Below are 57640 nucleotides of genomic sequence, written 5' to 3'. Positions count from 1 at the left end.
TGCCTCACTTAAAGCAATTTTTGCTCCAAATGAGGCATTTTTTATATTCTTTTGCTAATAAAATACAAGCCTACACTGCATTACATATTTTCAGGAAGACCCTCGAAAACATAAGATTCAGTATGTTAGTCCTTTAAATAGCTATTAAGTCACTTGATAGTTATTATTTAAAAGCTTAATATTGAATACAATTTAATTTATAAATTATTTTTAATATCATCTAATGTTTTTCTATTTATTCTACGGCGATCTGAGTCAAAGAACCAGCCCCATTTATTAAAATATTTTATTGCAGATTTGATATGATATAAAAGTAATTTTCTATTCGCATAAGACTCTTTCCTAAATCCGTGAACTACTGATATGCTCGGATTACAAACAGTCCTCGCAATTTTATGAATCCTTCGATTTAAATCTATATCTTCTAAATACATAAAAAATCTCTCGTCAAATCCACCCACTTTCTTAACTATTTCGGTTCTCATAAACATAAAACAACCTGACAGATTTGGAATATCCACTATTTTATTATACTTATATTGTTTAAGTTCATAAACAGAATTGCGTTTTCTAATAAAAGATAATCTATTTAAAAACCTTCTACCGGATAAGTCCAACGGTGTTGGAAGAAGTTTGCAAAGACTCTGCAATGTACCATCAGCATAATAAACTTTGGGCATTACATTCCCCACATCAGGATTAATAACCATGAAATCGATCAGCGATTGGAGAACTTTAGAATCGAATGAGATATCAGGATTTAAAACTAAATGAAATGTAGAATTATAAAGAATTCCTTTTTTTATGCCTATATTGTGGGCTCGTCCAAAACCGATATTTTCTTCATTATGAAAATATTGAATTCTAATATCATCTCGAACGACATGCTTTCTGAGGTTATCTGTTTTCGAATTATCTATTAAAAACAAGATAAAATTCACATCTGATTGTAAAATGTTTTTTATTAGAGTATTTATCTCAGCTAGAGTATTCTCATAAAGCACTATACTAATGCTTAAATCTGGTTTAATAATATCCATCGAAACTATTTTGTATAACTAAAGAAATTCTCATTGACCCCTAGTTTTATCAAATTAAATTTTTCTTGCTTATCTCTAGAGTTCGTGTAATAAAACTGTATGTTTTGTCTGTCATATCAGTCCACGAATAGGTTATTGCTGTATGATAAGCAGCGTATGCGATTCTTGACCTGGTTTCTTGATCACTGACAAAATGTTGCAGTTTTATTTCTATGTCATCGACATTTTCCGGATCAAAATACATACCTCCGTTTTCTCCTAAAATTTCCGGCATTGGGCCATAAGAAGATGAAAGAATAGGCAACCCTGCAGACATTGCTTCGATAAGAATAACCGGTAAGTTTTCGCATGTAGAACCGAAAATAAATGAGTCTGCTTGTTTATATAAGTCAAATAATGCTGCATGTTGTATTTCACCATAATATTTGATACAGTCCTTGCTATTACTGTAATCTTCTAAAACTAGTTTTAATAGGTCTTCCCCTCCGGCTTCAGAAGGTCCTACCAAAATCAAATGAATCGGCATACCTTTTTTATGAAGACGACAAACAGCTTCAGCAATAGTCCACTGATGCTTATAAGGAGCTAATTTCGAAACATATAAAAGCCGAAAAGGATTATTATTAGAGTATCTGTCGATTGATTTTTGGGCTTTGGGAAATGAAATATATTGAGGATTAGATCCATGAGGAATGATAATATTATTTTCTGGAATTCTGCATGTGTTTAATATGACTTTTCTTGCATATTTCGTCAAGAATATTAAGCCATTTGCCTGTTTAAAGGTATGAGATTGTACTATTTTTAAAAATCGGAATTTAACTCTGAAACTACGTTCCTTATATCTTTCTAGTTCTTTTTTCTCAAAGGGAAGCATATTCTGGGAAATAGTTACAAAAGGCCTAAAGGATGATAAAAAAGCACCCCCCGGTACAAACAATATATCACATCCTAAATCTTTTGCCTGCCTCGCCAAAATAAATTTTTGGAAAAAAAAGGCATAAAAAAAAGATTTATTAAGTGTATTATGACTTCTTTTTTTTAGCCATGGTTGATTTGGAAGCTTTTTCAATGTATTCTCATTCGACCAGATTATAATCTCCTCAAACAAATGTTTTTGGGGATCAGAAGCACTTAAGAATTCGATCAAATGTATTAAGGCACCCCCATCCCTTATATTGCATGCATCTATCCCAATTATCATTTAAATATCTTATGGTTAATATTATTTTGTAACTTTAAAAACTATAAATATAGCTATTAAATATCCAATCGTAAAAGCAAATGAGCTTAAAAGGTCACCGCGAAGAATAAAAAATATCATGCCCAGCAATACATAATAGAATATTTTAAAGAAATTATGATTTATATTAACCGCATACCGCCAGTACATATTGTCTAGCTTCGCGTTAAATGCAGATAGAATAATAACGAACAATAAAATCCCTACATAACCGAAGTTAATATATCCCTCAGCAAAATAATTTGCAGAAATATTTGTCCAACTAAAATTAAGCTGTTCTCCTAATAATGCCCCACTTCCGATAGGTTTATTTAACCAAATGGAACGAGGTACCCAAAATAAAAATACACCCAACAGTTGTCGTCCCCATGTAATCATATCTTCAGAAACAATTAACGCGAAGTTTTGATAGCTGTCAAAATTCGCGGTGCTAAACATTGTATTATCGATTATCATCGTGCCGAGATTTAAATCGGAGAAATGCCTGAAGTTATTGAGAAAAGGAAAAACAATCAATAAGCCAAAAATCAAAGCGAAGGAAAACTTATTCTTGCGCCTCAAAAATGGGAATAACAATAATAATAAAGGTATATACATCGCTGCTGCTGCAAAACGAGGTATACCAAACGGAGAACAGGTTACCACCGCTAATATGAAAAGTATCAGAAGAACAAACATATTCTTTCTACCCGCCGATAGGAAATATAACAGTGCCATAAAAGATATAGGTCTGACAGTTTGATTTATAATTAAAAGTGAGGTAGAAGATTGTACATCCTCTGACTGTTCTTTTAATTCTCCCCCTCTTACCATCATACTTATAATATTAAAATTATTTAGATAAAATATGATAATAAAGGAGAATAGAGCTAATAAGATGAGAATCATATTTTGCCTGATATTTAAACCATCTGTAATATTCATTGAATTTACAAAACGTATATTTCCTACCGACAGTTTTAATTTCGAAAACTGATAATAAAAAAACTGGTAGGACAGTAATATTAGTATAATTAATATATTCATAAAGATCACTTCATTCTCGTCTAGGCTTCTAGCTCCAAAAAAAGAACTTTGTGAATTGAACTGCAGTACAGGAGCCAAGCCGAAAAAGAATAAGCAAAACAAATAAAACATTTTGTTAAGAGAGAAAGGACGCTGATCGTCTGTAAAAATTTTGATCAAAGAGAATACTTGGATAAAAATGCTTGTAAAATATATAGGATATGAAAACAATAGGCTTTCATTGTCATAAGATAAAATCAAACATATAATGGAAAAAATGACAATTAATAATGTATTCATAAAAGAGAATATCAGTGTTTTGATAAATAACAAATGACAAAATCCCTTGCCGGAACGTTAACCCGAAGACGATGTTCGTCTATCAAAACGATATTTCCTCTTGATGTCAATTGATTAACTTTATATGTCCCTAGCTTAACTTTTGAAAGTTCAACAGTGCTTGTGACTTCTTTATCAGACAGATTAGAAATTACACAAAGATATTCATAAACATTATTTCTATAACCACTTATTAAAAAATCTCTGTTTTGTAATGCTATAGCATTTTTTGAATAGTAGGGTAAAAACTCGGCATTTATATATCCAGGAAAACGTGTTAAGGTATTATATACCTCTTCCCAAACTACCCTTGCACTATATATAGGCCATGCTGTTATATCATGTTGCAAAAGTATAGCTGCCAAGTATCGTGTTGGTTCTGCAATTTTATAATACGCCTCATTAAACGAAGGAAGAAAAATACCTACCAGGCCAAATGGCTTTCCCGAAAACTCAGATTGAAAGGCTAAAAGATTAGTCGCCTTTAAATAATCGCTTTGCAATTGAATTGCATTGTGACGAAATTGCTCTCCGTCAATATATGCATCCCCAAATCCCAAAATAGGAGGAACTATCCGGCTGGACGAATGAATAAACACCAGTTTATCTTTTCCAGCTGACTTAACCATCTTATAAAATCGCTCCTGCAGTTTTCTTTCAGCCATAAATGGATAAAAGGGAGAATTGTCTGTTTTTCCTGAGAATGTCTTGACGGTTTTAGCAGCATTAATATTTTCAATCATTGCGTTATCTAAATAAAATCCATCTAGCTTACTCTTTTTTAATAGTTCGTTACTTTTCCAGACTATGAAATCTTGAAATAATTCATTAGTGAAATCAATTCTCTTAAATTCGCCTGTATAAGCTTTTACATCACTTCCCATGTCGGGGCGAGCAGAAATGTCCCAGTAAGTCTTAAATTGCGATGCCTCGTAGGATGCATCTGATAAATAAGTAAGACAATTATAAACAATAGCTTTTCGAGACCTGTTTTTTATGCTATCGATATGTTTATTAAATAATATCCAATTGTTAGGCTCGGGATAACCATAATGTTTAAGCTGATAAGGCTTTCCTGCGTCGGGCCAGATAGTATTTATTGTTGCAAAGGATGCTTCACTTAAGATCCAAGATCTTTTTTGCTGCGGAATTGGTTTGACAGGAGTTGCCTGTAATCCAAATTCGAAGGTCCAGGATGTAGCAGCTATTTGTCCCTCGTTCGCAAGCTTTAAAACAACTGACGACACATCAGCAGCTTCTGCACCGTTAAATTCTATCGCATTTTTATTGTTCCAATTAGGCCAGTTATTAGGAGATTCTGCAAACCAGAACAAACCTTTTTCACTATTTCCAATCCAAAAATAAGGTATATAAGAAATTTGTTCTTTTTGTGGGAACTTTCCACTGACCCACCATTGCTTGTTGTTTACTGATGCATAATTCCACCTGTGAATAAGCGTGGCTAAATTTTTCTTTAGAGGTATACGTAATACAATCGCTTCCTTGTTAAGTTCAGGTCCTGAAAGATCCACTTTATAAAATAATAATCCGTCATATGAAATTGCTACATTGATTTTACTTCTAATTACGTTACCGTTTTTAGTTTTTAAACTAGAGATAATTTCTAACTGCACCTCATTTTGAGCACGCTTAACAATCTTTTTAGAGATGGGCTGCCAATTACTTAAATTATTGCAAACTAGAGAAACAGGTTGCTGAAGAATTGCATCATTTAATACTGATACATTATTAAGCATTGATATATTATCGAATATATATAGTCGTCCCCAGCAATTAACCTGGAATCCGCCAGTGGTTTCAATTAGCGATAAAGGTACCCAAGGGTATGGTACTTTATTATCTACGCCTAATTTATTGCCTTTCCATGGTTGCGCAAACACAACAGGCATTAATATTAAACAAATCAGCACTAAAAAGATAGTAGTTAAGTATTTCATTTTAGATAATTTGCTGCCGAAGTTTTGGATTATTTTTAAAATATGCCAAGGCACTGGTATTCTCATGCACTACCAGCAATTCTTCACACCGTAATAAAATATCGTTCAACAAAAATTCTACAAGGTCTCTTCCTTCTGATATATAATTAAACCCTAATTCCTCTAACTTTTTTCGCTTCTCTCCTTTAATATGGGGGTGCGGCTTGGCAATCGATATATAGCCTAAATGTTTATCTAGTACTTTGCTAATGGCAGGATTTATGGTCCAGGAAGTCAAATATAAAAGTACTTTTCTGCCCCTCACTTTATCAAGTAAATTTATATTCATTGTATAAAGTATGTCCCTATCAACACAAGTGCTTAAATGTTCTACAAACGGCACTTTAAATGTTTTTCGTTTTTTTCTGAACTCAGGAACGCAAATTTTATGCCTTTCTACATTATAAACTATTATACCTTTTGTAAATTTATTACCACCTTGAAAATTCTTAAGCCCAATAAGTTTATACAGAAAAATAAAAGCGTAAACCTTAAGCCTTGTAAAGAGTGTAAAATTTTTAACCAAATTTCTGGTTGTAGTCATTTTTAAGTTATTTTCGTAAGTGCCTACCCCTTCTTCATACACATATATATCAACATTTTTTAATTTTCTTAAAACTTTAAGAACAGAGAGGCTATAATCACCATCTAAGTAAAGTGTTTGAATAATGTTTCTATTTTGAAATAACCAATCAAAAGCTTTTGAACTATTCGCAAAAAATAGAACTTCATCCCAATAATTAGATTTTTTCTGCACCTGTATAAAAAAAGTAGAAGCCTCTTTGAAGCCATCTATAATCAGTAATATCTTGCTATTTGAATCGTCGATATTGGTTGTATTAAAATATTGAAGAGGCTTGGACACAACAAAAACACTATTCATTATTATGAGTTTTTTTTGATTTAATAGCAAACCAAGGCATCGCATAGACCTTATTACTGTAATACCATACCGCCAGAAAGTTAAAAAAACTAACTATTACAGCAGAATAGGCAGCCCCAATAGCCCCAATATTATTAATAAGAAAATATGACAGTCCAAGCTGAAATATTCCACATAAAAAAGTAATTACTGGTAAAAATTTTGTTCTCCTCGCGAAAAAAATGTAATTACATACTAATAAATACATGCCTTGAAATACTTGCACTAACATTGCCCAAAATATAAATTCAGACGCCCCCTGATATTCGTTTGAAAAAAAAATGTTCAATAATACAATAGCGCCTAGTGCCAGGATAATTCCGCAAACAGTATAAACAATCATGATTCCATAACTCAACCGCACTATTTGTTTTTTGATCGACTTAAGCTTATCTTGATCTTCAGTACTCAGTTTTTTAAACAAAAATGGAATAAAAGCATTGTTAAAAGCAATTGTCACAAATCCAAGCAAAGTACCAAATTGGAAACCTGTAGAGTATAATCCATTTGAGGCTTCTCCTACATATTTTGTAATTAGAAATTTGTCTAAACCCGATCGCATCCATATACTTAATGTATGAGGTATCAAAGGAAGACCAAAATTTAAAGCGTCTTTTATATAAAATGAATTGTAGCTAAATTTGATATAGCCTCTTTTACTTAGCAAAAATATACTTACTATACCAAAAAAAACAAAAGCTATCACGTTTCCTAAAGCCCTCCCCTGCCAGCCCATCGATAACTCTATTATAAAATAGAGGGAAAGACCCAAATTTAAAACTGTCTGCAATATTTGATAAATACCAAATCTTAAGGCTTTTTCTTCTAACCGCCAAAGCGCCAGATTTATTAATGTAATAATCTGGAAAAAAGATAGGATGACCGTTAAAAGTTGAAAATCCAGGGGAATTTTTGTGTATTCAAAAATGAATTTATGAAACCAGAAGACTGTAAAAGAACATATAAAAAATGATGTTATAATTATTATTATTACTGATCCGGTATATTCAGAAATTTTTTCTGAGGGTAGTCTAAAATAATTGGCAGATATGGCTCCATCCAAATTAACTCCAATAAATATCAAAAATACTGAAGATAATATGAGGAAATTACTGACTATCCCAAACTCTGCAGGCGCTAAATATTTAGTTAAGACAGGCAATAATAAAAAAGGTACAGCTTTATTAATACCGTCTGTAACAATGTAAATTACGCTTGACTTAAATAAGCTATTTTTAAAATTTTTCTTAAATATCAACGATAAAATTACTGCTTTTGTGAAATATCTGCTAATTTTTCAATATCGTCAATTTTACCTGACGAAAAAAGATAGTCCATAAATTCAAAATCGAGTGGTGTATCAATATCAAAACAAATATGAGGCATTTTATATATTAATGATCTTGAAGTAGTTGCTTTTTTTAGGTTGTCGTTAAAAAAGGTCGCCCGGTAAATATAGAAAGAACCGTTAATTTCATAAACCGGTGGTGCTGCTTGTCGGGAAAAAAAATTACCCCTTTTACTAAGTTCTGCAAAGCAATTTTCGCCTGTCTCAACCAAATTAAAGTAAGGATTTTTATGCGCTTCACTCACTGAAAAAATATTATAAGCTGACGGGTTATTATTAAGTATTTTAAAAGCAGTTTCTAAATCACTCAATGTTCTCAATGGTGAAGTAACATCTAAATCAATAATATAATCATAATTTTTGCCTTGTACTTTTTCAAAATGCCTTAAAACATGGGTTATAGCGTCCGTTTTTCCCGCCGAATCCGTAGCCAGATACTCTGGCCGGACATAAGTTGTATCGATCAAGGAAAATTCACCTTGAACAACTGACTTAATATTTAAACTATCAGTAGATAATACAATATCAACAGTATATTTTTCGTTTAGGTGAATAGCCAATTTTAAAGCAAAGTCACAGGTATAAAAAATCAGTGGTCTACCATTTAGTTTTTTAATATTTTTATTTAGAACCCCTTTTGATCCTTCTCGAGCACAAATAGTTATTAAAAAGTTCATATAAAAATAATTTAACATTACTATAAGTTTGATTTATTTATTCTAACCAACTTTATAGCATAACCGGTTTTTCCAGAATAAAGTTCATAATAAGTAATATAAACATTTTGAGAATCTTGGGTCATTGACGGGTAACTATAATCGAAGCCTTCGGTTTCCTCCAAATTACCTAATACCTTCCAAGTTCGTCCCTTATCACGACTTAAAGCTATAGTAAAAGGATTACGATTTCCAACATGATTTCCAAAATTTTTATTTGTGTTATTCCAGACCATCAAAAGGGAGTTAGATCCTTCAATATTTAAAATTTTTTGTGGTGAGGATGGGGACTTTATATTCGAATATTCGTATTTCCAACTTTGCCCTCCGTTTTTAGTTCTTGCAAATAACACACGGCCTAAATTAAGCCTAAAATTCATTAACATTTCATTATTGCTAATCTTTACTATATCCGGTTCGAGAAGGGCTGTATCTTTTAAAGAAAACATAACAGATTTCTTCCAAGTCACTCCCAAGTCATCAGAGTAATAGTAAAAGCTAGACATATTATTTCCTATACTACTGTATAAATCTTTTGCATTATTGGGAATAGCTATTGGAACAAAAATTCTGCCATTATTATATAAAACTCGGTTATTATTTAATGTTTGATATCCTTGATTTATCCCATATACAATCTTTTCTTTTTGCCAGGTATTTCCGAAATCAAAGCTTTCTTTCATATAAATATCAATTCGCTCCATACTATATTTAACACCAAAAAAAAGTATTATATGTCCTTTGCCAATATTTATAAATGAGGGCCCTAATACATTAATATAATTACCATTAATGCTCAATGGTATAATTTGAGGAACAGACCAACTTTTGCCAGAATCAGAACTAGATGAAAGGACTATTGAAAAAGGAGTAAAATCAGTTATCTGCTTTTCTCTGTTACATGCAAATAGAAAAGTTCCATTTTCAAGAATTAAAAGATCACCATATGCATACTGATATCCCTGGAACCCAAATTTAAAAATGTAGGACTTTTCGTACGTTAAACTTTTTGTTGTAAGTATACTATCTATTTTAATATTTTGGGACTCTTCTTTAAGTTCAACAGAATCCGATGTCTTTTCTTGCGGATTGCTTATAACTTGATCTTTCTTTTTGCATCCACTGATTAAACATATCATGAAAAAAAAAGCAGGTATAAAGAGCCTACTTTGCGTTAGTTTTGACAAGTTCATAAATTCATTAATTATTTTATTTCTAACGAAATTAATGCATTTTAATGTGTTTTATATCTTCCTGGGCTTTTTTAAAATCATCGGGTTTTCCAATATCTAACCAATACCCGTTTATAGGATACGTTATCAGCTTCATATTCATGGTTAACGCCTTCTCCATTAAATCAGTGATATCAAAAGGAACTGCGTGAGGAATCATTTTTAAAAGTCTTTTCTTTAAAATATAAATCCCGGCATTTGAAAAATAAGTATATTTAGGCTTTTCACTTAACGACCTTACTCTCTGCACTTCATCTGTTTCCAATACTGCGTACGGAACATTTACAGAATAGGTAGTTGCAGCAACCGCCATATCTGCATCTTCATTTTTGAATGTTTTATAGAAATCTGCAAAATCAATATTAGTAAGCAGGTCGCTGTTCATCACAAGAATTTCATCATGCTGAAAACTATCCACTAATAAAACAGAACCAATGGTACCCAGCGGTTTATCTTCCTTTATATACTGAATATTGAGATTCTTGTTTTTTCCATCCTTGAAATAGTTTTCAATCTGCTCTCCCAAATAGTTGATACTCATATAAATATTCTTAACACCGACCTGACCCAACCTATCTACGTTGTATTCGATGATCGGCTTATCACCAACTTTCAATAAAGGTTTTGGAGTGTTTTCCGTAAGAGGACGCAGCCTCTTACCTTCTCCACCAGCCATTAATACTGCGTCAATCGGAAGTAAAGTGCTCCTGATTTTAAAATTAAGAATATCCACTACTTCCATATTCCGATTTACAATCGGAATAATTTTAAAATTGTTCTTTCTGTATTCTTCCAGTAAATCCTGATCAAATTCGTTGTTTAAGATGTATTTCGGATCAGGCTGGATAAACCGGCTCAAAGGATCCTCAAAACCTAACCCCCTGATAAACCCTCTTCTTAAATCTCCATCCGTAAGCGATCCTTTCAATACATTGTTATCATCTACTATAATCAGAATCGCATCAGAGGCCAAGGCATCCAATTGTTTCAATGCCTCTCTTACACTGGAGCTCTGATTGAATAGATGTTTGCTTTCTAGCTTCATTTTATATCATAAAATTTTTTAGTAATAAGCTCTTGGGGGTTTATCCCTCTTAAAATGTTCATGATTTTTTTTGTAGTATTTCCTGTTCCGTAAGGGTTTTCAATTTCAGCAAGTCTGTTTTTAAAGTCTACGTTTTGTGTCATTAAAATTGCACCAGCAATTTCATCTTCATTAACTTTGGTATTAAGCACGCTTTCTGCCTGGATTCTTCCTTTTTGCCTTTCTCCGATGTTAATAGTAGCCGTATGTAAAGACGGGGCTTCCAAAATACCGCTGGAGCTGTTCCCTATAATTGCGTCACAAACTTTTAGCACAGATAAAAATCTCAATGTTCCCAGCGATGTAAAAGCAACTGCATTTTCCGGATGTTCGGCTACAAAATCATCTATCATTTGATTAATGATTCTTCCTTTTGTATCCGCATTGGATTTTGTAAAAATAAAGAGGCTGTCTTTTTGCCTTTTAATTGCATTCAGTAAAATTCCAAACTGCGTATCCGAGGATTCGCTATCCAAAGTTGCAGGGTGAAAAGTTACCTGGTAATTATACCTTTTAAATGAAAAATCCAGTTCTTTTTCCAGTTCTTCTTTTGAGAGCAATTGAAGTTTTTTAATATTGTCAATGCCAATTGCACCCACATTGAACACATATTCCGGACGCTCTCCTAACTGTATAATCCTCCCCCTGTATTCTTCGGTAGAAGCAAAATGCAAATGACTCATCTTGGTGATCGAATGGCGTATCGCATCATCATAAGCACCTTCCGTAACTTCTCCACCATGTAGGTGAATAATCGGAATTTTTAGAATTAAAGCAGCCGTAGCAACAGACAACATCTCGTAACGGTCTCCTAGAATAATCAAAAAATCCGGGTTCAATTCCTCCAAAGCATCCGCATAACCGATCATTCCCAAGCCCATTGATTTAATAACGGAAGTAGGAGTATCTGCTGATAAAAGCATTTCAACTTTTTTATCGATACAAAATCCGTCTTTTTCAATCTGTGTATAGGTTAGACCAAACTCAGGAGAAAAATGAGCTCCTGTGCCAAGAATCTGCAAATTCCAGCCTGGTTCATCCTTTATAGATTCCATTAAAGGTTTCAGCAAGCCGTATTCCGCTCTTGTACCTGTGGCTGCACAAATTTTCATTTGAGTTGTATTAATTCATCTTCCTGATAGTCTCTATTAGCGGTTTGTCCAATTACATCGTCCCATTGCATAGGAGAAATGCCGGTTCCAGGTCTTTTGACAGTAATATTCTTTTCAGAAAACACCTCGCCCTTTCTGATACTTCTGCTAGCAACAATGCTTTTTCTTGCAATAGTGATATTCTTAATTTCTGAAGGAGAAGGCTCTTTAATTCCGGTTCCGGAAATTGCCTTTTCAATATTTTTGATAGATTGAACCATCGCTTTCAATTCCAAAGGTTCAAGAGAGGCCTTATGATCGGGCCCCTCCATATTTTTATCAAGCGTAAAGTGCTTTTCTATCACCACAGCACCTAATGCCACTGCGGCAACAGGGACTTCAATTCCCAAGGTATGATCAGAGTAGCCAACAGCAGTACCTATTTCCTCCTTAATGGTCAGCATTGCTTTTAGATTTACATCTTCAAACGGAGTAGGATATTCCGTATTACAGTGTAAAATAGTGATATTTTCCCTTTTTACTCCTTCCTCGTACAGAACGTTTACTGCTTCTTTAATTTCACTCATGGTGCACATTCCCGTGGAAATAATCACCTTCGGGAACAACTTGGCAGCCAGCCTTAAATAAGGCAAATTAGTAACCTCACCAGATGGAATTTTCACGAGATCCAATCCTGTTTCTTTAAGGTAGTGCAAAGATTCCAAGTCGAAAGCAGTAGAAAAAAACTTAATTCTTTTCTGCTTACAATAATCTATCAATTGCTCATGCTCTTCATGCGATAATTCCAGTTTTTTAAGCATCTGCAATTGTGTCTCATTTGAATTTTTAGTATTTTCAATTTGATAATCAGCTTTTTCTGCAGATTTAGCAACAAGATTTTCAGATATAAAAGTCTGAAATTTTACATAATCTACTCCAGCTTCTACCGCAGCATCAATGAGCCGGAAGGCATTTTCTATGTTTCCGTTATGATTGACCCCAGCTTCTGCTATAATTAAAACCCGATTCATCATTTAATTTTTTTCGCAGGATTTCCTACATAAACTCCTTCCTCTTTAATATTTCGAATAATAACAGTTCCTGCTCCAATAACCAAATTATTAGTGATATAAACACCATTGGCTATACAAGTATTACTGCCTATAAAATTATTACTCCCGATCACACAGTCTCCATTGATAAGAACACCGGTTGAAATATGATTATGATCCCCTATATGAACATCGTGCTCTAAAATCGCCCCTGTATTTATGATGTTATTAGCTCCAATCTTTACTCCTGTATTTACAAAAGTTCTGTGCATTATAATGCTTCCTTCCTCTACAACCGCAGTTGATGAAACATAGGCTGTAGAAGCAATCAGGGTTTCAATATTAGCATTAATTGATTTTAATCTGTCAAAAATTTTTCTGCGTATAGCAGAAGTTTTAATCTGTCCTACTGTAATAAAAAACGAGCAACCCTGATCATGAAATTTCAAATAATCATTATCATTTCCAACTACTTTCACTCCCGAAACACTCTTCCCTAATTCAGAAGGCTTATCCAGAATCCCAACAATATTGTAAGCACTATTGCTATTAATCACCTCAATACAGGATCTGCAATGTCCGCCACCGCCAACTAAAATAATATTTCTTTTATTGCAGGTCATCTTTTAGATTTATCAAGGCCTATAGCTACTCGGAATATTCACTACCCTTTTTTGAAGCCATTGGCTGTTTTTCAATCCATCATTCTGACAATGTTCGAACATAGGTAAACCTGACATTAAATCCCATATGGGCCGGGTCATCACTTTACGTTCATTAGTGGCCTGCAAAAAAGCATCGCGTTCTTTTTTGTCTTTTAAAATTAAAGCATTTAACCAATAATTAGCTTTAGCGCTTTCCGGCTCTACAGCAAAATAGAAAGGAGTTTCGGAAAAAAATACCTGATATAAATTTGCCAATTCTCTTTTGTTCTTCAAAATTTTGTCTAACTGTTCTAACTGTGCACAAGCTAAAGCAGCATTCAGATTTGGCATTCTGTAATTATAACCAATAGAATCATGTTTAAATTCCCAAGGATGAGGAACTTTAGCCTGAGTAGTCAAATGTTTAGCCCTTTTTGCTAATGCTTCATCATTCGTAATTAAAGCCCCACCTCCGCCACAGGTAATAGTTTTATTACCGTTGAAACTGAAAACTCCTACAAACCCGAATGTTCCGGTATGCTGTCCCCTGTAAAAGCTGCCTAAAGATTCTGCAGCATCTTCTATCAATATAATATTCCATTCTTTACAAATTTCCGCTATTTGGTCAACTTTACAAGGAAAACCAAAAGTATGCATTGGAACACAAGCGCTTATCCGTTTTCCGGTAATTTTATTATAAGCAAAACCGTCAGCTTTCTTTTCAACATTGTGCTGCAAAAAAAATTGTAAAGCATCTGGTGACATACCCATTGTATCTTTATCAACATCAATAAAAACGGGCTTTGCTCCAATGTATGAAATCGCATTCGCGGTAGCGATAAAAGTAAGAGCTTGAGTAAGAACCTCATCTTTTCTTTCAACGCCATTAATTAACATTGCTATATGTAAAGCATTAGTTCCATTTACACAGGCAATTGCATATTTCGCCCCAGTATATTCTGTCAATTTTTGTTCAAATAAATCTACAAAAGCCCCTACAGATGATACATAAGTTGAATCTATTGTCTCTTCCAGGTATTTTTTTTCGTTCCCCCCGAAATGGGGAGCGTGTAGCGGAATAAACTCGTCAGACTTAAAAGTTTTTTTTATAAATTGGATGGTAGCATTAAAAGCGCTCATTACTACATTTTTGCGTCTAAATATTTTCCTGTTTCTTTATGATCGAAGTTGGGAATCATTTGATTGAATAAATCCACTATTTCAGATTTTTCCCATGTTCCTCTTTCCCGCATTGCATTGATTGACATTTCAAATAACTGCAATTTATCTTCTTCGAAATCAAGTCCATTTTTGATAACTCCCATATTCTGGAACCTGTTCATATCCAACGTTTCATTTTCTGTGAAAAACTCTTCAAAATCTTTTTCTCCGGTTGTATCACTTACAGTAAACAGACATGGCCATTTTTTTTGATCAATCAACCTGTCAGCCTCAGATCTGACTTCATCTTCTGAAAAACATATATAAGGTTCGTAACCTAACGCTTTCAAATATCTTTCTGCAATTTCCGCAAAGGTTATCAAATGCAACTGCTCACTTAACTTGGGAAAGAAAATATCCCTGTTTTCACCAAAAATGCAAGACATCAGACATAATTCGCCGGATTCCTTAGGAGTTACAAAATATCTTTTGATATCATTAGGAGCAACTATTGGCTGACGCTTTTCTAATCGTTTATTAAAGCCATGCAACAAAGAACCATCTGAAAAAGCCACATTGGCGAACCTAGCTGTAGAAATATTTATTTGCTGGCTTTTTTTCATCAAAAACATTTCCATGATCCTTTTAGAAGCGCCCATCATGTTAACAGGGTTAGCTGCTTTGTCTGTAGAAACACAGAAATATTTTTTTACACCTTTAACAACAGATTGTTGTAATGTTTTATCAGTATTCAATATATTCACATTAATCATCCGCATTAATGTATAGGAGTCTTTCTCACTCCTTACGTGCTTCAATGCTGAAAGATTTAAAACATAATCATATTTTCCATCGGCTTTGATAAAGGCATCATACTCCAGCGAACCAATGTCTAAAGCAAATGTTCTGAAATCTCCATCAATATAACCATAAGAACTTCGCAAATCCCTTACCAATTCTACCAGATTATTCTCACTGATGTCTACAACATGTAATTTTTTAGGATTTCGCTTAAAAATCTCTTTTGTTGTTGCTTGTCCTATAGAGCCGGCTCCTCCGACTACTAAAAAAGAAGAACTTGAAATAATTTGCTTTAATTGAGTTTCGCACTCACTTATGTCATTACAAAATAATGGCTGTTTTCGTCCTATCAGCTTAAGTATATTCATTTAATCAAAAAAATTTAAAGGCAACATTTTTTTAATTTCTAGCGCAAATTTTAAGCGAGTTCTTCATTAAAGAATTAAACTATTAAATGAAAATCTTATTCTTTACTTAACGCTAAACGTACTTTTCGACTAATACTCAAAAATAATATAATTAATAAACTGCCGATAGCACCGCCAACAATTAACCCGAAAAGCTTTCCAACACGTTGTTTATCTAAGGGCAATACTGGCGCATCCACGATTTGTATTAAAGGTGTTTCTTTTAAAAGAGAAATTTTGCTTAACTCTAAATTCTGTACCAATGTAGAAAGTATTTCCTGATTCACCTCGGCCTTTGCTGTAGCTGATTGAATCGGGGCTAATCTCTGTGTCATCCGGGTGGGATTTTGATTGGGCGTGGCATCAGCAATAGATGAAGCAGTATAAATTGCGCCAGTCATAATTCTGTTTACAGAATCTACTTTCTGCTGTAAAATGGAAACATTTTCCTGGGATTTTTTTGTCTTGGTTGTAAGATAAAATTTATTTACATTTTGAACGAGGCTCTCGTTAAAAAACTTAGCAAAAAGCTCATCCGGAGAATCTACGGTTACAGTTATTATATTTAATTTTTTATCGCGTTTCTCTACGCGAAGATAGTTCTTGTTGATATCTTTTACAATCCGGGTCATAATACTATCATGCAATAACTGTAGTTCGCTATCGGGATAAATATTTTCTGCACGAAACCTTATCTTTTTTCGAAAAAACTTTCTTTCCCATCTTTCTCTTAACTTATTAAAGTCGATATAACGGTCTACTAATAATTGTTGTTCCCCGTTAAAATTATAAGGAGCTAAAAGCGCATTACTTATCATGGTTCGGGAGCGATAAAGTTCCAAAATGTTCTCTCCCTGAAAAAGACCATCACCTGTGTTTCCCAAATCAATTCCAAAGGTAGCAGCAACGTTTGCGTAAGCAGCTAAAGAATTACGATTATTTGTTTCTAATACAAAACTCGTTTTAGCTTTATAAGTGGGTTTCTTACTATATGCATAAACAAAGCCCAATGCTGCACCTAAAATACCAAAAACAGAAATCAAATAAATTTTCGATAGCAAATATCGCATCCAGTCCCGCGTTTCAAGTATCAGCTCTTCAAACGATGATCCCTCAAATGAAGTTTCCATTTGAAAATTTTTATTATGGTAGTCTTTTTCCTGCATGTTATTGTCCATTACCACTATTATTTAATATGGCAAATATGATGGCCGCAATTGATGCGGCGGCCGTGCCAATACCGAACCAGCCCTGAGCCGACATTCCTTCTTTCTTTACCTTTTGAGGAACAGATATTTCCGATCCCGGTGTAACAGCAGGATAATTATTAAAAAACAAAACCTTTGTAGTTCCCATTACCGAACCATTGGCATTGCTGATAAAGGAACCCCGTTTATAAGCACTTCTTGTAAACCCGCCAGCGCTGTTGATATAATATTTAAAGGGTTTGCCGGGCTTATACACCACAGAAATGGGGCGCAGCACTTCTCCGGTTACTTTTACGGTTTGCAGCAGAGTAGGGACCCGGATAATATCCCCTACCTCAACAATAAGGTCGTAGCGCGACTGCGGAGCTTCCATAATTTTATCGAGCTCTATACCAACAAGGTCGGAAGCAACGTTAGAGAGGTAAAGATTTGCCTTTGTAGTCGAATCGTCTGCTCCCGTTTGTTTGAGGCGCTCCAGGTTCAGGATCCTGATCCTTTCTTCCTCCGCATCATTTGTTATAGAAGCAGGGCGCTTTAAAGAAGCTCCTTTCGCATACGCAAAAGCAGTCAATCCTCCTGCCCTTTTAATAATATCGGAAATACGTTCATTTTTTGACTGTATGGTATAAATGCCTGGGCGCAATACCTCCCCTAAAACCTGCACCTGCTGCTGCCCGGTATAGCCTTCGATGGGCCTTATTGATACAATATCAAAAGGCTTTAAATTAAACCCGATATCACTTACACGAAGACTGTCATCTACATTTACGTTAAAGACTTCAGCCACTGCTGCGTTCTTTTGAGTAAGATCGGTTCCTTTTATCCGGCGCGACACTTCTATGTTCATAGGGCTTCCACCCGGTTTAAAACCACCTGCCATTTGTATTACATCAGCCACGGTCATATTATCCATATAACCGAAAGTTCCGGGTGTTCTTACTTCACCGTTTATAGTTACTGTTTGTTCATCTCTCAGATCAAAAATGGACGTAACCTGCACCATATCATCTTTTTGCAGAGCGATATCAGAAGCACCCCCTTTTAATACCTGCGCCACATCAAAAGGAATAATGGAGCTGGTATTATCCGGGTTTAAACGGACAATATACCCTCTGTTCATGAATACATCGGGGCTTAGCCCATCCGCCTGTTGTATAAGTTGTGTAAGCTTAAGTCCGGGCGTATACTCAAATGTGCCGGGGCGAGTAACCGCACCATTTATTTGTACTTTGTTCTCAAACCGTTCAAATATCGGGTCTACAAAAACCTTATCCCCATTTTTGGGCATATAGTCCGGGAACTCTACCAGGGGCTTCACGATAATCTTTTGTGCATTGGCTGTATTCTGGACAATCTTCACTCTTGCTTTATATGCCATATCTGAGAAGCCGCCTGCATAACGTAACACATCCACAAGCGACTCGCCAGACCGGATTTCATAAATCGCAGATCTTTTTACCTCACCTAAAACATCCACCCTGATCTGATAAACCGGGATATGAATCACATCCTGATCTTCAAGCCTCACATTACCGGTTTGGATACCGTTGATTAAAAAATCATACAGATCAACCGTTGCAATTACATTATTTCCACGAATCACCTGTATATTCCTGAAAGAACCATTTTGATTAGGCCCTCCTGATGCATACAACGCATTAAATACGCTGGCTACAGAAGGAAGTGTATAAGTTCCAGGCTTCGTTACCTCTCCGTTTATAACCACTTTAATACTCCTTATATTCCCTACATTTAAAGCGATCTGGCTGCGGCCGCTTCTCAGAGCCGGATAAGTGGCCGACATGGTGGACTGCAATTTACGCTTGGCTTGCTCAATGGTTAGCCCTCCAACTGCAACACGCCCAACATATTCAAGACTGATAAAACCTTCGGGAGATACAGGCAACTTATAATGGGCTTCATTATCACCGGTAAGATCCAGCAACAGCACATCATCCGGGCCAATCGTATAGTTGGCCGGAGTTGCCATTCGCAAATTGGGCTCGAAAGATTCAAAGCCGGTGCTGAATAACTGAGATCCGAATATCCTGGATGGAGGAGGAGCGGTGGTCTGTGCTGTTTTACCTTTTTCAGCATCTTCTTCCTCCTGCCGCTCGCCTTCTTCATTTTCTGCACCAGTGTCCTTTTGCGCTTTCAGTTTGGCCGCCCTGTCTTTAAATTTCTGAATTTCCATAGCGTCCATGCCCCTTGCCTTTGCGGCAGCTTCCAGTTGGCTTTCGGTCATTCCGGATTCGCCCATGCGCTGCATCATTTGCCTCACCTGGGCATCAGACATATTATCTACCTTTATGTTGCTTACATCACTTGTAACTGGGGATTGGGTGCCTTCTTTTTGTTTGGGTGCTGTAGGCGGTTCATTCTGAGCATTCACTCCTCCTACAAATATTAATAAACAGTAAATCACCCCAACTGCAAATTTCGAGATATTCTTCAAATTCATATTTATCATAAGATTAAGGACGGCTTGTGATACACAAATAGTGTGCAAATTTAGGGAGTAAGCCGGTTAATCTGCATTTTTTTGTTGAAGAAGTTGATTGGATGACACCGGTTACTGGTTGTACTAAAATGTTAACACATCCGGAGGGTCAGACGCTGGAGCATAAAGGCAAAGATGCACACGGGTTTATAATCAGTTCCAGATCATTGACTTCCAGACTTTAAACCAGCAACTTCTAATTAAAGGTAAAATAGTAATTAAATCAGCAACAAACACTAAATTTAACGAATAGCCTGAAACCAGAAACTATAAATACCCCAACTCCGAGTACTCCAGCTTTCTAACTAATTAACCACAGCAACATTTTTGCTTTCCGAGATCATATCGTCCATTACCAGCTCTGCCTGGCGGAGGTAAATGTCTTCACTAAGCCCCTTGATCCAAAGCTTTAACCGCTCCTGCTTGTTTTTATCATCGCTGAACTTATCGAGCTCCATGGGTAATAATGATACATTGAGATTGCTTTTCAGCTTTTGTGCCGCAATGATCTGATCCGCTTTTACTTTGATGCTTTTTTTCTCGGCTTTATACTGGTCAATATTGAGCGGGTAACTTCTTTCGTTTTCATTAGCCAGCCAGGTACTGTTTCTTTTTATGATCTGGAAAGAACTGTCTCTTAAAAGGCGCTCTTCGCTTAGTTTTTTTAATGTATTAATGTCGTAAGCCGAATTCCAGGGCGTATAGTTGGATTTGGAAATCTCATCGTATTGCAGGGCATATTCATTATCTTTCTCCCTGAGCTTTAGGGGTTCCATCTGGCTGGGCAGTACAATATCAGATTCTACTCCTTTCAATTGCGTAGAACCGCCGCTAACACGGTAAAATTTTCTTAGTGTCAACTTTACTGCACCCAGATCGCCATCTCCATCTCTTTTAAAGCCGGAATGATCCAAACCTATATTTTGCTGTACAGTACCTTTTCCGTAAGTGGAAGTGCTGCCGATTACAATGCCTCTTTTATAATCCTGAATAGCAGCAGCAAAAATTTCTGACGCCGAAGCACTGAACTCATCTACCATCACCGCCAGCGGCCCGGTATATAAAACCGACGGATCTTCATCTTTTAACACCTGGGGCCCCGAAACCCGGTCCTTTACCTGTACTACAGGCCCGTCTTTAATAAACAACCCTACCATTTGCACAACATCATATAAAGAACCTCCGCCATTGCGTCGCAAATCCATGATAATACCATCTACATGCTCATCTTTGAGCTTCTGTACTTCCCTGGCGACATCTGTAAAACTTCTCCTGCCACTGGGATCCTGGAAAGGCGTATAAAACTCAGGCAGGTAAATAATACCTATCTTGGTATTTTTAATGCTATCCCTGATGATGGCGCTCCGGGCATAAGTATCAATATCGTTTTCAATTTTCTCTCTTACCAGCGACACTTCTTTTACATTACCGTCAGGCTTCTTAATGGTAAGCCTGACAATAGTACCCTGCTTTCCCCTGATCAGCTTTACGGCATCCTGAACATCATACCCCAGCATATCTACAGGCTGCCCGTCCTTTCCCTGGGCCACCCTGGTAATAATATCACCGGGCGCAAGAACTCCCGATTTGGCAGCAGGGCTTCCTACATTGATGCTGATAATTTTAATCAAACCTTCTGTGTACTGGAGGCCGGCCCCTATGCCAAAAAAGCTGCCGCTGAGCTCTTCATCAAAATAACTTTTATCTGCAGGCGGAAAAAACTCCGTATGCGGGTCCATAGCCGTAGTGATATTGTCTACAAAAAGATTGAATTTATCTTCTTCCGTAAACTTCACTTTATACCGGTCGAACATACGCGTTATCATCGTATCTACCTTTTCCCTGGCCTCTTTTTCCAGCTGAGTATCTGTTTTTACCGATTTTATGGAGCCCTTAGCTTCCTGGAAATCTACGTATCGCTCTAAAGCATAATATTTGAGCATTTTTCTCCACCTGTCCATGCGCTCTTCCTGTGTAACCGGGTAGGCTATTTTTTTACCATTAAGTTCCGCAGATTCATTTATAGTGAAATTGAAGGGCTGTGCCAGCAATTGCTTTTTCCATTCGGCAGACTCTGCAATTCTTTTATCAAATACTTTTGAAATACCAATGAAACTTTCAACAGTGGCTCCCTGTAGTTCATCATCGATACGTTTGGCGTATAATGCAGCAAGGGAATCTACATCTCTTTTTAAAAAGATATTCTTTTTAGGATCAAGATCTTCAAGATATTTATTAAAAACTTTTTCCGAGAATTCATCATTGATCGTTTTAGGATCATAATGCGCCTGTGAAAGCAGTTTGGACACCATTTGCATAATCAGTTCATATTTTCCTACAGCTGCATTATTAGGAATGATTTTGTTTTTGAAAGCAAAGAACGATCCGGCCACAATAACCAACAATAACAAAAACGGCAATCTCTTCATATTAAATATGTATTTTATAATTTTATGCACCCCTCAAAAATAACGCTTATCTGCTGCTTATAGTTGCATTTAAGCAAACATTTTGAAATGTTTTTGATAAAAATTTGAAAAAACTGCAATATATATTACAACTTTCTTCAATTAGTATGAATTTGTTCTGCAAAAATGAAAAGAGAACGATCCTTCCATCGGATAAGAATTTTGCATCATCCCAAATCAAAGTCATCTAAAATGCAGACATCAAAGTTTTTCTGTAAAAATTCTTATTTTCTGTTTTTTTTATGTACATTTGCAGCCCTTAAAATGGTGGTTGTAGCTCAGTTGGTTAGAGCATCAGATTGTGGTTCTGAGGGTCGCCGGTTCGAGCCCGGTTAGCCACCCAAACCCTGAATAAATGTTCAGGGTTTTTTTATAATACTCTCTATGAACTCCTGGTTATTTTTAATCCCGCTTATCTCTGCCTGTATAGGATGGCTGCTCCATATTTTTTCAGGTAACTATTTTTTGTATAGCTACCTGCCTGCGAAAAAAGATAAGATTGCAACAGCATTGGGCGCACAAATACAATCTATTCTCCCCTTTGCTTCAATAGAAGAAAAAATAAGCAGCCCGGCCCTAATAGAAAAAGCTATGCCCATGATAGAAGCTCATATTGATGAGTTCCTGTCTGTAAAGCTGCCTCAGGAAATACCTATGCTGGCTATGTTTGTAGGCAATAAAACAACCGATAAAATAAAAGAGGTGTTTATCACTCAGCTTAAAGCACTCTTTCCCAGGGTTATGGACAATATGATAGCCGACTTTAAAGGATCTTTTCATATTGATACCATCATAAGAAACGAGCTGAATAAAACAGACCTGACCAACCTGCTGAAAAAAGAGCTGTCAGGAACAATCCTGAAATTTGGGTACATGGGTATTTTAACCGGTTTTATAATTGGTTGGATCAACCTGCTTTTATTCTATTTGCTTTCTTAAATCGGCAGGCTAAAAGGTTAAGATACAGGAACCCCGGAAATTAATGGTCTATTTCCAATATCCTTTATCTATGAACTGTTCCTCTGTTATTTTATAACTGATGTACAAGTTATGGCGGTTTTTCGCGTCAAACCCTAAATTTTTTAAAATGCGATATATTTTTACAGGACTGGTTTTGTTGCTTTCGAATATAATAATGGCCCAAAGAACAAATAATGGGCAGATGCCCACTGGTGCAATTTATGGTAAAGTGATAGACTCGGTTGCGGGTAAACCTATTGATGCTGCCACTATACGCCTGTTTCAGACAAAAATGGATTCGGCTACCCAAAAACCAAAAAAAGTAGTCGTAAGCGGTGCGCTTGCATCAGCTAACGGGAACTTCAGGATTGAGGGTATACCGGCTATGGGGCAGTATCAGCTAGAGATCTCGGGCCTTGGGCATAAAAGCTATTCCAGGCCTTTTTCGTTTATTGACAGGAAGGCTTTGGCTAATGGTGCGAAAGATATGAGTGCCCTGCTGGGCGCTTTAGATAAGGATCTGGGTAATATACGGTTAGCACCCGATGTTGAAGTACTGTCTAACGTTACCGTTACGGCATCTAAACCGGCAATGCAGCTGGGAATCGACAGGAAAATTTATAATGTTGAAAATAACCTTACTTCCGCCGGTGGAACGGCTACTGATGTTTTGAAGAATGTTCCTTCTGTGAATGTGGATATTGACGGCAATATAAGCGTACGAAACGCCAGCCCGCAAATTTTCGTAGATGGCAGACCTACCACTCTTACATTGGACCAGATACCGGCAGACCAGATCGCCAGCGTGGAAGTAATTACCAATCCTTCAGCAAAATATGATGCCTCCGGGGGTACAGCCGGCATCTTAAATATCGTATTAAAAAAAACAAGAACAGTAGGATATAATGGTTCTTTACGGGCGGGAATAGATGAGCGCGGACGGTATAACCTTGGAGGCAATATTAATATTCGCCAGGGTAAGTTCAACGTGTTTGCCAACCTGGGCTTTAACCAGCGCAAAACCATATCAGATGGCACCACCGAACGTTCTACCTTTTTAAAAGACACTACTATAAACCTCCGCCAGACAGACCGGGCGGTTGGCGACGGACGTTTCCTGTTCAGCAGGGCGGGGTTTGACTATTTCCTGGATAACAGGAATACCCTTACCCTTTCAGGTATGATGGTTGACGGAAAATTTGAGAACCTTACCAACAGTACTATTAAAATTGATACTGTTGCAGGCACCAGTGATATGCAATCTAGGATTTTGCGTACAGCAAACTCAAATTTTCAATTTAATATGAAAGGGGCTGCACTCGGGTTTGTTCATAATTTCCCTAAAACCAATCACCAGCTTACTATAGACGGACAATACAATAAAAGCAGGAATGAAAATGTGAACCTTATTACCAATAATAATTACCTGGTAAGCAGTGGCCCGCTGACCAGCACCAGCAAACAGCAGCAAAATGGAAATGGGAACAATGAAAGGATCAATGCACAGATGGATTATACGAACCCCCTTTCAGAGAAATCGAAGCTGGAAGCTGGCGTACGCTTTAATCAAACAAAAACATCAAGCGAAAATATTTATAACCTCGTAAGCCAGGGTAATGTGTTAATACCCCAGCCGCTGTTATCTTCTAAATTTAATTACGAAGACCAGATCTATGCAGGCTATGCTACTTTTTCCAGCAAGATCGGGCAAAAATTTGGCTACCAGTTAGGCTTACGTCTGGAAAGCTCAGACTATAAAGGCACCGTATATAATACCGTAAGAAGCGGCAGCGGAACTAAAGACACCATTTCAAACTTTAGCATCTCCTACCCTGTTAGCCTGTTCCCCAGCATATTTTTGTCGCAGGACCTGGGTGATGATCAGCAGTTGCAACTGAATTACAGCCGCCGCATCAACAGGCCCGGATTTTTCCAGCTATTTCCTTTTGTAGACTATTCAGATTCACTGAACCTGAGCAGGGGTAATCCTAACCTGAAGCCCGAATTCACCAATTCTCTTGAATTATCCTATTCAAAGAATTTTGACAGGGTCAATAATCTTATTTTGTCGGTTTATTATAAAAATACGACCGGTTTAATCACCAGGTATCAATCGCAGGAAACCAACCCGCTTACTAACCAGTTGGTGATTGTAAATACCTATATCAATGCTAACTCCAGCTACGTGGGAGGTTTTGAAGCAGTAGCTAAAAATGCACCGGCCAAATGGTGGGATATAACCAGCAACCTGAATATATATACTTCAAAGATCAGTATTGATGACCCTTCCATTACAACGGCCGGGCAAATGTATAGCTGGTTTGCGAAGATCAACAACACGTTTAAACTACCCAAAAACTTTACTTTACAACTGTCCGGAGATTATAATTCCAAAACAGTATTAGCTCCCGGAGGTTCAGGCGCCAGCAGCGGAGGCGGAGGTGGCCGCGGTGGTTTTGGCGGTAATGTAAGTGGAAATGCACAGGGCTACAGCATGCCTACTTACGGGATTGATGTAGCTTTAAAATATGAATTCCTGAAAAATAAAGCCGCTTCCATTACTTTAAGCGGCAGTGATATTCTCAAAACCCGTGTTAATGATGTGTACACATCCGCAGGGTTCTTTAACCAGCATCAATACCGCGTGCGTGACCAGCAGTTTTTCAGCATTAATTTTTCTTACAGGTTCGGAAAATTCGATGCGTCATTACTCAAGCGTAAAAACTTAAAGGCTGAGCAGGAAAGTATGCAGGGTGGTATGCAGGGTATGCCACAATAGATGAAATCGCGAAAAGTCCGGAGGTTGGAAAGTCTGAAAACAGAGATCAGATTCAACCAGCCTCCGGCCTTATGCTTTAAGCTCCTGCACAGAAGCATTAAAATTCAACATGCTATATTTAATATTTTATACGCCGAACAATTATGCGTGCCTGATGTTTTAATGAAGATAACCGGCAACGCTACCGGCGTACTGTTGCTGAATTTTTAGATTGTACATAAAACTTTTCGCATTGTTGTTGGTGAAAGTATCAACAATGGCTATGCTGCCACTGTTCCGTTTTTTGACCGACAGCAACACCTGGAAAATTTTATGTGCCCTTTCAATTGAAGTGGTAATACTATTTTGAGCCGTTATTTGCATATTGTATGTTTGAACGCACCATGTCCTGCTGACTGTGGCGATGCTATTGACATGATGAACCGCATCAAGGCGTTTCATAAAAAGGGGATCAAAATACATTTGCACTATTTCAGGCTTGGTGAAAAATGTCACTCACCGGAGTTAAACAAATACTGCGAAACGGTACAATCCTATGAAAGAAAAGACGCCATGGACTGCCTGTCGCTGAGTGCTCCTTATTTTGTTAACTGCCGGTGCAACGATACCCTTGTTGAAAATATCAACAAAGATCATCACCCTGTGTTACTGGAAGGGCTGCACACTACCGGCATTATTAACCATATTAACCAGAAAGACCGCAAAATATGTGTGCGCATGCACAACGACGCCTCTGTTCATTATCGGGAAATGGCCCGCTGCACGTTTAATCCTGCAAAGAAGACCTTTTACCTTGCAGAAAGCCTGTTGACTAAAAAATACACTTCTACATTACCCGATGATTGCCTGTATGCCTGTGTATCTGACGATGACAGGGACAGCTTTGCAAACCTCGGTCTCAGTAATGTACAAACCATTCCTATCTTCCCTACCTGGCAAACGGTAGATTGTGCGGCAGGTATGGGCAGCCTCTGTCTCTTTCATGGTAACCTGGCCAACCCGGATACCGAAAAAGCAGCTTTATGGCTTCTGAGCAATGTATTTAACATGGTCAGAATCCCATTTGTCATTGCAGGAAAAAATCCACCCAAAAGCATACAAAAAGCAGCAGGCTTATGCCAGAATACCTGCCTGGTAAGCAATCCCTGCGAACGGGAAATGGAAGATCTTGTACAAAAAGCACACATTAATATTCTGCCCGGTTTTAATAAAAATATTACCGGTGTGCGAATTAAATTACTGCATGCTTTATATAAAGGAAGGCATTGTGTAACCACACCGGTCATGGTAGAAGGAACAGGTTTAAAAGACGCGTGCCATATTGGTACTACGGCCAATGCGATCGCCTCTATTATTTCCCAGCTTTATTATTTACATTTTGAGGAAGAAGAAGTAAATCTCCGGAAAAGATTATTGGGAGACACTTATAATAACGACAAAAATATCCTGCAGTTTATAGATTATCTATGGTAGCATGGTCGATCACCCTGCCATCTTCAGTTTTAATAAGTCTTGCAGGATACTTTTTAACTACCGCATAATCATGGGTAGCCATAACAATAGCGGCATTGCTTTTTTTAGCGATGGATAAAAGAAGGTTCATGATCTCATCTGTTGTAACCGGATCAAGGTTTCCCGTTGGCTCATCAGCCAGAATAAGCTTAGGACTGTTTAGCAAAGCACGGGCAATATCTACACGCTGCTGCTCTCCCCCGCTCATTTCAAAAGGCATTTTCAGTGCTTTATGCTTCAGGCCTACCTGTTCCAATACTTCACTGACTTTATAGTCCATCTCTTTCTTATCTTTCCAGCCGGTAGCTTTTAAAACGAATTTCAGGTTATCGGCCACGTTCCTGTCTGTCAGCAATCTGAAGTCCTGGAATACCACACCCAGCTTACGACGCAGAAAAGGCACATCCCGCCAGTGCATATTTTTCAGCTGGTGGCCGGCAACCACAGCGTCGCCTTCTGATAAAAGCAAATCGCCATATAAAGTTTTCAGCAGGCTCGACTTTCCTGTTCCTGTTCTTCCTACCAGGTACACAAATTCTCCCTCTCTCACAGTAAGGTTTACTTCTTTCAACACTAAATTATCGCCCTGGTAAATATTCGCGTTACTGATTTCTATAATCGGCTGCTGCATGATCTTTATAATTGTAAGGGTTGCAAAATAAGGCAAATAATTTAGATCTATAAGGTTTTTGAAACCTACAGACTTATTAAACTAAAAAAATAGTTTGTAAACTAAAAAATTAGTTTTAAATTGCCTTCTGTAAAAATAGAGAATGAAACAATTAACAAAAGCCGAAGAACAGATCATGCACATTTTATGGGACAACGGCCCACAGTTTTTAAGAGAGGTACTCGATGCCATGCCAGAACCAAAGCCCCACCAGAACACAGTAGCTACCATTTTAAAGATACTGGTGGAGAAAGAATTTGTTACCGTAAATGTATTCGGGCGGCAACATCAGTACGCTGCGGCTGTAAGTAAGGAAGCTTATTCCGGTAAAACCATAAAGCAGATGGTAAAGGGATACTTTGAAGGTTCATTCACCAATATCATATCGTTTATGGTAAAGGAAAATAATTTAAGCGTGGAGGAGCTGGAAGGTTTGTTACAACAAATCAAAAAACAACAAAAAAAATAAACCTATGCTTACTTATTTATTGCAAATGATCGCTTGCTCCGGTATTCTGTACGGTTATTACCATTTCTTCTTAAGAAATGAGCGATTCCACCAGTATAACCGCTTTTACCTGCTGTTTTCCATTGCCGTAAGCCTGGTTCTGCCAGTAATAAAAATACCCGTGCTGTTACAAACAGAAGAGCGCGCCACCCCTGTGTATCTTTTTGTAAGCACAGGAGAAAATATAGTGATTACTGCCAGGGCAGGATGGAATCCCTCTTTCCTACTATATATACTCTATAGTTTGATAGTGCTGTTTTTGCTAATTAGGCTTGCTCTAAGCATAAAAAGAATCATCCGTATCAAAAAAAATTCTGTAACGGAATCCATAGAAGACATCCAGTTCATCAGTACCACTCATGCAGACGCACCATTCTCATTTTTCAAATGGTTGTTCTGGAATACCCGTACAGTTTTGCAATCCACCGAAGGCGAGCAGATTTTCAAACATGAAATGTACCACATCCGCAGCAAACACAGCCGGGATCTCATTTTTACAGAAATAGTGCTTTGCGTTTGCTGGTTCAACCCGTTCTTTTATTTATACCGCAAAGAGCTTAAAACCATACAGGAATTTTTAGCAGATAACCATGCCACCAAAGGGCAGGATATATACGCATATGCAGAAATTTTATTGCTGCAGGCATTGAGAGGCCGTCAGCTTCAGTTAGTCAACCCGTTTTTTCAGAACCAGTTAAAAAGAAGAATTGCCATGTTATTATCATCTAAAAAGCCACAGTACCAATGGCTGAGAAAATTGTTGGTGTTACCCATAGCAGCGATCGTTATTGCGCTATTTGGATTTAACTATAAAAAAGAAATTAAGGAAGTGGTAGCTGTGCTTCCTGAAATAGCGAACAAGAAAATCAGCCTGGGAGGAGAAGACGGTCCCGTTTTTAAAAATGACATAATTTCTCTTGCAGATATTTCAGAAAAAAAAGACACCACACCTAAAAAGATCAATGCCGCCGGAAAAGAAATATCGGCCGAATATGTAACAGCTACAGGGAGATACAGAAAATTGAATCCTATTACAGTCACTGGTTATTCAGAAAAAGAAGCGCCTAAACGCCTACTCAAAGAAGGTGAAACTAAAATTGATGTGGATGCAGCTTTCCCCGGCAATTGGAGTAACTTTATAGAGCGGAATATAGACGGGCAAATACCTACTGAAAAAGGTGCACCTGCCGGTAACTATGAAGTATTGGTGCGGTTCACTATTAATGAAGATGGAAAAATTTCGGACATCCAGCCATTGACCAATGAAGGTTACGGAATGGAAGAAGAAGTAATAAGAGTAATACAGAAATCGCCTGATTGGCGCCCGGCTTTAAATAATAAAGAAGGCGGAGAAGCCAAAGCTGTAAAATCGTATCGTATACAGCCCATCAATTTCCAGGTAGTAAGAGCAAATAAAAACAAGGCTGTATCCGCCGCGGCAGAACGTGTTTTGCAGGACGAAGAAATTTTTACCAGGGTTGAAATAGCTCCTTCATATCCCGGTAACTGGCGCAGTTTTCTTGAAAGAAACCTGAACGGACAAGTTGCTGTTGATAACGGCGCCCCTCCGGGAAACTATACTACTATTGTACAATTTATTGTAGATAGGGCAGGAAACATATCTGACGTAAAGGCTGTTACAAACCACGGCTACGGAATGGAGGAAGAAGCGATAAGGTTTATTAAAAAATCTAATAAATGGAAGCCTGCCATTCAAAACGGAAGGGAGGTAAAAGCTTACCATAAGCAGCCGATTACTTTTCAAATAACAGAGGTAATAAAAAAATAACTAATAATATTATGCGATATTACGTTCTGCTACTTTCAGTGTTTGCCTTTGTACGGTTTACCTGAAAATGGGAAACGCGCGCCAGCATTAAGTTTCAAGAGGTTTTGATGGTCGTAAAATGAGCCTTTTCCCGTAAAAACGGCTATTTTGAGGCAACATTGATTTTCAACTAATTGATGGTTAGACCTTAAAAAACAACGAAAAGTGTTTTTTAAGTGGCTGGAGAATTAAAAATTCCCAATATCGGTTCGATGTGTTTTGAAATATGCAATTCTCAACGCCCTCGAATTTTCAGGAAGACCCTTTGTAGTTACCGCACAAGCTCAGAGCTATCCGTCGCTTAATATTGGGGATAAAGCGCCGCCATTAAAAGTGAAGAGCTGATTAAAAGGGACTTCTATAAATAATTTTCAAAAAGACACTGTGTATGTGATTGAGTTCTGGGCTAAATATAAAAAAATGTAACCCTGATCCATACACTTCATCACGATCATCCCGACAAAGGAATGGTTTGAAGTGAACTCCAAACCGCCTGAGGAAGAAAAGGGCTGGCATCGCCGCCGTTCTTAATAATATCGCGAACAATTGTAGAAGCTACCGAAGTGTATTTGGGTTCCCCGGTTAAAAATATGGTTTCGATATTTTTATCGAGCGCCCGGTTAGCATCTGCAATCGTTTTTTCATACTCAAAATCACTTACATAACGAATACCTCTCAAAATAAACTGCGCACCGATCTTCTGACAGAAATTCACGGTAAGCCCTTCATAAACAGCGCCTTCCACCTGCGACGAGTGTCCGTAAATATCCTTGATCCACTGCAGCCTTTGCGAAGTAGAAAACATAGGTTTTTTAGATGTGTTAAAGCCTATACCAACCACAATTTTATCAAATAGCGGAATAGCACGGTTTATGATATCTTCGTGCCCCAATGTTATAGGGTCAAAAGTTCCGGGAAAAAGACAAATTTTGTCGGGCATGTAGTATTTACGTTGATGGTTAATTGTTCTTGGTTCACAGCGAACACTTATTTTAGAAGTCTCTAAATCTATGAACCATGAACTATACGCTATGAACTGTTTTTATTCGACAGCAAATATAGCACTGCCATCCTTATGGCCACACCATTTTCGACCTGTTGTAAAATAATAGACTGGCCGCTATCTGCTACATCGCTATCGAGCTCTACTCCACGGTTGATGGGGCCCGGGTGCATAATTACCACATCTTTTTTCAGGCTTTCCAACAGCTTGCGGCTGATGCCATAGCTCAGGTTATACTCCCGCAGCGAAGAAAATAATACCTGGTTCTGCCTTTCCAGCTGAATCCGCAGCACATTGGCCACATCACACCAGTTTAAGGTTTCTTCAAGGTTGTAGCTCACATTTACGCCAAAAGCTTCCCTGGCATATTTGGGAATCAAAGTAGGGGGCCCGCAGAGTGTTACTTCTGCTCCCATTTTTTTAAGCAGGTACATATTGCTCATGGCCACCCGGCTATGGGTAATATCTCCGATAATGGCCACTTTGGCTCCTTCCAGTTTTCCCGCTTTTTCACGGATAGAGAAAGCGTCCAGCAATCCCTGTGTGGGATGTTCGTTGATGCCATCTCCCGCATTTACAATAGCTGCAGGTATATGCTGCGCCAGGAAATGCGGAGCTCCGCTGGCACTATGCCGCATCACTACCATATCCACTTTCATAGAAAGAATATTATTTACGGTATCCAATAAGGTCTCACCCTTGGAAACAGAAGATCCCGATGCTGTAAAATTGATCGTGTCTGCCGATAACCGCTTTTCAGCGAGCTCAAAGGATATGCGCGTACGGGTTGAGTTTTCGTAAAACAGGTTTACAATAGTCACATCACGTAAAGAAGGTACTTTCTTAACAGGACGCTGCAATACTTCTTTAAATTGGGTGGCTGTATCTAAAAAAAGGGCAATATCCTCTCTAGTGAGGTCTTTTATACCGAGCAAATGTTGCGTGGAAAGCTTCATTAAAAATCAAAGATAATGTAAGCAATTTAATTGTGCAATTAAATCGTTTTATATTGTGTAGGCTCTACCTTTATAGCACTAAATGATAAGGGATGGACTTTTTACAAATACTGGGTATAACAAGCGAAAACAGCGGTACGGGCACGGGGAGCAACTGGCTACAAGGCAGTGATCAAAAGATAGCTTCTTTCTCCCCCGTAAACGGACATCTGATCGCTTCAGTACAGATCACCAATCAATATGATTATGAAGCAGTAATACAAAAAGCACAGGAGGCTTTTTTACAATGGCGGCTCTGGCCGGCTCCCAAACGCGGGGAAGTGGTACGGCAGATAGGCGAAGCATTGAGAATGCATAAAGAAGCTTTAGGCAAACTGGTTTCTTACGAAATGGGCAAAAGCCTGCAGGAAGGGTTAGGTGAAGTGCAGGAAATGATAGATATCTGCGACTTTTCGGTTGGGCTGAGCAGGCAATTACATGGCTTTACCATGCACAGTGAGCGGCCGGGACACAGAATGTATGAGCAATATCATCCGCTGGGTGTGGTGGGCATTATATCAGCGTTTAATTTCCCGGTTGCAGTATGGAGCTGGAACGCTATGCTGGCCTGGATTTGCGGCGATGTCTGCATATGGAAGCCATCCGAAAAAACCCCTTTATGCGCGGTTGCCTGTCAGAAAATTGTTGCAGCAGTATTTGCAGCCAACCAGGTTCCGGAAGGAGTAAGTTGCCTGATAGCTGGTGGCGCCGATGCCGGTGAATGGATCGCAAAAGATGAAAGGATCGCATTGGTATCAGCTACCGGCTCTACCAGAATGGGAAAGGCTGTAGCCGCTCATGTAGCTCAAAGGCTGGGCCGTTTTCTGCTTGAGCTGGGCGGCAATAACGCCATTATTATTTCTAAAGATGCCGACCTGAATATTGCTGTTCCCGGCGCTGTTTTTGGAGCAGTTGGTACGGCCGGTCAAAGATGCACCACTACGAGAAGGCTCATTATTCATGAAAACATCTATGATAGTTTTAAGCAAAAACTGGTAAATGCCTACAGCCAGCTAAAAATCGGCGACCCGTTAAACTCCGAAACCCATGTGGGGCCTTTGATTGATCAGGACGCAGTACAGCTTTACCTGGACGCCATCGGATTATGCAAGAATCAGGGTGGCCATTTTATTGTTGAAGGTGGGGTGCTGACCGGCGAAACCTATAAAAGCGGCTGCTATGTAAAACCCTGCATTGCCGAAACAGCGCACCACTCCCCTGTTGTGCATACAGAAACCTTTGCTCCTATCCTTTATATCATGAAATACACAACGCTTGAAGAGGCCATAGCTATCCAGAACGAAGTACCACAAGGCTTGTCATCATCCATTATGACCAACAACCTCCGCGAAGCAGAGCAGTTTCTTTCACATGCCGGTAGCGATTGTGGAATTGCCAACGTAAATATAGGCACCAGCGGCGCTGAAATCGGGGGTGCCTTTGGCGGAGAAAAGGAAACCGGCGGCGGCCGCGAAAGCGGCAGCGATGCCTGGAAAAATTATATGCGCAGGCAAACCAATACCATCAATTATAGCCATGAGCTTCCCTTAGCACAGGGCATTCAATTTAATATCGGGTGATCCATTGATAGACATAAGCTGATAGACTTTAGACGTCAGATGGCAATACGTAATATTCAATACTTCAATAATCAATATGCAGGGATGGCTGCAGCAAGAAGCCGAAATTTTTAGCTTTCGGCAAATGAAAAATGAGCATTGTTCTAAGTTGACAGTGGGCAGATGACGGTTGACAGGCACAAAGTGTGATGGTTGAATTATACCTGCTCACCACTCACTATGAACTATTGACTACAATCAACCGCTGAACTGTTTTTTGAACCGCCTGTCATTTTATGATATTCTTTAAGTTGTTAGCTCTATTTTTGTAGTTTGTTTTATTTTTAAAATTATTGTTTTGCATGAATAAACTACTCAGTATATTAGGTTTTGTTTTCGCAATCAGCGGATTTTCTACTGTTGCGTCAGCACAGGATGAAGTACCCCAGGGATGGCATTTAAAAGATCATCAAAAAGACAGGCTGTATGGTATCAGCCTGGACCAGGCTTACGAGTTCCTGAAATCAAAAGGGCTGAAAAGCACCCCTGTGATCGTAGGGATTGTAGATTCGGGTATCGATACCACGCACGAAGATCTCAGGCCTGTGTTATGGACCAACGAAAAAGAAATTCCTGGTAACGGTATAGATGATGATAAAAACGGGTATATCGATGACATTCATGGATGGAATTTTTTGGGTAGTAAAGATGGGAAAGAAAATGTAACCAAAGATTCTTTCGAGGGCGCAAGAGTTTACTGGAAATTCAGGAGCCGGTTTGAGGGGAAAAGCGAAAGCCAGATACCAGCCAATGAAAAAGAGGATTACAAAATGTGGTTAAGATCCAAACAGGAAATTGATAAAAACAACTCCAACCCCGATGAAACTGTATTTTTAAAATTAATGTCAGATGTTATCAGGGAAGGTGATTCTGTGATCAGGAAAGATCTAAATAAAGAAGTATACAGTTGTAAGGATCTGGCCGCCTACACGCCTCTTGCCGCGTCTGCCAATAAGGTAAAGCAGATACTTATAGGTACTTGTAAAGGGAACGGCAATGACGATATCACAAGCAAAATGCTGATAGAAGATATTCAAAAAGACCTGGATAAAGCTACTATGGCCGAGCAGGCTCCCAAAAATTATCGCAACGATATAGTAAAAGACCGCTACAATGATATCAGCGACAAATATTACGGCAACGGCAATGTACAGGTAGATAACGAATCTGCGCTGCATGGTACACACGTAGCAGGCATTATTGGGGCTGCACGTAATAATGGTCTGGGCATGGATGGGGTTGCAGACAATGTAAAGCTGATGAGCATCAGGGCTGTTCCTGATGGAGATGAACATGATAAAGATATCGCATTGGGTATTCGTTATGCTGTAGATAACGGCGCCCGCGTAATTAACATGAGCTTTGGAAAAGGCTTTTCTCCCGAAAAAAAATGGGTAGATGAAGCGGTAAAATATGCCGAAAGCAAAAATGTGCTGCTGGTGCATGCAGCAGGAAATGATGCGGCGAATATTGATACCGTGCAAAATTTTCCTTCGGCCCTGTTTTTAGATGGCAAAAGGCCCGTCAGCTGGATCACTGTGGGCGCAAGCGGCGACGATAAAATTGGTGGTACTACAGCAAGCTTTTCCAATTATGGTAAAAAAGAGGTAGATGTTTTTGCGCCAGGCGTAAGAATATACGCTACAGTTCCCGGCGGTAATACCTATGCCAACCTGCAGGGAACCAGTATGGCAGCACCCGTAGTGTCCGGTATTGCAGCCCTGATCATGAGCTATTATCCTAACCTGAGCGCAATTCAGGTAAAAAAAATAATTGAAAAAACTGTAAGCAAGCCTACTGTTAAAGTGGCTAATCCCGGTGGCGGGCCGGATGTTTTATTATCAGACATTTCGGTTCACGGTGGTATCGTAAATGCTTACGAAGCTGTAAAACTGGCCGATGCAGAAAGTAAAGCCACTCCTGTTAAGTCATTGGGCAGGAAGCGATAAATATATTTGCTGAGCATCATTTTAAAAGCTACCTTAATGGTGGCTTTTTTATATATTGGTCATACCAGTCAAAAAAACATTTCTTTACTTCGTGAACCTGATCTGTATTTGAAAGGTGAATTCAAAAATATCCTGTTATTCGGAGCCGGAAAATCTGCTACTGTTCTTATTAAATATCTGCTGGCCCGGTCTGCACTGTACAAATGGGCGTTGACAGTAGTAGACGCTGATCTTCAGCTGGTCTTATCTAAAATCAGCTTTCACCCTAATGCCATTGCCCTGTCCTTCGATATTAACAATAATGAAGAAAGAGTAAAGACCATAAGCAGCGCTGATATAGTTATTTCAATGCTCCCCCCGGCATTACATTATATTGTAGCAACAGATTGCATTACTTTCAGGAAAAATCTGCTTACGGCGTCGTACCTTGATAACAGGATGAGAGCGCTTGAAAGCGACATCAAACGTCATCAGCTTCTTTTTCTATGCGAGATGGGTCTAGATCCGGGTATTGATCACATGAGCGCCATGCAACTGATCAATAATATAAAAGATCAGGGAGGTAATATCAAAAGCTTCAGATCGCATTGCGGCGGATTGGTAGCACCTGAAAGTGATAATAATCCCTGGCACTATAAAATAACCTGGAATCCTGCCAATATTGTAAACGCCGGGAAGACCGGCGCCGTATATAAAGAAAACGGGAATATTATAAATATTCAGCATACAGATGTTTTCAATAAGTATAGGCAAATTTTTATTCCTGGTACAGGCAGGTATGCATGTTATGCTAATCGTGATTCGTTATCATATATATCTTTATACGGGCTTGAAAGCACCTCAACATTTATACGTACCACATTAAGACATCCTCATTTCTGTACCGGCTGGAAGTATATTATTAAAGCCGGCCTGACGAATGAAGAGACAGCAACGCCCGTCAGGAATTATACAGGACAAACTATTGCAGGGTGGTTCTTAAGTTGCCTGCAAATAAATACCGCGTCCAAAAACTTTACCGATTTTCTTACAAAACACGTTGCCGCAGAAGAAAGAAAGCTGGTGCAGGAGCTTTTCAGTTACCTGGGCTTATTGAGCCATGCTATGATCCCTGAGACTTTACCAGCTCATACATCTGTTCTTCAGTACCTTTTAGAAACCCGGTTAAAGCTTGGCAGGCAGGATAAAGATATGATCGTCATGCTGCACGAAATAGATTACGAAATCGCCGGAAAATCCTATGCAACCAAAAGCAGTATGATAACAAAGGGTGAAGATCAGTTTGTAACCGCAATGGCCAAAACGGTCGGACTTCCTTTAGCTATAGCTGCAGAGCTGGTATTAAAAAAAAACATCCGGCTGAGAGGGCTTCATATACCTGTTGTAAAAGACCTGTACGAGCCTGTTCTGGAAAAATTAAAAGAAAATAAAATATACTTTCATGAAATATAAAATCCTATATTTATAATTACATTATTTTATAACTACATTTAAAAAATTAAACGAAAGCCTTCAAATTATTATAGTGAAATACACTATAAGTGTTATTTCGCTTTGCATATTTTGCAGGAAATGCCAAATTGAGAAAGATTATATGCAGCACATTATTTATCTCGTTCCCGCTATGGCCATTATTGGCCTGTTGTATACGTATTTTAAATTTAAATGGGTAGTAAGGCAGGACAGCGGAACTCCCAGGATGAAAGAGATCAGCCATTACATTCGCGTTGGAGCCATGGCCTTTTTAAAAGCTGAGTGGAAGATTCTGGCTTATTTTGTAGTGGTCGTTGGCATTTTACTGGCCATATTAGCCCAAACAAATCCGCATTCCCACTGGTTGATATCGGTAGCCTTTATTATTGGCGCCGTGTTAAGCGGCCTTGCCGGCTATGTAGGTATGCGTTCTGCTACTTTAGCTAATGTGCGCACGGCCCATGCAGCAAGGAGCAGCCTTAATAAAGCGCTGCATGTATCTTTTGGTGGCGGCGCGGTAATGGGCGTTGGCGTAGCAGGCTTGGCTGTACTAGGTTTGGGCAGCTTATACATTGTATTAAAATATTATTTTGCCCCGGAAGCAGCTATGAACTCTAAAGAAATGCTTCAAACTATTGAAGTACTGACGGGATTTTCTTTAGGAGCCGAATCCATTGCCCTATTTGCCCGTGTAGGTGGAGGCATTTATACAAAAGCCGCTGATGTAGGTGCTGACCTTGTAGGCAAAGTAGAAGCCGGCATTCCCGAAGATGATCCCCGTAACCCGGCTACCATTGCTGATAATGTAGGTGATAATGTAGGCGACGTTGCCGGTATGGGCGCCGATCTATTCGGATCTTATGTAGCCACAGTATTGGCCACTATTGTACTGGGACAGCAAATTAAAATAACAGGTTCGGATACCCTGGGAGGCTTTTCCCCCATTATCCTTCCTATGCTGATTGCAGGAGTAGGCATCCTTTTTTCTATTATAGGTACTCTTTTTGTAAAAGTAAGTGATAAGGCCGGCATCAGTACACACACAGTGCAAAAGGCATTAAATATGGGTAACTGGGGATCTATGATCCTTACTGCCATTGCTTCTGCAGGGCTTGTATTGTGGCTGTTACCGGAAAATATGGAACTGCGCGGATTTGCATTTACCAAATATGGCGTTTTGGGCGCTATAGGTGTTGGCCTGCTGGTAGGTGCGCTGATCGGGATTGTAACAGAATACTATACGGCAATGGGCAGGCGCCCCGTTAATATAATCATTAAAAAATCATCCACAGGGCATGCCACTAATATAATTGGTGGAATTGCAATGGGCATGGAGTCTACTTTTTTACCTATCAATATTTTAGCCGGAGGAATCTGGGGCGCTTATCAATGTGCCGGGTTATATGGCGTAGCTATTGCCGCTGCCGCCATGATGGCCACTACCGCTATGCAGTTAGCCATAGATGCCTTTGGTCCAATTGCTGATAATGCCGGGGGCATTGCAGAAATGAGTGAGCTGCCTAAAGAAGTGCGCGAAAAAACAGATGTGCTGGATGCAGTGGGTAATACTACTGCTGCAACGGGAAAGGGTTTTGCCATTGCATCTGCAGCCTTAACTTCGCTCGCCTTATTCGCAGCATTTGTGGGAGTTGCTGGAATCAGTGGTATTGATATCTATAAAGCCAATGTATTAGCCTCCTTGTTTATAGGAGCAATGGTTCCTTTTTTATTTTCATCATTGGCTATACGTGCCGTTGGTGAAGCGGCTATGGCTATGGTAGAAGAAGTAAGGAGGCAGTTTCACACTATACCCGGCATTATGGAAGGAACTGCCAAGCCCGAATATGATAAATGCGTAGAAATATCCACCGAAGCCTCTATCAAAAAAATGGTTGTTCCCGGAACCATTGCCATTATATCTCCATTAGTGATAGGCTTTCTGCCCGGCTTTGGAGCAGAAGCTTTGGGAGGCTTTTTAGCAGGCGCTACTGTAAGCGGTGTATTGCTGGGCATGTTTCAGAACAACGCCGGTGGGGCGTGGGATAATGCTAAAAAATCTTTTGAAAAAGGAGTAGAGATCAATGGGAAAATGTATTATAAGAAATCTGAGCCATATAAAGCCTCCGTTACCGGAGATACGGTCGGCGATCCTTTAAAAGATACTTCTGGCCCGTCTATGAATATTCTCATCAAGCTGATGTCGATTGTTTCACTGGTGATTGCTCCCACCCTGGCACAATTAGCAGAACCATCTGCTGAAGCTGCCATAACTGCTCCTAAAAAAATAGTAAAAGAGGTAGTACATACATCACAAAGACCTAAAGTAATTACTTATAAAACGATGGAATGACTTTTAATTCCATAATAGATAAAACGCACATCAATAATAATAATGTGCGTTTTTTGTATGTTCAAAGCTATTCGGTTTCTACTGCCGGTCTGTTTCTATTACTTTGCTTTTTAATTCATTGGTAAAAGTAATTTCTACTTTATAATTCAGGGGCGCATAATAGTCCTGTATAATTTTCCTTATTTTTTCTTTTGATCGCTGCCGGTAACTGGTATTGCCTTCGAGCTGAGCCTTTGATTGAGCATACAATTTCTGTATCAGCCTGCTGTAGGCTTGTTCATCATTGGTTTCAAACAAACCCTTGCGCGACACTCCATTTATTCTATCCATTCTTAATTCATAGCTCAATAATTCAGGATCCGGCAATACAATATATACCTGTTTACTTTTTTCTTCGATGTTGATATGCTGCTGATCGAGGTTAATACCATATTTAGCAATATACGGTATTGAGATATTAAAGGTGCGCTCCAGGAAAAGCTTTTTAAAATGATCTGTAATACTTCCGTCATTCGCTATATTACTGCTTTTAATACTGGCATTGCCCTGTACTTCCAAAGCAGAAAGTTCAGCGATCTGCTTTATCAGAACCTCATTCATTATCATATTGTCCACTGTTTTAGATGCGCTTTTCCTGCCAAGAAAATAAGCAAGCAGTGCAATAATAATAACCAGCAAAAAAATAAAAAAATAAAAGCCCCTGTTTCGCATGAATGACCATTTGTTTCCCGAAGTTTAGTAATAAAAATCAGTTTGCCAAATTTTGCAAAATAGATTTTGCATACATTACATACAATATTTGTATATTGTAGTTTCTTTTCTTGTAAAACAATCTTGCTAAATGGCCGATCTGCAAATTAAGAAGCAGCTTAAAAAATATGATGTGGTAATTGTAGGCTCTGGAGCCGGTGGTGGTATGGCTGCTTATGTGCTTGCGCATTCAGGGCTTACTGTATGCCTGCTGGAAGCAGGGCCCATGTATAACCCGCAAAAGGAAATATACCAGTTGAAAAATCCATGGGAGTCTTTGCGCCGTGGAAGGCCTACCCGGTACAGGCCTTTTGGAGATATGGATGCCTGCTACGGAGGCTGGGAAATTGAAGGCGAGCCCTATACCAAAGCTAATGGCACCGAATGGGAATGGTTCAGGGCACGTATGTTAGGCGGCCGTACCAACCACTGGGGGCGTATCTCTTTACGTTTTGGCCCTAAAGATTTTAAAGGATACAGCAATGACGGCATTGGCACCGACTGGCCCATTACTTACGATGAGATTAAACCCTATTACGATAAGGTAGACAGGCTGATTGGTATTTTTGGCAGTATAGAACATCTGCCCAACGAGCCGGATGGTATTTTTCTTCCTCCACCCAAGCCCAGGCTGCATGAACTTTTCATAAAAAAAGGTGCTGAAAAGGCCAATATTCCTGTTATTCCCTCAAGGCTTTCTATTCTTACCAAAACCATAAATGATGAAAGAGGCGCCTGTTTTTTCTGTGGACAATGCGGCAGGAACTGTAGTATGGCCAAAGCCGATTTTTCTTCATCTAATGTATTGATATATCCTGCGCTGAAAACAGGTAAGCTGGAAGTGATTGCTAATGCTATGGCAAGAGAAGTGCTTACAGATACAGAAGGTAAGGCCACAGGAGTTTCTTATGTAAACAAAGAAGACCTCCTGGAATACCAGGTAGAGGGCCGCGTAGTGATCCTGGCCGCCAGTGCCTGCGAAACTGCCCGGCTTTTGTTAAATTCAAAATCACAGCGCCACCCCAACGGTTTGGCTAACAGCAGCAATGTGGTGGGCAAATACCTGCAGGACAGTAACGGGGCTGCTATGCAAGGATACCTGCCGCAGCTCTTTGGCAGGAAACGCTATAACGAAGACGGAGTGGGCGGTATGCATATTTATACGCCCTGGTGGGGCAATAATAAGAAGCTGGATTTTCCCCGTGGTTATCATATTGAATATTGGGGCGGGTTTGGCCAGCCGGTTTATGGATTTGGCAAGGGAATAGAAGCATTGAATGGGAAATACGAAGTAAACGGGAAGAAGAAAGAGGCCGGGGGCTATGGGAAATCTTTTAAAGAAGATCAGCGTTTTTTCTATGGTGCTACCATTGGTATGGCCGGACGTGGAGAGGCTATCGCGTTTGAACATAATTATTGCGAAATAGACCCTAACGTAGTGGATAAATATGGCATACCGGTGCTGCGCTTTAATGTTACACAAAGCGATTATGAAATAAAGCAGGCCAGGCACATGAAAGAGACCTTTAAAGAGATCATGCATCATATGGGTGCTGTAATAACCTCCGGCGACGACGGGCCCGAAAATAATTATGGGTTGGATAAGCCAGGCTATATTATACACGAAGCAGGCACCGCCCGTATGGGTGATAGTGCCAAAACATCTGTGTTAAATAAATGGAGCCAGGCGCACGATTGTAAAAACCTCTTTTGCGTGGACGGCAGCCAGTTCACTTCCCAGGCCGACAAAAATATTACCTGGACCATACTGGCCCTGAGCATGAGAGCCAGCGAATATATTATCGACGAAATGAAAAAACAAAACCTCTGACAGGTATAACTAATTACCCGGAACTATTAATTGTACGAACAATGAAACGCCGTGAATCTTTAAAATATATAGCAGCCAGCGCTATGGCTTCAGCAACGCTGGCTACGGGTTGTAAACCCTCTGATAAAAAGAAAACAGCAACAACAAAACAGGAGACCCGGCCTGGTATTCACCGGTATGAAGAGGAGCAACGTTACGAAGATGAAATAGCTAAAATGCCCCATTTTTTTACCGGTCATGAGATGGCCACTATTACGATCCTTGCAGATATCATCATTCCCAGGGACGAAATAAGCGGCAGTGCCAGCGATGCCGGTGTTCCGGACTTTATAGCGTTCACCGTAAAAGACCAGCCTCAACTGCAGGTGCCTGTACGCGGAGGATTAAAATGGCTGGATATTTTTTGCCTGAAGAGATTCGAAAAAACATTTAAAGATTGTAACGAACAGCAACGTATAGAGGTGGTTGATCTGATCGCTTATCCCGAAAAAGCCAAAGATAAAAAAGAGCTGACGCAGGGAGTGGCGTTCTTTTCTATGATACGTAATTTAACAGCTACAGGCTTTTATACTGCAGAAATAGGTATCAAAGACCTGGGATACGTTGGTAATACACCTAATCAATGGAATGGTGTGCCGGATGATGTGCTGAAGAAATATGGCTTATCCTATACAGAAAAGGAATTGAAAGAATGCCTGAGTTTTAACGTATAGCAGCTTTAGTTACAGGAGCAATTTTTAGCCTTAAAAGTTTTCACTATGAATTTTCTTCCCCTCGGCAGGACGACATTTTTCTCTCAGAATAAGCCACAATAACAACATTCAAACAGGTTCCATGTATCGATTACCGCTTATCATATTATTTTGTATTGCTTTATTAGACGGCTGTTCTCCAAGGGCAAGCCAATCTGGTAAATACAATCAGTGGATTTCCTTATTTAATGGTAAAAACCTGGATAACTGGCTGGTAAAGATTCATCATCATGATTTCGGAGATAATTACGGGCATACTTTCCGTGCAGAAGATGGTATGATCAAAGTACGTTATGATCAATATGACGGCTTTAAAGAAAGATATGGCCACCTCTATTATCAAACACCTTATTCCAGGTATCATTTAAAGCTGGAATACCGTTTCATAGATGGATGGATGAAGGATGCCCCCTCCTACACTATTTTAAACAGCGGCCTCATGTTCCATTCGCAGGACCCGCGCACGATGCCGAGAGAGCAGGACTGGCCTATTTCTATCGAAATGCAGTTCCTGGCTGGCCTGCCTGACGGGAAGCCACGGCCAACAGGCAATATGTGCTCGCCTGGCACCGAGATCGTGTACCAGGGACGCAGGTATGACGGACATTGCCTGAACTCTTCTTCACGAACTTATCCTGTAGGAGAATGGGTAAAAGCAGAACTGATAGTGCTCGGCGATTCCCTTATCACCCATATTATTAATGGCGACACCGTATTACAATACTCAAAGCCCAGCATAGGAGGCGGTGTAGCTAACCGGTTCGACCCTCAGCAAAAAACAGATGGTAAGCCGCTTACAGGCGGATATATTGCATTACAAAGTGAAGGACAGCCAATTGATTTCAGAAATATACAGCTAAAGGAACTCCATTAATTAAAAGATAAGATCCATTTGCTTTTTCAGGCAGCCTACAACAACAAGAATGGCGCTTCCCGGCCCGGGCTTAACCTGATGTTTCAAAATCATACAGAACCATACAACAAAGTAATCACACTCATCCTTCAGCTCAAATCAAAACACATTATCAAAATTTATATCAAGTCATACTGTTATAGATTTTACCTATAACAGTATTTAAAAATACAATAGAGTTTGTAAGCCTATCTTTTTGAAGCACCTTTTAAAATGAATACCTTTGCACCCGTTAATGCGTTTGCCTGCCATAGTAAAACAGATTATTCACATTTTAAAAACTTATACAATGGCATTAACAGGAAAAAAAGCGCCTTATTTTGTTTCAGGTGCTGTCATTAACGGAGAAGAGATCGTTGATAATTTCTCACTGGATCAGTATCTGGGCAAAAAGCACGTTATCCTATTCTTTTATCCGAAAGATTTTACATTTGTTTGTCCTACAGAAATTCATGCTTTCCAGGAAAAGCTGGCAGAATTTGAAAAAAGAAATGCAGTAGTGGTCGGTTGTTCTACCGATACAGAAGAAACACACCTGGCCTGGTTAACCACCCCTAAAGAAAACGGAGGCATTGAAGGGGTTACCTACCCTATTATAGCAGATGCCTCAAAAACCATTTCCATGAATTATGGCGTACTCGCAGGTGAATATGCCTTTAACAATGATACCAGGCAATGGTCGTTCAGTGGTGCGCCTGTGGCTTTTCGCGGTACTTTTTTAATAGACAAAGAAGGAATTGTTCGCCACGAGTCAATTAATGATCTCCCTTTAGGCCGTAACATTGACGAATACCTTCGCTTACTGGATGCCCAATTGCATGTTGAAAAATTCGGCGAGGTATGCCCTGCCAACTGGGAACAAGGTGATGAAGCGATGAAAGCGACCAATGAAGGGGTAGCTGAATATTTTTCAAAAAATTAAATAATAAATTATGTTGATAGAATTAGAACAGGATAACCTGGAAGAAATAGTGGCTCAGCATCCCAGGGTAGTAGTACAATATTCTGCAGGATGGTGCGGTAATTGCAGGCTGATGAAACCTAAGTTTAAAAGGCTCTCGGGTGAAAATGAAGCTGCCGTGTTTGTAATTGCCGATGCAGAAAAATTTCCTTTAAGCAGGAAGCTGGCATCTGTAAATAACCTGCCTACGTTTGCAAGCTTTAGCAATGGAGCACTGGTAAACCAGGTACAAACGAATAAAGAAGAACCCTTAAAAACATTGATCAATGAAATTACCGGTAATTAGGCAAATTCAGCGCAATTGCTCTTCCGAGCAGATAGCAAATGCTATTGCAGTTCTGGAAAGCATCAGTGAGGCACCTTCTGTTAAAGAAGAAGAGCTGGATGTAATAGGGGAGCTTATTTCCAATTGCTGCGGAGCACTGGAAGTGCACGAATCTATAGCAGCAGGTGAATCAGAAAAAGATGCCCTTAACGGGTTCATGAAAAAAGTAATGAGCGCTATCGATCAATAAGCTTCCGTAAAAAAATTTCCAAAGCCTGCACAATTCCGGTGCAGGCTTTTTATCTTTAGCCACATAAGTATTCTTATTGCTGAACAGGTGTATACGCCTTACAAAATAGTTATTCATCGTTACCGCTAAGAGTATTAATGCAGATACCTGTTTTTTATGAAAGAAATCACTATCTATAATATTGCAGATCGGCTCGGCCTCTCCCCTGCTACTATAAGCCGGGCACTGAAAAATGATCCCAGGGTAAAATCAAAAACCATAAAAAAAGTACTGGCAGCTGCTCATGAAATGGGCTACCAGAGAAATCCGTTTGCAGGAAGCCTGCGTACCAAAAAGACCAATATTATCGGTGTCATTGTTCCCAGACTTGCCAGTAGCTTCATGTCGTCTGCGATATCAGGAATAGAAACCATTACCAATAAAGCCGGATATAATATTATTATCAGTGAATCTGAAGAACTTATTGCAAAAGAAAAAGCTAATGTGCAAACCATGTTTAATAACCGTGTAGATGGACTGATCGTTTCCTTATCCTACACCACTTTCGATACAGAACATTTCAAACTATTCTTTAATAAAAAAATACCGGTTGTTTTTTTTGACCGAACGCCAGATGAAACAAACAGCTGTACGGTTATTATCGATAATTATGCTGCGTCATATGCAGCCACAAAACATCTTATTGAACAAGGATGCAGGCGTATTGCACATATTACGGCGAGCAAAGAATTTAGCGTGTATCGTGACCGTTATCAAGGTTACAGGCAGGCATTAAAAGATTATGCGATAGAATATAACAACGATTATCTGATATTTAATAACCTGAGCTATGACTCAGGCACAGAAGCTGCCCAAAAAATACTTGCCATGAGCAAACTTCCGGATGGTGTGTTAGCGGTGAATGATTATGGAGCTGTAGGATGTATGATTGCATTAAAAAAAGCCGGGATCCGTATACCAAATGATATAGCTTTTGTGGGCTTCAATAACGATCCGGTATGCCAGATCGCAGAGCCTAATCTTACTACCCTTCAGTATTCCGGATTCGACATAGGAGAAGTTGCTGCACAAAGTATGTTACACCAGATCAACGGCCCTCTTACCCAAAAAGAAATGAAGATCATTCTAAAGTCTGACCTGATTGTAAGAGCTTCTTCAGACCGGGGAAAAATGCAAAGCGTAAGATAGTGTTGCGGATGTGATGTACTAACCGGTAACCCTGTAAGAGCTTTATATCGTTTATACATTAAAGCCTCTTCACCAAGCAATGCTGTGGTGAGCTTGCCAAACCGTGATTCATTTAAAAAAAGCCCTTCGGCACGCTGTTAATAACAATTGTCATTGTAAAATGATATTGTTAATTATTGTCATTTCGACCCTGAGGAAAAATCTCCCTTACTTAAAATTTTCCTATTATTGGGGTCTCAGCACGACAACACCTTTTTAAAGTCTGATTTGGTATTACTATAAAAAAACTAAGACAGGGGACTGCCCTGCCTTAGTTGAATCCTTAATTAATATTTTTTTTAGTACCCCGGATTCTGATAAGCTTTTTTCTCCTCTGCTGTCATTTCCATACCATCAATCTGGCCTTGTGGTATAGGACGCAAATAATGAAACGACTGAATGGTACGGGTTACACTGGCTGGTGTATGATCGGTAGCATTAACTCCACCAATTCTATACGTAGAAGACAGTTCAGCCCACTTTTGTGTCCGAACTAAATCGTACCAGCGATATCCCTCTCCATAATATTCACGGGAGCGTTCTGCCAGTATATAGTTGATATCAATGGTTGCGGGAGTGGCCGCCGTCATTGCATTGCTGTTATCAGCTACTTTAGTTTTATTACCATTATTATCAAACCTCCATTTACCCGCTCTTGCACGTATTACATTAAGCAGTTCACGGGCTGATTTACCAGATTTTGCTGTAGCTCCTTTTACCGCAGCTTCAGCAGCAACAAAGTATAGCTCTGAAAATTTAGCGATATTAAAAGGACGGGTAGACCCTGCATTAGGCTGGCCCAAACCTCCATTATTATCAGTTCTGTAAGTACCAAGTTTCCAAAGTCCGGGATGCCTCAGGCGACTGATACCATTAGGAGATATAACGAAATCCGCCCGGCCGGGCAATACGCCGGCACCTATATTACTTTTATAAACCGAATTGGAATAGTCTATAGCAACAGACGGTTCACTATCAAGAAAAGTTAAAATAGCATCACCAGGGTTTACCTGTATATAATTCGCATTATACAAAGGACCGCTTATGCCCGCTTTGTCCCAGTTACCTCTGTATGCAGTAACAAAAGTACCATCGTAACGAGAGTCATTTGTTTTATCTGCAAACGTGTTTGTGACAACATCAATAGGCGGAGCCATACGTGTCCAGGGGCGGCCCAGCGACTGGGCAGCCTCCCTTTGAACAGAGCTTACCGCCGCCCATGAAGAATTGCTCGAACTGCTCCTGATATTAGTATAGTTCCAGGTCATCATCCAAACAGCGAAGTTATCGGGTGCTCCACCACTACCATAAATAAGGTCGGCGCCATTATAAAGTGCACTGGTTTCGGTATGATCGGCATATAACAGTATTTCGCTGTTGCGATCGTTGGAGCCAAGATGTACATCGTAATAGGTCGCCTGCAGGCTAAAGGGACCAGGGCTCTCAATAGCGGCGATGGCCACATCATACGCCTGTTGAAAATACCATTGTGCATCATGACCATCAGGATCGGTTCTGGCAGTTTCAGGATAGGTGGGTATATTATTGGGATTTTGTAACCACCAGCCATAGGTAAGATAAGTTTTGGCCAGGTAAAGCCGGGCTAAGGTTTTAGTAACTCCTCCGGTAACACGACCAGCATCCGGAAGATTGTTAATGGATGCTTTTAAATCAGGAAAAATTGCTTTTGTATATACTTCAGGAACCGTATTACGCACCGATACCCTTACAGGATTGGTATTGAATACTAATTCGCCACTGCCTAAATCTAAAGGGACGCCTCCATAAGTTTGCACCAATAAAAAATAGTCAAATGCACGAAAGAACTGCGCTTCTGCGATCAATGCATCAGAAAGGCCAACCGACCTTGCATTCTCGATAATACCACTTGCTGTATTAATGCTGGCGAACGCATTATCCCATGGGATACTGGTGGGAAAACTGGTGGGAGTAACGTTACCTACACCCGACATGTCCATGTCTTTAAAGTTACCGTCTGCACTTTGAGCCCATGTAGCCTCATCGGTTCCGGTAAGGCACGAGTTATAATAATAAGCTTGTCCATATATCCAGCGCAAATGGGCATAAAGAGCAGTGATTCCTCCCCGTACTCCTTTTTCCGTTTTAAAATACTCCGGGGTAAAGTTACTACGAGGCTGTTCGTCAAGAATTTTGGAGCAACCTGCAAGCACAGCACTAACAAGGGTTATACCCAGGATTATTTGTTTTTGTATATGTTTCATATTGCTCTGATTTTTTAAAATGTTAAGTTTAAACCCAATACATAATTACGTGTAGAAGGTGTGTTAGTGCCGATAGTGAGGATCCTTTGCTGATAAGAAGCTACAGCGGCATTTTCATTACCATAAGAGTTGGTTTCAGGGTCCATTCCTGATTCCTTATGATAAGGAGAGAATAATACAAACGGATTCTGCAAAGTAAAATAGGCCCTTAATCTGGCTCCTGTATTCTTCAGCAGGCTATAGTTGAAATCATAACCTACTGAGATGGTACGTATTTTTAAGAAAGTTGCATCAAAATAGCCCAGTGTGCTTCCATACTTGGGATTATCGCCACTAAGAGGACCTGCGGGGTTTGGATATTTGGCATTGGTATTTTCAGGGGTCCAGTAATCTACCTTAACATTATTGTTGCGGGTAGTAAGGGTATTGAGATAACCTCCCGAACCATACAGGCTGCTTAGAAGTATTCCCCCATTTTTAAATAATCCAACCAGGCTTAAGTCCAATCCCTTATAACTAACGCGTGTGTTAAAGCCTCCTTCAAATTTGGGATCCACATCAATGATTTGTCTGTCGGCAGCACCAATAGCTCTTTCGGGCGTACCATCTTCTTTAAAAGCACCGGTATACTTTACTTTGATCATACCTACTTTTCCACCTGGTTCCAGCACATTCAGATATGGGTCGCCTTCCTGCCAAAGGCCGATTTTTTCATAATCAAAGATGGCGTTGATATTATGTCCTACAAACCATGCGTTGCCTTCATCTCTTGTTTGCCCCGAAGCAAGAGCTACCAGCTTGTTTCGATTAGCATACAGGTTGAAACCTGCATCCCAGCTCCACCCGTTTTTATTGTCTATGATGGTGCCATTTAAAGTGATCTCAAAGCCTTTGTTTTGGGTACGTCCTATGTTGGCGGTATAGCTGCTTACTCCGGAGGTGGCAGGAAGTCCAAGACTTAATAAAAGGTCTTTTGTATTGGTTATATAATACTCTACAGTGGCCGAAAGCCTATTATTAAACAGCCCGAAATCTAATCCATAGTTATAGGTTTCTGAATACTCCCATCCCAGGCTGGGATTGGGTAATTGAGAAACATAATATCCGGTAGCATAATTATCATCGCCAAAATTGTATGGTCTGGTACTTAATTGTCCTAATGTGGCATAAGGATTAATAGCCTGGTTAGAAGTTTGACCATAACCGGCTCTCAATTTCAGGGAGTGGAGCCAGGTTACATTTTGCATAAAAGACTCGTTGGAGATATTCCACCCCGCAGATATAGCAGGATAAGTATGTTTCTGATGTCCTTTGGCAAGCCTCGATGATGCATCAGAACGTACTGTAACCGACAGCATATACTTATTATCGTAAGCATACATAACACGTCCCATCCATGAGGTTAATCCCCACATATAGTAACCCTGGTTCGCCGGGTTTACAGTAATTTCTCCATCGGCCCGGCCTATATTATAAAACTGGAAGTCTTCGGATTGTATGTTTTTTGCCGACATGGATGAGTTATTATATTTCTGTTGTTCGGATGAATACAACCCTGTAAAATTGATATTGTGTTTTTGAGCAAAGGTTTTATCGTAAGTAATTAAATTTTCCAATGTCCAGTGATAGGTATGCGCATTACTGATCCCTGCAGAAGATTCAGTTATAGCATTTACCGCATTCACACCTTCCCCGGTAAAATCACCACCATTGCTTTGAATAAAATCAAGGCCAAGATTCATGCGATATTTTAATCCCTGAATCCACGGAATTTTCACTTCACCATATATGGCGTTGTACGTAGCAAAACCTCTTGTTTCACTAAGCCATAACCCATCTTTGTGCAGTTGCTCAACAACTCCTCTTGTTAATACATAATTTTCACCTAACGCTGTTTTTACTGTGCGTTTTAAAGTACCATCATTATTGTACGGATTGGCAATCGGGGAATTAGCCAGTGAACCAAAAATACCGATCTGGTTACCCTCGCTTAAATTATAGTTATTATTGGTAGTAAACCCAAAGCGGAAATAGTCACCAACCTGCTGGTCGACTGCTGAACGCATAGAGTATCTGGTGTACCGTTGAGTAGGTATTACACTTTGATTGCGATAATATCCCAGCCCTACATTATAGCTGCCTGTTTCCGAGCCGCCGGCAAGTGTTACATCATGGCTGTTTACAGTACCGGTTCTGTAAAGCAGATCCTGCCAATCAGTATTTACTTCATCATTTTCATCAACACTATTGGTGTAAAGGCCGGCCGCTTTACGCAGTGCCACAAATTCGCTTCCACTCATCATAGGATATTTAGCAAATACAGTTTGGTTACCAAAATAGGGATTGTATGATATAGTAGCTTTTCGTCCCTTCTGTCCCTTATTGGTGGTAACCAGTATCACCCCATTGGCACCACGTGAACCATATATCGCTGTAGCCGAAGCATCTTTCAAAACGTCAATGCTTTTGATATCATTAGGGTTCAGATCTCCGATCGACCCCGGAAAAGGAATTCCGTCCAATACAATCAGCGGATTGTTATCAGCTGTTAAAGAACGGGTACCACGAATACGGATCTGCATGGTAGCTCCGGGCCTGGTGGAGGTCTGGTTCATTTGAACACCTGCCAGGCGCCCTTGTAAAGCCTGGGATATATTAGGCGCCGGTACATCACGCATCTGATCGCCGCCTATAGAGGCCACAGAACCAGTGACGGCTTCTTTGCGCTGGTTGCCATAACCTATCACTATAACCGCTTCCTGTTGGGTTGCCTTAATTTCCATTATTACATCCAAAACAGCTGCATTATTGATGGGCTTTTCGACAGTTCCGTAACCGGTTGAACTAAAAACGAGCGTTCCGCTTCCCGGCGTACTTATTTCATAATGACCATTTTCATCAGTTTTCGTTCCGGTACTACTTCCTTTAAGCGATACAGACACTCCAGGAAGCGGCTCACTATCCTGGTTTGTAACTCGCCCTGTTACCTTACCGCTTTGTGCATGCAGCTGGTTTTGAAATAACAAGAGGCCACTGATAAATACAATCGATAACAATCGATTTAAACGGGAACAGGTATAATAAAAAACCTTTCTCCGTTTTACAAGCAATCTTTGCATAATTATTGATTTTAAGATTATGGAAGCTTAGACAGCATATTTTCTCAACAATAAAACTACAGGCTTTGCTAACTGAAATATCAGATAAAACAGGTGTTACGCAAACAATTTACCAGCAACAAATACCATATTACAATTCCTCAGGTATATCAAACAATCCATAACATACTTTCAAAGCAACCATTAATTTCACCTGGTCATATATTAGCAATTCCTACGCTAAGATAGGATCTTTTTAAATAAAAATGCAATCGGTTGCATTTTTATTTTTTATTTTCACAAAAAATCATTTTATCTAATACCTACAATGCTGAAAATTATGTATTTGCAGACGATGCTTTTGTAAACAATCTGTGCCGGTTATATGAGCCTGGCCGAAAAATTTGCTGAATAGATAACAAACGCGGGCCGCGCCTGATTATGTGGCAGGTTACAGGACCGAGATAAACCAAGTAGCAGATCCACAACCTTGCATACAATCAATTAATAGCGGGCTACAAAGAATAAGCTAAACAATGTGAAATATTATTCATCAGTTCTGAAAGGAGCCAACGGCAGGCCTTCTTTATTATAAACATTAGGATTAACAGGGTTATCGGCCCATGCATAGCGCACATATTTGGGAGCTGTAATACCGGTGTTGGAAACGATGATAGCACTCTTTTCTATTCTTGCCTCCGCCCATACAAATTTTTTATCTTCTCCGGCGATGGCAAAACCAGAAGGAGCTTCACCATCGCTGGTTACAAGGCCACTCCCCGTATTATTAAATGAAAGGATAATTTTTTTCCCGTCTGTTTTTGAAGACTGATACATGGGGCTTTTACCTGTAATCTTTTCGCCATATGCTGTTTGAAACGCATTCAGGGCCAGCCGCTCTCCCACTTCCTTTTTCCTGTCGGGATGTATGTCATTCCATTCCCCCAGATCAATAGCCACAGCCATGCCCGTATTGGGAAGGGTCAATGATTTTGCCTGAGCCTCTCTGAATGCAGCCCAGCCACTTTCTACCGGTACATAATCATAATCCATAAATCCAGGCAGCTGCACCAATAAAAAAGGGGCACCTGCCAGGCTCCATTTAATCCGCCAGTCCGTAATCATGGCCGGCTGAAGCCTGGCATATTCATCCGGCCTGCCGGTATTACTTTCTCCCTGGTACCACACAAACCCTTTTAAGGAATAAGGGATAACCGGCGCCAGCATCGCATTATACAAAGCAGCAGGCTGGTTCTGCCAGGCTATAGAACTATTACCCGTGCGTTGCGGCATGTAAACCTGTCCTACTTTATACTGCCAGTAACCGGTTAAATCAATCGTATCATTACCAGCTATCAGCTTATAAGGTTTATCGGGTACAAAACCCCCTTTCCCATTGTTATTGGAAACCCTAACAACCAGCATATTTTTACCAGGCTTTAGTAATCCATCCGGAAGCTCGTACCTGCGCTGAGGATACATATAGGAAGTAACTCCCGCTTTTATGCCGTTCACATATAATTCATCGGCATCAACTATTCTTCCCAGGAAAATTTTTGCCCGAACACTGGCCATCGTTTCAGGCAGATTTATTTCTCTTCGATACCACACCACACCATCCAGGTTCCGCAGCCCCTGATCTTCCCAATAGCCTGGAACAGCAATGGTTCTCCACCCTTTAGGCGTGTAAGATATATCAAACCATTTTTCTTCCAGCCCTTTATCCGGTAAAAACGACCGGGGCAACGAAACCGCCTTCTTCATTCCATTAATATAAGCTGTATCTTTATTTTTCTTTATAATTTCAAGAAAAGAGGGAAATTCCATAAAACCATCTTCACTCATCCAGGCCTCAATAGGAGTACCCCCCCAAGTGGCATTAATTATGCCTACCGGCACTTTGTACTTCTCATAGATCTTACAGGCAAAAAAATAAGCTACCGCAGAGAACGCTCTTACATCCGCCGGATTAGCATATTTCCAGGAGCCAAAAGGCAGATCTTCCTGTGGCCGCTCAAGACTGGCTATATTAGGTATCTTAAATTGCCGGATCCAGGTATTATCAGCTTCAGCGACTTCCCTGGCATATATCACATCATGCAACTTCATCTGATGTTCCATATTGGACTGCCCTGAACAAAGCCATACATCTCCTATCAATATATTGCGCAATACAATTTTATTTTTGCCTTCAAGCTCCATAACAAAAGGACCACCGGCTTTGGATGGTGCCAGCTGTAATGTCCATTTTCCATTGCCGGCTGCAAGGGTTTTATAGATTCTGCTGTTAAATTTTACAGTTATTTTTTCTCCTGCTGAAGCCCATCCCCATATATTTACCCGGGCATCCCGTTGCAATATCATGCTGTCCCGGATAATTTGCGGCAGCTTTATCTGGCCATAAGCTGGTATTACACCCAATACTCCCATTAACCATAATACATGATAAATAAGTTTTTTCATTTATGTTATTTTTGATTAGGCGCTGCCAAGCAGGAAAATCCCTGCGTATCCATTTTCCTGGATATGAGGTATTTTCCAGGGGCGTTTCATTGACTTTTACCGGATAAAAATCTCTTTTTGAATAGTGTTGCTGCTTGTTTTTAGTTCAACTCCTGGCTGGCCACCACCTACGCTAACCAGCCATTTACCGGCAGTATGCAAAGATTTACCATCATCACCCGTAACTGACAGATCATTTTCGGTGAGTACAAAATGTACCAGCCGGCTTTCACCCGGTTGCAGTAAAATTCTTTTAAACCCTTTTAAAGCACGGACAGGCGCGTTCAGATTTCCGTTCTTGTAACTTACATATAGCTGTACTACTTCTTCACCAGCCATGCGGCCTGTATTGGTTACCCTAACCGTTACCGGAATATTTGTTTTTTTCCTGCCGGATGAAGGAAGGACAAGCTTGTCGTATTTAAAAGTGGTATAGCTTAAACCATAACCGAAGGGATATAAAGCCGCTCCTTTAAAATAGCGGTAAGTACGATTTTGCATGTTATAATCTTCAAAGGCAGGAAGATCTGCATCACTCTTATAGAAGGTCACAGGCAAACGCCCTGCAGGGTTATAATCCCCAAATAGTACATCCGCTATTGCAGTACCTGCAGACTGCCCGCCATACCAGGCATTTATTATTGCGGGTATATTTTCGTTTTCCCAGGGTACAGCAATGGCGCTGCCTGTCATCATTACAAAAACAACAGGTTTACCCGTGGCGTGCAAAGCCTGCATCAACCGCGTTTGAACAGCAGGCAATAAAACAGATGTTCTGTCGCCACCATTGAACCCGGGGTAATTAACCGGCATCTCTTCTCCTTCTAGCTGCGGGGATATACCCCCTACAAATACAATGGCATCTGCTTCTTTCACACGGCTGGCCAGGGCTGCAAAATCTGTTTTTATCTGTATCCCCGGGCTAAGGCGCACATTAGCTTTGTAACCTCCCTGCCAATACTCCATAACCAGCTTATAAGTACTATCCTTTTTTACCGGCAACCTGTATAGTTTAGAACCCCAGCGGTTTTTTTCCCAGGCATCTATCACCAGCCTGTTGTTTATGTAAAAACGATACCCATCATCCGCTTCCAGCTCCAAAAGCAGTTCGCTGTCTTTGGCTGCGGTATATACCGATGAATATCGCGCAGAAAAATTATTACTGCGCAGTGTATCTACAACTGTTTCGCCTTCCTGCCAGAAATGGTCCACTGCGTTTTCCATTCTTACAACAGGCGCTCCTGTCAACTCCCGGTTAGCGTAATATTCTGCTTTAAAGCCGGGCTTTCCGTTCATTATAAACTGCGATCCCGTATCCATCACCTTAAACAAAGTATCATTTGTAAAATTCACACCCAGCTCATATAATATTTCAGCATCACTTCCCAGCTTTGCCCTAATACCATCCAGGGCGGTTTTAATTTCAGTAGGAATACCATTATAGTTACCCAATACCGCAATACTGTTATCAGCGTTGGGGCCAATAACAGCGATCTTTTTTATTGTTTTCTTCAAAGGGAGCGTATTATTATCATTTTTTAACAAAACAACTGATTGCTGAGCCATTTTCAGCGCATGCGCCTGATGCGGTGCACTTTCTAATACTGATGCAGGTGTTTGCGCATATTTTACGACCGATACAGGATCGAACATGCCCAGGCGCATACGGATCATGAACAACCGTTTCACCGACACATCAATCTGCTTTTCTGATATTTTACCGGTTTTAACCGCATTCACCAAGGAAGTATATACATTCACCCCGCATTCTACATCGGTGCCATTAATTACTGCATCTACGGCAGCAGCTTCAGCAGTGGCATGTGTTTTATGATATTTCACAAAATCATCAATACCCCAGCAATCAGAAGTAACATATCCTGTAAAATTCCACTGCCTGCGCAGTATATCTACCATCAGCGCATCACTGGCGCAGCAGGGTTTGGTTCTGAAAGCATTATAAGCACACATTACACCCGCCACCTTTGCATTTACAACCAACTCTTTGAAAGCCGGTAAATAAGTATCCCAAAGATCATAATTGCTCACTTCTGCATTAAACTCATGACGCGATGGCTCGGGACCGCTATGCACCGCATAATGCTTGGCACATGCTGCTGCTTTCAGATATTTGGGGTCTTCGCCTTGCAAACCTCTTACAAAAGCTTTCCCCAGCATTGCGGTAAGAAAAGGATCTTCACCATAAGTTTCCTGCCCTCTGCCCCAGCGCGGATCGCGGAAAATATTGATATTGGGGGTCCAGTAAGTAAGACCTAAATAACGGTCTGCATTCCGGCCTTCTTCAATGGCTTTATTATGAACCGCCCGGCCTTCCAGCGCGCTTTGATCAGCCATTGTAAATAAGGATGTTGTGTCCCAGGTTGCTGCCATAGCGATAGCCTGCGGATACACTGTAGTTTTATAAGGTGTTCTGGCTACTCCATGCAGCACCTCGTTCCACCAGTCATAAGCAGGAATACCGAGCCGTGGAATAGCGGGCGCATGGTTCAGCATCTGCAGTACTTTTTCTTCCAGTGTAAGGCGGCTTACCAGGTCATTCACACGTTCTTCAAAACCCAGGCGATAATCCCAGAATGGCAACTTACTTTGATCTACCTGGGCAGTGACGGTTACCGATACCAATACCAGGAATGTAAAAAAAAGTTTTTTCAGCATGGCTTTTTAATTAAAGAGTAAAAGCTATTTAAAAAAATTTGAAAAAAACCACATCGAACCATTGTTTTTGTATAGCACTTATTTAAACCTTCTAAAAATGATCGTAAAAATAAATACCTGGCTGCTTGCAAAGGGGCATTGGTACCTATTGAAGCGTACTTCTGCAAGCTGTTAATGACAAGTGAAGCAACTGTCTAAATACCAATGACTTGCAATTCATGCTTTTTAGCAAGTCTTTGAAGTAAGGATAGTTCTTTCGCTTTAAGTT

At 39.7% G+C, this 57640-nt stretch carries 42 protein-coding genes and 1 tRNA gene; 17 read left to right on the top strand and 26 right to left on the bottom strand.

Annotated features, from left to right (window positions below; genetic code table 11):
- Window positions 1-197: 197 nt before the first annotated feature.
- The 17 genes from ACYVBM_RS09435 to ACYVBM_RS09355 all read right to left on the bottom strand — a co-directional run bounded on the left by ACYVBM_RS09435 (window position 198) and on the right by ACYVBM_RS09355 (window position 22219).
- Window positions 198-1040, bottom strand: coding sequence for a glycosyltransferase family 2 protein (locus ACYVBM_RS09435; protein ID WP_460685401.1), 843 nt, complete (start codon window positions 1038-1040; stop codon window positions 198-200).
- Between the two features lie 49 nt (window positions 1041-1089).
- A complete protein-coding gene (locus ACYVBM_RS09430) occupies window positions 1090-2244 on the bottom strand; it encodes a glycosyltransferase (RefSeq protein ID WP_460685400.1) in 1155 nt (384 codons plus the stop codon).
- Window positions 2245-2265: 21 nt separating this feature from the next.
- Entirely contained in the window at window positions 2266-3099 is an 834-nt protein-coding gene (locus ACYVBM_RS09425; protein ID WP_460685399.1) for an O-antigen polymerase, read from the bottom strand.
- A gap of 500 nt (window positions 3100-3599) precedes the next feature.
- Window positions 3600-5585 carry a hypothetical protein gene (locus ACYVBM_RS09420; protein WP_460685398.1) on the bottom strand — a complete coding sequence of 662 codons (1986 nt, stop codon included), beginning with the start codon at window positions 5583-5585 and terminating at the stop codon, window positions 3600-3602.
- Between the two features lies 1 nt (window position 5586).
- Entirely contained in the window at window positions 5587-6507 is a 921-nt protein-coding gene (locus ACYVBM_RS09415; protein ID WP_460685397.1) for a hypothetical protein, read from the bottom strand.
- Window positions 6500-7804 (bottom strand): lipopolysaccharide biosynthesis protein, encoded by a 1305-nt coding sequence (locus ACYVBM_RS09410; RefSeq protein ID WP_460685396.1) that lies wholly within the window; start codon window positions 7802-7804, stop codon window positions 6500-6502. The genes ACYVBM_RS09415 and ACYVBM_RS09410 overlap by 8 nt, the downstream gene beginning before the upstream one ends.
- Before the next feature lie 8 nt (window positions 7805-7812).
- Window positions 7813-8571 (bottom strand): acylneuraminate cytidylyltransferase family protein, encoded by a 759-nt coding sequence (locus ACYVBM_RS09405; RefSeq protein ID WP_460685395.1) that lies wholly within the window; start codon window positions 8569-8571, stop codon window positions 7813-7815.
- Window positions 8572-8591: 20 nt separating this feature from the next.
- Window positions 8592-9803 carry a sialidase family protein gene (locus ACYVBM_RS09400; RefSeq protein ID WP_460685394.1) on the bottom strand — a complete coding sequence of 404 codons (1212 nt, stop codon included), beginning with the start codon at window positions 9801-9803 and terminating at the stop codon, window positions 8592-8594.
- A 31-nt stretch (window positions 9804-9834) separates the two neighbouring features.
- Window positions 9835-10887, bottom strand: coding sequence for a nucleotidyltransferase family protein (locus ACYVBM_RS09395; protein ID WP_460685393.1), 1053 nt, complete (start codon window positions 10885-10887; stop codon window positions 9835-9837).
- Window positions 10884-11981 carry a UDP-N-acetylglucosamine 2-epimerase gene (gene neuC / locus ACYVBM_RS09390; RefSeq protein WP_460685392.1) on the bottom strand — a complete coding sequence of 366 codons (1098 nt, stop codon included), beginning with the start codon at window positions 11979-11981 and terminating at the stop codon, window positions 10884-10886. The genes ACYVBM_RS09395 and neuC overlap by 4 nt, the downstream gene beginning before the upstream one ends.
- Before the next feature lie 53 nt (window positions 11982-12034).
- A complete protein-coding gene (neuB, locus tag ACYVBM_RS09385; protein WP_460685391.1) occupies window positions 12035-13051 on the bottom strand; it encodes an N-acetylneuraminate synthase in 1017 nt (338 codons plus the stop codon).
- Window positions 13048-13692, bottom strand: a complete 645-nt coding sequence (locus ACYVBM_RS09380) for an acetyltransferase (protein ID WP_460685390.1) — start codon at window positions 13690-13692, stop codon at window positions 13048-13050. The genes neuB and ACYVBM_RS09380 overlap by 4 nt, the downstream gene beginning before the upstream one ends.
- A 12-nt stretch (window positions 13693-13704) precedes the next feature.
- Window positions 13705-14853 (bottom strand): LegC family aminotransferase, encoded by a 1149-nt coding sequence (locus ACYVBM_RS09375; protein ID WP_460685389.1) that lies wholly within the window; start codon window positions 14851-14853, stop codon window positions 13705-13707.
- 2 nt (window positions 14854-14855) lie between these two features.
- On the bottom strand, window positions 14856-16043 hold the full coding sequence (locus ACYVBM_RS09370; protein WP_460685388.1) for a UDP-N-acetylglucosamine 4,6-dehydratase: 1188 nt from the start codon (window positions 16041-16043) through the stop codon (window positions 14856-14858).
- Between the two features lie 95 nt (window positions 16044-16138).
- Window positions 16139-17260, bottom strand: a complete 1122-nt coding sequence (locus ACYVBM_RS09365) for a GumC domain-containing protein (protein ID WP_460685387.1) — start codon at window positions 17258-17260, stop codon at window positions 16139-16141.
- Window positions 17250-19751 (bottom strand): SLBB domain-containing protein, encoded by a 2502-nt coding sequence (locus tag ACYVBM_RS09360; RefSeq protein WP_460685386.1) that lies wholly within the window; start codon window positions 19749-19751, stop codon window positions 17250-17252. The genes ACYVBM_RS09365 and ACYVBM_RS09360 overlap by 11 nt, the downstream gene beginning before the upstream one ends.
- A 344-nt stretch (window positions 19752-20095) precedes the next feature.
- Window positions 20096-22219: a carboxy terminal-processing peptidase gene (locus ACYVBM_RS09355; RefSeq protein ID WP_460685385.1), complete on the bottom strand. Its 2124-nt coding sequence runs from the start codon at window positions 22217-22219 to the stop codon at window positions 20096-20098.
- A gap of 306 nt (window positions 22220-22525) precedes the next feature.
- On the opposite strand from ACYVBM_RS09355, the gene ACYVBM_RS09350 reads away from it, so the two are divergent.
- The 3 genes from ACYVBM_RS09350 (at window position 22526) to ACYVBM_RS09340 (ending at window position 25997) form a co-directional block, all read left to right on the top strand.
- Window positions 22526-22599 (top strand) — tRNA-His (locus ACYVBM_RS09350).
- 43 nt (window positions 22600-22642) lie between these two features.
- Window positions 22643-23197: a DUF445 domain-containing protein gene (locus ACYVBM_RS09345; RefSeq protein WP_460685384.1), complete on the top strand. Its 555-nt coding sequence runs from the start codon at window positions 22643-22645 to the stop codon at window positions 23195-23197.
- A gap of 148 nt (window positions 23198-23345) precedes the next feature.
- Entirely contained in the window at window positions 23346-25997 is a 2652-nt protein-coding gene (locus tag ACYVBM_RS09340) for a TonB-dependent receptor domain-containing protein (protein ID WP_460685383.1), read from the top strand.
- Window positions 25998-26156: 159 nt separating this feature from the next.
- Here the strand turns inward: ACYVBM_RS09340 and ACYVBM_RS09335 are convergent, their stop codons facing one another.
- Window positions 26157-26360 (bottom strand): hypothetical protein, encoded by a 204-nt coding sequence (locus tag ACYVBM_RS09335; protein WP_460685382.1) that lies wholly within the window; start codon window positions 26358-26360, stop codon window positions 26157-26159.
- A gap of 9 nt (window positions 26361-26369) precedes the next feature.
- Between ACYVBM_RS09335 and ACYVBM_RS09330 the strand changes: the two genes are divergently transcribed.
- A complete protein-coding gene (locus ACYVBM_RS09330) occupies window positions 26370-27470 on the top strand; it encodes a glycosyltransferase (protein WP_460685381.1) in 1101 nt (366 codons plus the stop codon).
- Here ACYVBM_RS09330 and ACYVBM_RS09325 read toward each other — a convergent pair.
- Window positions 27451-28140 (bottom strand): cell division ATP-binding protein FtsE, encoded by a 690-nt coding sequence (locus ACYVBM_RS09325; protein ID WP_460685380.1) that lies wholly within the window; start codon window positions 28138-28140, stop codon window positions 27451-27453. The genes ACYVBM_RS09330 and ACYVBM_RS09325 overlap by 20 nt on opposite strands.
- A gap of 142 nt (window positions 28141-28282) precedes the next feature.
- Between ACYVBM_RS09325 and ACYVBM_RS09320 the strand changes: the two genes are divergently transcribed.
- Window positions 28283-28648 (top strand): BlaI/MecI/CopY family transcriptional regulator, encoded by a 366-nt coding sequence (locus ACYVBM_RS09320; protein WP_460685379.1) that lies wholly within the window; start codon window positions 28283-28285, stop codon window positions 28646-28648.
- 4 nt (window positions 28649-28652) lie between these two features.
- Window positions 28653-30476: an energy transducer TonB gene (locus tag ACYVBM_RS09315; protein ID WP_460685378.1), complete on the top strand. Its 1824-nt coding sequence runs from the start codon at window positions 28653-28655 to the stop codon at window positions 30474-30476.
- Between the two features lie 490 nt (window positions 30477-30966).
- On the opposite strand, the gene coaD is transcribed toward ACYVBM_RS09315, so the two are convergent.
- Window positions 30967-31455 carry a pantetheine-phosphate adenylyltransferase gene (gene coaD, locus ACYVBM_RS09310; protein WP_460685377.1) on the bottom strand — a complete coding sequence of 163 codons (489 nt, stop codon included), beginning with the start codon at window positions 31453-31455 and terminating at the stop codon, window positions 30967-30969.
- Window positions 31456-31544: 89 nt separating this feature from the next.
- A complete protein-coding gene (locus ACYVBM_RS09305) occupies window positions 31545-32474 on the bottom strand; it encodes an aspartate carbamoyltransferase catalytic subunit (RefSeq protein WP_460685376.1) in 930 nt (309 codons plus the stop codon).
- Between the two features lie 92 nt (window positions 32475-32566).
- Between ACYVBM_RS09305 and amaB the strand changes: the two genes are divergently transcribed.
- The 4 genes from amaB to ACYVBM_RS09285 all read left to right on the top strand — a co-directional run bounded on the left by amaB (window position 32567) and on the right by ACYVBM_RS09285 (window position 39904).
- Entirely contained in the window at window positions 32567-34093 is a 1527-nt protein-coding gene (gene amaB, locus ACYVBM_RS09300; protein WP_460685375.1) for an L-piperidine-6-carboxylate dehydrogenase, read from the top strand.
- Between the two features lie 341 nt (window positions 34094-34434).
- Window positions 34435-36081, top strand: coding sequence for a S8 family peptidase (locus tag ACYVBM_RS09295; RefSeq protein ID WP_460685374.1), 1647 nt, complete (start codon window positions 34435-34437; stop codon window positions 36079-36081).
- Between the two features lie 36 nt (window positions 36082-36117).
- Complete coding sequence (locus ACYVBM_RS09290) at window positions 36118-37533, top strand: saccharopine dehydrogenase C-terminal domain-containing protein (protein WP_460685373.1); 1416 nt, start codon at window positions 36118-36120, stop codon at window positions 37531-37533.
- Between the two features lie 142 nt (window positions 37534-37675).
- Window positions 37676-39904: a sodium-translocating pyrophosphatase gene (locus ACYVBM_RS09285; protein WP_460685372.1), complete on the top strand. Its 2229-nt coding sequence runs from the start codon at window positions 37676-37678 to the stop codon at window positions 39902-39904.
- A gap of 78 nt (window positions 39905-39982) precedes the next feature.
- Here ACYVBM_RS09285 and ACYVBM_RS09280 read toward each other — a convergent pair whose 3' ends face one another.
- Window positions 39983-40615, bottom strand: a complete 633-nt coding sequence (locus tag ACYVBM_RS09280; RefSeq protein ID WP_460685371.1) for a DUF4230 domain-containing protein — start codon at window positions 40613-40615, stop codon at window positions 39983-39985.
- Between the two features lie 130 nt (window positions 40616-40745).
- Between ACYVBM_RS09280 and ACYVBM_RS09275 the strand changes: the two genes are divergently transcribed.
- The 7 genes from ACYVBM_RS09275 (at window position 40746) to ACYVBM_RS09245 (ending at window position 46814) form a co-directional block, all read left to right on the top strand.
- On the top strand, window positions 40746-42485 hold the full coding sequence (locus ACYVBM_RS09275) for a GMC family oxidoreductase (protein WP_460685370.1): 1740 nt from the start codon (window positions 40746-40748) through the stop codon (window positions 42483-42485).
- A 41-nt stretch (window positions 42486-42526) separates the two neighbouring features.
- Entirely contained in the window at window positions 42527-43198 is a 672-nt protein-coding gene (locus tag ACYVBM_RS09270; protein ID WP_460685369.1) for a gluconate 2-dehydrogenase subunit 3 family protein, read from the top strand.
- 121 nt (window positions 43199-43319) lie between these two features.
- Complete coding sequence (locus ACYVBM_RS09265) at window positions 43320-44111, top strand: 3-keto-disaccharide hydrolase (RefSeq protein WP_460685368.1); 792 nt, start codon at window positions 43320-43322, stop codon at window positions 44109-44111.
- Window positions 44112-44439: 328 nt separating this feature from the next.
- Window positions 44440-45072: a redoxin domain-containing protein gene (locus tag ACYVBM_RS09260; RefSeq protein ID WP_460685367.1), complete on the top strand. Its 633-nt coding sequence runs from the start codon at window positions 44440-44442 to the stop codon at window positions 45070-45072.
- 10 nt (window positions 45073-45082) lie between these two features.
- On the top strand, window positions 45083-45397 hold the full coding sequence (locus ACYVBM_RS09255) for a thioredoxin family protein (protein ID WP_460685366.1): 315 nt from the start codon (window positions 45083-45085) through the stop codon (window positions 45395-45397).
- A complete protein-coding gene (locus tag ACYVBM_RS09250; RefSeq protein ID WP_460685365.1) occupies window positions 45378-45626 on the top strand; it encodes a DUF6952 family protein in 249 nt (82 codons plus the stop codon). The genes ACYVBM_RS09255 and ACYVBM_RS09250 overlap by 20 nt, the downstream gene beginning before the upstream one ends.
- Before the next feature lie 156 nt (window positions 45627-45782).
- Entirely contained in the window at window positions 45783-46814 is a 1032-nt protein-coding gene (locus ACYVBM_RS09245) for a LacI family DNA-binding transcriptional regulator (RefSeq protein ID WP_460685364.1), read from the top strand.
- A 338-nt stretch (window positions 46815-47152) separates the two neighbouring features.
- Here ACYVBM_RS09245 and ACYVBM_RS09240 read toward each other — a convergent pair whose 3' ends face one another.
- The 4 genes from ACYVBM_RS09240 to ACYVBM_RS09225 all read right to left on the bottom strand — a co-directional run bounded on the left by ACYVBM_RS09240 (window position 47153) and on the right by ACYVBM_RS09225 (window position 57372).
- Window positions 47153-49096, bottom strand: coding sequence for a RagB/SusD family nutrient uptake outer membrane protein (locus ACYVBM_RS09240; RefSeq protein WP_460685363.1), 1944 nt, complete (start codon window positions 49094-49096; stop codon window positions 47153-47155).
- Window positions 49097-49110: 14 nt separating this feature from the next.
- A complete protein-coding gene (locus ACYVBM_RS09235; protein ID WP_460685362.1) occupies window positions 49111-52215 on the bottom strand; it encodes a SusC/RagA family TonB-linked outer membrane protein in 3105 nt (1034 codons plus the stop codon).
- 525 nt (window positions 52216-52740) lie between these two features.
- The gene (locus ACYVBM_RS09230; protein WP_460685361.1) at window positions 52741-54657 is read right to left on the bottom strand and encodes a sialate O-acetylesterase; all 1917 of its coding nucleotides are present in this window, start codon (window positions 54655-54657) and stop codon (window positions 52741-52743) included.
- A 96-nt stretch (window positions 54658-54753) separates the two neighbouring features.
- Window positions 54754-57372 (bottom strand): glycoside hydrolase family 3 C-terminal domain-containing protein, encoded by a 2619-nt coding sequence (locus ACYVBM_RS09225; RefSeq protein ID WP_460685360.1) that lies wholly within the window; start codon window positions 57370-57372, stop codon window positions 54754-54756.
- Window positions 57373-57640 lie beyond the last annotated feature (268 nt).

This window comes from Niabella aquatica (genome assembly GCF_054779315.1).
Note: the sequence above shows the minus strand (reverse complement) of the source record. Positions and strands in the feature narration are given on the sequence as shown.

Bases quoted from the DNA above. Each gene is read 5' to 3' on its own strand.
- ACYVBM_RS09435 (WP_460685401.1), bottom strand. From the start codon at position 1,040: ATGGATATTATTAAACCAGATTTAAGCATTAGTATAGTGCTTTATGAG.
- ACYVBM_RS09430 (WP_460685400.1), bottom strand. From the start codon at position 2,244: ATGATAATTGGGATAGATGCATGCAATATAAGGGATGGGGGTGCCTTA.
- ACYVBM_RS09425 (WP_460685399.1), bottom strand. From the start codon at position 3,099: ATGATGGTAAGAGGGGGAGAATTAAAAGAACAGTCAGAGGATGTACAA.
- ACYVBM_RS09420 (WP_460685398.1), bottom strand. From the start codon at position 5,585: ATGAAATACTTAACTACTATCTTTTTAGTGCTGATTTGTTTAATATTA.
- ACYVBM_RS09415 (WP_460685397.1), bottom strand. From the start codon at position 6,507: ATGAATAGTGTTTTTGTTGTGTCCAAGCCTCTTCAATATTTTAATACA.
- ACYVBM_RS09405 (WP_460685395.1), bottom strand. From the start codon at position 8,571: ATGAACTTTTTAATAACTATTTGTGCTCGAGAAGGATCAAAAGGGGTT.
- ACYVBM_RS09400 (WP_460685394.1), bottom strand. From the start codon at position 9,803: ATGAACTTGTCAAAACTAACGCAAAGTAGGCTCTTTATACCTGCTTTT.
- ACYVBM_RS09395 (WP_460685393.1), bottom strand. From the start codon at position 10,887: ATGAAGCTAGAAAGCAAACATCTATTCAATCAGAGCTCCAGTGTAAGA.
- neuC (WP_460685392.1), bottom strand. From the start codon at position 11,981: ATGGAATCTATAAAGGATGAACCAGGCTGGAATTTGCAGATTCTTGGC.
- neuB (WP_460685391.1), bottom strand. From the start codon at position 13,051: ATGATGAATCGGGTTTTAATTATAGCAGAAGCTGGGGTCAATCATAAC.
- ACYVBM_RS09380 (WP_460685390.1), bottom strand. From the start codon at position 13,692: ATGACCTGCAATAAAAGAAATATTATTTTAGTTGGCGGTGGCGGACAT.
- ACYVBM_RS09375 (WP_460685389.1), bottom strand. From the start codon at position 14,853: ATGAGCGCTTTTAATGCTACCATCCAATTTATAAAAAAAACTTTTAAG.
- ACYVBM_RS09370 (WP_460685388.1), bottom strand. From the start codon at position 16,043: ATGAATATACTTAAGCTGATAGGACGAAAACAGCCATTATTTTGTAAT.
- ACYVBM_RS09365 (WP_460685387.1), bottom strand. From the start codon at position 17,260: ATGGACAATAACATGCAGGAAAAAGACTACCATAATAAAAATTTTCAA.
- ACYVBM_RS09360 (WP_460685386.1), bottom strand. From the start codon at position 19,751: ATGAATTTGAAGAATATCTCGAAATTTGCAGTTGGGGTGATTTACTGT.
- ACYVBM_RS09355 (WP_460685385.1), bottom strand. From the start codon at position 22,219: ATGAAGAGATTGCCGTTTTTGTTATTGTTGGTTATTGTGGCCGGATCG.
- ACYVBM_RS09345 (WP_460685384.1), top strand. From the start codon at position 22,643: ATGAACTCCTGGTTATTTTTAATCCCGCTTATCTCTGCCTGTATAGGA.
- ACYVBM_RS09340 (WP_460685383.1), top strand. From the start codon at position 23,346: ATGCGATATATTTTTACAGGACTGGTTTTGTTGCTTTCGAATATAATA.
- ACYVBM_RS09335 (WP_460685382.1), bottom strand. From the start codon at position 26,360: ATGCAAATAACGGCTCAAAATAGTATTACCACTTCAATTGAAAGGGCA.
- ACYVBM_RS09325 (WP_460685380.1), bottom strand. From the start codon at position 28,140: ATGCAGCAGCCGATTATAGAAATCAGTAACGCGAATATTTACCAGGGC.
- ACYVBM_RS09320 (WP_460685379.1), top strand. From the start codon at position 28,283: ATGAAACAATTAACAAAAGCCGAAGAACAGATCATGCACATTTTATGG.
- ACYVBM_RS09315 (WP_460685378.1), top strand. From the start codon at position 28,653: ATGCTTACTTATTTATTGCAAATGATCGCTTGCTCCGGTATTCTGTAC.
- coaD (WP_460685377.1), bottom strand. From the start codon at position 31,455: ATGCCCGACAAAATTTGTCTTTTTCCCGGAACTTTTGACCCTATAACA.
- ACYVBM_RS09305 (WP_460685376.1), bottom strand. From the start codon at position 32,474: ATGAAGCTTTCCACGCAACATTTGCTCGGTATAAAAGACCTCACTAGA.
- amaB (WP_460685375.1), top strand. From the start codon at position 32,567: ATGGACTTTTTACAAATACTGGGTATAACAAGCGAAAACAGCGGTACG.
- ACYVBM_RS09295 (WP_460685374.1), top strand. From the start codon at position 34,435: ATGAATAAACTACTCAGTATATTAGGTTTTGTTTTCGCAATCAGCGGA.
- ACYVBM_RS09290 (WP_460685373.1), top strand. From the start codon at position 36,118: ATGGTGGCTTTTTTATATATTGGTCATACCAGTCAAAAAAACATTTCT.
- ACYVBM_RS09285 (WP_460685372.1), top strand. From the start codon at position 37,676: ATGCAGCACATTATTTATCTCGTTCCCGCTATGGCCATTATTGGCCTG.
- ACYVBM_RS09280 (WP_460685371.1), bottom strand. From the start codon at position 40,615: ATGCGAAACAGGGGCTTTTATTTTTTTATTTTTTTGCTGGTTATTATT.
- ACYVBM_RS09275 (WP_460685370.1), top strand. From the start codon at position 40,746: ATGGCCGATCTGCAAATTAAGAAGCAGCTTAAAAAATATGATGTGGTA.
- ACYVBM_RS09270 (WP_460685369.1), top strand. From the start codon at position 42,527: ATGAAACGCCGTGAATCTTTAAAATATATAGCAGCCAGCGCTATGGCT.
- ACYVBM_RS09265 (WP_460685368.1), top strand. From the start codon at position 43,320: ATGTATCGATTACCGCTTATCATATTATTTTGTATTGCTTTATTAGAC.
- ACYVBM_RS09260 (WP_460685367.1), top strand. From the start codon at position 44,440: ATGGCATTAACAGGAAAAAAAGCGCCTTATTTTGTTTCAGGTGCTGTC.
- ACYVBM_RS09255 (WP_460685366.1), top strand. From the start codon at position 45,083: ATGTTGATAGAATTAGAACAGGATAACCTGGAAGAAATAGTGGCTCAG.
- ACYVBM_RS09250 (WP_460685365.1), top strand. From the start codon at position 45,378: ATGAAATTACCGGTAATTAGGCAAATTCAGCGCAATTGCTCTTCCGAG.
- ACYVBM_RS09245 (WP_460685364.1), top strand. From the start codon at position 45,783: ATGAAAGAAATCACTATCTATAATATTGCAGATCGGCTCGGCCTCTCC.
- ACYVBM_RS09240 (WP_460685363.1), bottom strand. From the start codon at position 49,096: ATGAAACATATACAAAAACAAATAATCCTGGGTATAACCCTTGTTAGT.
- ACYVBM_RS09235 (WP_460685362.1), bottom strand. From the start codon at position 52,215: ATGCAAAGATTGCTTGTAAAACGGAGAAAGGTTTTTTATTATACCTGT.
- ACYVBM_RS09230 (WP_460685361.1), bottom strand. From the start codon at position 54,657: ATGAAAAAACTTATTTATCATGTATTATGGTTAATGGGAGTATTGGGT.
- ACYVBM_RS09225 (WP_460685360.1), bottom strand. From the start codon at position 57,372: ATGCTGAAAAAACTTTTTTTTACATTCCTGGTATTGGTATCGGTAACC.